The 57,671-nt window shown below is 71.6% G+C and carries 48 protein-coding genes and 1 riboswitch (2 of these 49 only partly in view); of the genes, 20 read left to right on the top strand and 28 right to left on the bottom strand.

Features of this window, described 5'->3' with window-relative positions:
• The 3 genes in view from AB0I04_RS05775 to AB0I04_RS05765 are tightly spaced (at most 31 nt apart) and all read left to right on the top strand, a layout consistent with a single transcriptional unit that may run on beyond the window.
• Positions 1-268: the final stretch of an ADP-ribosylglycohydrolase family protein gene (locus AB0I04_RS05775; protein ID WP_360879585.1), read on the top strand. 734 nt of this gene lie to the left of the window's left edge; only the last 268 of its 1,002 coding nucleotides appear in the window; the start codon falls outside the window, past its left edge; it ends in the stop codon at positions 266-268.
• 31 nt (positions 269-299) lie between these two features.
• Complete coding sequence (locus tag AB0I04_RS05770; RefSeq protein WP_360879582.1) at positions 300-1,769, top strand: cytosine permease; 1,470 nt, start codon at positions 300-302, stop codon at positions 1,767-1,769.
• Positions 1,766-2,698, top strand: coding sequence for a PfkB family carbohydrate kinase (locus AB0I04_RS05765; RefSeq protein ID WP_360879580.1), 933 nt, complete (start codon positions 1,766-1,768; stop codon positions 2,696-2,698). Before AB0I04_RS05770 ends, AB0I04_RS05765 begins: the two co-directional genes overlap by 4 nt.
• Positions 2,699-2,892: 194 nt before the next feature.
• On the opposite strand, the gene AB0I04_RS05760 is transcribed toward AB0I04_RS05765, so the two are convergent.
• Complete coding sequence (locus tag AB0I04_RS05760; RefSeq protein WP_360879577.1) at positions 2,893-4,461, bottom strand: cellulose binding domain-containing protein; 1,569 nt, start codon at positions 4,459-4,461, stop codon at positions 2,893-2,895.
• A gap of 290 nt (positions 4,462-4,751) precedes the next feature.
• Here AB0I04_RS05760 and AB0I04_RS05755 point away from each other — a divergent pair, with 290 nt between their 5' ends.
• On the top strand, positions 4,752-6,908 hold the full coding sequence (locus AB0I04_RS05755; RefSeq protein ID WP_360879574.1) for a PQQ-dependent sugar dehydrogenase: 2,157 nt from the start codon (positions 4,752-4,754) through the stop codon (positions 6,906-6,908).
• 156 nt (positions 6,909-7,064) lie between these two features.
• Here the strand turns inward: AB0I04_RS05755 and AB0I04_RS05750 are convergent, their stop codons facing one another.
• From AB0I04_RS05750 to aroB, 3 genes are read right to left on the bottom strand one after another with little or no spacing between them, the layout of a single operon-like run.
• Positions 7,065-8,174, bottom strand: coding sequence for a sugar phosphate nucleotidyltransferase (locus AB0I04_RS05750; RefSeq protein ID WP_360879571.1), 1,110 nt, complete (start codon positions 8,172-8,174; stop codon positions 7,065-7,067).
• Positions 8,175-8,208: 34 nt separating this feature from the next.
• Positions 8,209-10,200, bottom strand: coding sequence for a TIM barrel protein (locus AB0I04_RS05745; RefSeq protein WP_360879568.1), 1,992 nt, complete (start codon positions 10,198-10,200; stop codon positions 8,209-8,211).
• Positions 10,197-11,369, bottom strand: a complete 1,173-nt coding sequence (gene aroB / locus AB0I04_RS05740) for a 3-dehydroquinate synthase (protein ID WP_360879565.1) — start codon at positions 11,367-11,369, stop codon at positions 10,197-10,199. The genes AB0I04_RS05745 and aroB overlap by 4 nt, the downstream gene beginning before the upstream one ends.
• A 241-nt stretch (positions 11,370-11,610) precedes the next feature.
• Here aroB and AB0I04_RS05735 point away from each other — a divergent pair, with 241 nt between their 5' ends.
• Genes AB0I04_RS05735 through AB0I04_RS05720 form a run of 4 tightly spaced genes read left to right on the top strand, consistent with a single transcriptional unit; the run spans position 11,611 to position 16,284 of the window.
• On the top strand, positions 11,611-12,546 hold the full coding sequence (locus AB0I04_RS05735; RefSeq protein ID WP_360879562.1) for a sugar nucleotide-binding protein: 936 nt from the start codon (positions 11,611-11,613) through the stop codon (positions 12,544-12,546).
• Positions 12,547-12,548: 2 nt separating this feature from the next.
• The gene (locus tag AB0I04_RS05730) at positions 12,549-13,973 is read left to right on the top strand and encodes a trehalose-6-phosphate synthase (RefSeq protein ID WP_360879559.1); all 1,425 of its coding nucleotides are present in this window, start codon (positions 12,549-12,551) and stop codon (positions 13,971-13,973) included.
• Positions 13,973-15,241 (top strand): aspartate aminotransferase family protein, encoded by a 1,269-nt coding sequence (locus AB0I04_RS05725; RefSeq protein ID WP_360879556.1) that lies wholly within the window; start codon positions 13,973-13,975, stop codon positions 15,239-15,241. The genes AB0I04_RS05730 and AB0I04_RS05725 overlap by 1 nt, the downstream gene beginning before the upstream one ends.
• Positions 15,238-16,284 carry an alcohol dehydrogenase catalytic domain-containing protein gene (locus AB0I04_RS05720; protein ID WP_360879553.1) on the top strand — a complete coding sequence of 349 codons (1,047 nt, stop codon included), beginning with the start codon at positions 15,238-15,240 and terminating at the stop codon, positions 16,282-16,284. Before AB0I04_RS05725 ends, AB0I04_RS05720 begins: the two co-directional genes overlap by 4 nt.
• A gap of 27 nt (positions 16,285-16,311) precedes the next feature.
• Here AB0I04_RS05720 and AB0I04_RS05715 read toward each other — a convergent pair whose 3' ends face one another.
• Positions 16,312-17,001 carry an HAD-IA family hydrolase gene (locus AB0I04_RS05715; protein ID WP_360879550.1) on the bottom strand — a complete coding sequence of 230 codons (690 nt, stop codon included), beginning with the start codon at positions 16,999-17,001 and terminating at the stop codon, positions 16,312-16,314.
• Positions 17,002-17,213: 212 nt separating this feature from the next.
• Here AB0I04_RS05715 and AB0I04_RS05710 point away from each other — a divergent pair, with 212 nt between their 5' ends.
• A complete protein-coding gene (locus tag AB0I04_RS05710; protein ID WP_360879547.1) occupies positions 17,214-17,411 on the top strand; it encodes a DUF5999 family protein in 198 nt (65 codons plus the stop codon).
• Between the two features lie 234 nt (positions 17,412-17,645).
• Here the strand turns inward: AB0I04_RS05710 and AB0I04_RS05705 are convergent, their stop codons facing one another.
• A complete protein-coding gene (locus tag AB0I04_RS05705) occupies positions 17,646-18,860 on the bottom strand; it encodes an MFS transporter (RefSeq protein ID WP_360879998.1) in 1,215 nt (404 codons plus the stop codon).
• Positions 18,861-18,995: 135 nt separating this feature from the next.
• Positions 18,996-22,637 carry a methionine synthase gene (gene metH / locus AB0I04_RS05700; RefSeq protein WP_360879544.1) on the bottom strand — a complete coding sequence of 1,214 codons (3,642 nt, stop codon included), beginning with the start codon at positions 22,635-22,637 and terminating at the stop codon, positions 18,996-18,998.
• A gap of 14 nt (positions 22,638-22,651) precedes the next feature.
• Positions 22,652-22,729, bottom strand: a riboswitch (S-adenosyl-L-homocysteine riboswitch).
• A 198-nt stretch (positions 22,730-22,927) separates the two neighbouring features.
• Here metH and AB0I04_RS05695 point away from each other — a divergent pair.
• Positions 22,928-25,678, top strand: coding sequence for a lectin (locus tag AB0I04_RS05695; protein WP_360879541.1), 2,751 nt, complete (start codon positions 22,928-22,930; stop codon positions 25,676-25,678).
• Between the two features lie 91 nt (positions 25,679-25,769).
• Here the strand turns inward: AB0I04_RS05695 and AB0I04_RS05690 are convergent, their stop codons facing one another.
• A complete protein-coding gene (locus AB0I04_RS05690; protein WP_360879538.1) occupies positions 25,770-26,237 on the bottom strand; it encodes a MarR family transcriptional regulator in 468 nt (155 codons plus the stop codon).
• Positions 26,238-26,357: 120 nt separating this feature from the next.
• On the opposite strand from AB0I04_RS05690, the gene AB0I04_RS05685 reads away from it, so the two are divergent.
• Together AB0I04_RS05685 and AB0I04_RS05680 are read left to right on the top strand one after the other, a co-directional pair.
• Entirely contained in the window at positions 26,358-27,773 is a 1,416-nt protein-coding gene (locus AB0I04_RS05685; protein WP_360879535.1) for an MFS transporter, read from the top strand.
• Between the two features lie 14 nt (positions 27,774-27,787).
• Entirely contained in the window at positions 27,788-28,609 is an 822-nt protein-coding gene (locus AB0I04_RS05680) for an NAD(P)H-binding protein (protein ID WP_360879532.1), read from the top strand.
• A gap of 51 nt (positions 28,610-28,660) precedes the next feature.
• On the opposite strand, the gene AB0I04_RS05675 is transcribed toward AB0I04_RS05680, so the two are convergent.
• From AB0I04_RS05675 to AB0I04_RS05640, 8 genes are all read right to left on the bottom strand, one after another.
• Entirely contained in the window at positions 28,661-29,716 is a 1,056-nt protein-coding gene (locus AB0I04_RS05675; protein WP_360879529.1) for a ThiF family adenylyltransferase, read from the bottom strand.
• A gap of 129 nt (positions 29,717-29,845) precedes the next feature.
• A complete protein-coding gene (gene lpdA, locus AB0I04_RS05670; protein ID WP_360879526.1) occupies positions 29,846-31,231 on the bottom strand; it encodes a dihydrolipoyl dehydrogenase in 1,386 nt (461 codons plus the stop codon).
• A gap of 101 nt (positions 31,232-31,332) precedes the next feature.
• Positions 31,333-32,007, bottom strand: a complete 675-nt coding sequence (locus AB0I04_RS05665; protein WP_360879523.1) for a hemolysin III family protein — start codon at positions 32,005-32,007, stop codon at positions 31,333-31,335.
• A gap of 38 nt (positions 32,008-32,045) precedes the next feature.
• Positions 32,046-32,786 (bottom strand): hypothetical protein, encoded by a 741-nt coding sequence (locus AB0I04_RS05660; RefSeq protein WP_360879520.1) that lies wholly within the window; start codon positions 32,784-32,786, stop codon positions 32,046-32,048.
• The gene (locus AB0I04_RS05655) at positions 32,786-32,992 is read right to left on the bottom strand and encodes a hypothetical protein (protein ID WP_360879517.1); all 207 of its coding nucleotides are present in this window, start codon (positions 32,990-32,992) and stop codon (positions 32,786-32,788) included. The genes AB0I04_RS05660 and AB0I04_RS05655 overlap by 1 nt, the downstream gene beginning before the upstream one ends.
• Before the next feature lie 275 nt (positions 32,993-33,267).
• Positions 33,268-33,708, bottom strand: a complete 441-nt coding sequence (locus AB0I04_RS05650) for an Lrp/AsnC family transcriptional regulator (RefSeq protein ID WP_360879514.1) — start codon at positions 33,706-33,708, stop codon at positions 33,268-33,270.
• A 45-nt stretch (positions 33,709-33,753) separates the two neighbouring features.
• Entirely contained in the window at positions 33,754-34,896 is a 1,143-nt protein-coding gene (locus AB0I04_RS05645) for an acyl-CoA dehydrogenase family protein (protein WP_360879511.1), read from the bottom strand.
• A gap of 207 nt (positions 34,897-35,103) precedes the next feature.
• Complete coding sequence (locus AB0I04_RS05640) at positions 35,104-36,222, bottom strand: Xaa-Pro peptidase family protein (RefSeq protein ID WP_360879508.1); 1,119 nt, start codon at positions 36,220-36,222, stop codon at positions 35,104-35,106.
• Between the two features lie 343 nt (positions 36,223-36,565).
• On the opposite strand from AB0I04_RS05640, the gene AB0I04_RS05635 reads away from it, so the two are divergent.
• The 6 genes from AB0I04_RS05635 (at position 36,566) to AB0I04_RS05610 (ending at position 44,157) form a co-directional block, all read left to right on the top strand.
• Positions 36,566-38,095 carry a SpoIIE family protein phosphatase gene (locus tag AB0I04_RS05635; RefSeq protein ID WP_360879505.1) on the top strand — a complete coding sequence of 510 codons (1,530 nt, stop codon included), beginning with the start codon at positions 36,566-36,568 and terminating at the stop codon, positions 38,093-38,095.
• Between the two features lie 40 nt (positions 38,096-38,135).
• Positions 38,136-39,044 carry a 5'-3' exonuclease gene (locus AB0I04_RS05630; RefSeq protein ID WP_360879503.1) on the top strand — a complete coding sequence of 303 codons (909 nt, stop codon included), beginning with the start codon at positions 38,136-38,138 and terminating at the stop codon, positions 39,042-39,044.
• 207 nt (positions 39,045-39,251) lie between these two features.
• Positions 39,252-39,752: a hypothetical protein gene (locus AB0I04_RS05625; protein ID WP_360879500.1), complete on the top strand. Its 501-nt coding sequence runs from the start codon at positions 39,252-39,254 to the stop codon at positions 39,750-39,752.
• Positions 39,753-39,909: 157 nt separating this feature from the next.
• Positions 39,910-40,605, top strand: coding sequence for a Crp/Fnr family transcriptional regulator (locus AB0I04_RS05620; RefSeq protein WP_360879497.1), 696 nt, complete (start codon positions 39,910-39,912; stop codon positions 40,603-40,605).
• Between the two features lie 238 nt (positions 40,606-40,843).
• A complete protein-coding gene (locus tag AB0I04_RS05615; protein WP_360879494.1) occupies positions 40,844-42,793 on the top strand; it encodes a VWA domain-containing protein in 1,950 nt (649 codons plus the stop codon).
• A complete protein-coding gene (locus tag AB0I04_RS05610) occupies positions 42,790-44,157 on the top strand; it encodes an extracellular solute-binding protein (protein ID WP_360879491.1) in 1,368 nt (455 codons plus the stop codon). Before AB0I04_RS05615 ends, AB0I04_RS05610 begins: the two co-directional genes overlap by 4 nt.
• Before the next feature lie 61 nt (positions 44,158-44,218).
• On the opposite strand, the gene AB0I04_RS05605 is transcribed toward AB0I04_RS05610, so the two are convergent.
• From AB0I04_RS05605 to AB0I04_RS05580, 6 genes are read right to left on the bottom strand one after another with little or no spacing between them, the layout of a single operon-like run.
• The gene (locus AB0I04_RS05605; RefSeq protein ID WP_360879488.1) at positions 44,219-46,942 is read right to left on the bottom strand and encodes a DEAD/DEAH box helicase; all 2,724 of its coding nucleotides are present in this window, start codon (positions 46,940-46,942) and stop codon (positions 44,219-44,221) included.
• 60 nt (positions 46,943-47,002) lie between these two features.
• Positions 47,003-47,857, bottom strand: a complete 855-nt coding sequence (tatC, locus tag AB0I04_RS05600) for a twin-arginine translocase subunit TatC (RefSeq protein ID WP_360879485.1) — start codon at positions 47,855-47,857, stop codon at positions 47,003-47,005.
• Between the two features lie 22 nt (positions 47,858-47,879).
• Positions 47,880-48,212 (bottom strand): Sec-independent protein translocase subunit TatA, encoded by a 333-nt coding sequence (tatA, locus tag AB0I04_RS05595; RefSeq protein WP_360879482.1) that lies wholly within the window; start codon positions 48,210-48,212, stop codon positions 47,880-47,882.
• A gap of 60 nt (positions 48,213-48,272) precedes the next feature.
• Positions 48,273-48,452: a hypothetical protein gene (locus AB0I04_RS05590; RefSeq protein WP_360879995.1), complete on the bottom strand. Its 180-nt coding sequence runs from the start codon at positions 48,450-48,452 to the stop codon at positions 48,273-48,275.
• A gap of 48 nt (positions 48,453-48,500) precedes the next feature.
• Entirely contained in the window at positions 48,501-49,442 is a 942-nt protein-coding gene (locus AB0I04_RS05585; protein WP_360879480.1) for a WYL domain-containing protein, read from the bottom strand.
• Positions 49,439-50,383, bottom strand: coding sequence for a WYL domain-containing protein (locus AB0I04_RS05580; RefSeq protein ID WP_360879477.1), 945 nt, complete (start codon positions 50,381-50,383; stop codon positions 49,439-49,441). The genes AB0I04_RS05585 and AB0I04_RS05580 overlap by 4 nt, the downstream gene beginning before the upstream one ends.
• 50 nt (positions 50,384-50,433) lie before the next feature.
• Here AB0I04_RS05580 and AB0I04_RS05575 point away from each other — a divergent pair, with 50 nt between their 5' ends.
• The gene (locus AB0I04_RS05575) at positions 50,434-51,504 is read left to right on the top strand and encodes a DUF3866 family protein (protein WP_360879474.1); all 1,071 of its coding nucleotides are present in this window, start codon (positions 50,434-50,436) and stop codon (positions 51,502-51,504) included.
• 182 nt (positions 51,505-51,686) lie between these two features.
• Positions 51,687-52,106: a hypothetical protein gene (locus AB0I04_RS05570; protein WP_360879471.1), complete on the top strand. Its 420-nt coding sequence runs from the start codon at positions 51,687-51,689 to the stop codon at positions 52,104-52,106.
• 101 nt (positions 52,107-52,207) lie between these two features.
• Here the strand turns inward: AB0I04_RS05570 and AB0I04_RS05565 are convergent, their stop codons facing one another.
• The 6 genes from AB0I04_RS05565 to prcA all read right to left on the bottom strand — a co-directional run.
• Positions 52,208-52,672, bottom strand: a complete 465-nt coding sequence (locus tag AB0I04_RS05565; RefSeq protein WP_360879469.1) for a DUF3291 domain-containing protein — start codon at positions 52,670-52,672, stop codon at positions 52,208-52,210.
• A gap of 33 nt (positions 52,673-52,705) precedes the next feature.
• A complete protein-coding gene (locus tag AB0I04_RS05560) occupies positions 52,706-53,575 on the bottom strand; it encodes a transcriptional regulator (protein WP_360879466.1) in 870 nt (289 codons plus the stop codon).
• Between the two features lie 80 nt (positions 53,576-53,655).
• A complete protein-coding gene (locus tag AB0I04_RS05555) occupies positions 53,656-54,564 on the bottom strand; it encodes an FKBP-type peptidyl-prolyl cis-trans isomerase (protein ID WP_360879463.1) in 909 nt (302 codons plus the stop codon).
• Positions 54,565-54,589: 25 nt separating this feature from the next.
• Complete coding sequence (locus AB0I04_RS05550; RefSeq protein ID WP_360879460.1) at positions 54,590-55,951, bottom strand: FKBP-type peptidyl-prolyl cis-trans isomerase; 1,362 nt, start codon at positions 55,949-55,951, stop codon at positions 54,590-54,592.
• A gap of 85 nt (positions 55,952-56,036) precedes the next feature.
• Entirely contained in the window at positions 56,037-57,395 is a 1,359-nt protein-coding gene (pafA, locus tag AB0I04_RS05545; RefSeq protein WP_360879457.1) for a Pup--protein ligase, read from the bottom strand.
• A gap of 254 nt (positions 57,396-57,649) precedes the next feature.
• Positions 57,650-57,671, bottom strand: partial view of a proteasome subunit alpha gene (gene prcA, locus AB0I04_RS05540; RefSeq protein ID WP_360879992.1) — the 3' end only. 719 nt of this gene lie beyond the right edge of the window; only the last 22 of its 741 coding nucleotides appear in the window; the start codon falls outside the window, past its right edge; the stop codon is at positions 57,650-57,652.

The raw sequence follows: 57,671 nt of genomic DNA, 5'->3' as shown, positions 1-57,671 counted from the left end.
CGGCACCAGCGTGGCCACCCAGGAGTCGGTGCCGGCCGCTTTCGCGGTCCTCGCCCTGTACCCGGACGACCCATGGCAGGCGTGCCTGCTCGCAGCCTCACTCGGCGGCGACTGCGACACGATCGCGGCGATCGCCGGAGCCATCGCGGGGGCCTGCCACGGCATCCGCTCCTTGCCCGAAGAGGCCGTCGCGACCGTGCGCCGGGTCAACGACCTCCCCCTCGACGACCTGGCGCTCCGCCTCCTCACCCTGCGTCACGGGGCCTGACCGCCCCATTCGAACCCCCGAGAAGGTCCCCATGTCCAACGACAACAAGGTCGGCGCCGTCGAAACCCGCGGCATCGAGCCCGTGCCCGACGAGGAGCGCCGCGGCGGTCCGCTGCAGCTCTTCTGGGTGTGGTTCGCCGCGAACATCTCCATCCTCGCGCTGCCGCTCGGCGCGACTCTGGTCGCCCTCCGCGGCTTGAACATCTGGCAGGCCGTTCTCGTCGGCGCCATCGGCTCCTTCGGCTCGTTCGCCCTCGTCGGGCTCATCAGCGTCGCCGGGAAGTGGGGCGGCGCACCGAGCATGACCCTGTCCCGGGCGGTCTTCGGCCCGCGGGGCAACCACGGCCCGACGCTGGTGTCATGGTTGTCACGCGTCGGCTGGGAAGTGGTGAACACGACCACCGCCGCGTACGCCCTGCTCGCCATCCTCCACATCGCCTTCGGCGTCGGCGCGGGTTCCGTGCTCACCGTCGTGTGCCTGCTCGCCTTCGTCGCCCTCACCCTGCTCGTGTCCGGGCTCGGGCACGCCACCCTGGTGTGGATCCAGCAGCGGGCGACGTACGTCTTCGGCGCGCTCAACGTGGTCGTCGGCGGCTTCCTCGTCGCGAAGGTGCACTGGCACGCGGTGCTGCACGCACCCGCCGCGCCGGCCAGCGCGGTGATCGCCGGGATCGGCGTGATCGCCGCCGGAACGGGCATCGGCTGGGCGAACGCGGGCGCCGACATGGCCCGCTACCAGCCGCGTCGGGTGCCCGGCCGCCGGATCGTCGCGGCCGCCGCGGCCGGCGCCGGCGTCCCGCTGGTCCTTCTCATCTCCCTCGGCGGCCTGCTGTCGGCGGGCGACCACACGCTCGCCGCCGCCTCCGACCCGGTCGCCGCGATCCAGGCCATGCTGCCCTCCTGGATGGCCATCCCCTACCTGCTGGCGGCGTTCGGCGGCCTGCTGCTGTCCAACCACCTCTCGGTGTACTCGGCCGGCCTCACCATGATCACCCTGGGCATCCGGCTCCGCCGCGTCGTCGCGGTCGGCATCGACGTCGTGCTCACCCTGGCCGGCGGCGTCTACCTGATGTTGATCGCGAAGAACTTCTACGGACCGTTCATCACGTTCATCTCCCTGCTCGCCGTGGCCATCACGTCGTGGGTCGCCGTCTTCCTCGTGGACATGTGGACCCGGCGGGAGTACGACCCGGACGGGCTGATGGACACCACGCGCGGCGGCGTCTACTGGCACCGTGGCGGCGTGGCCTGGCCCGCCTTCACCGCGTGGGTGGCGGGCATCGTCACCGGGCTGCTGTTCACCGTCGCCCAGACCTCCGACACCGACGTGTGGTTCGCGGGGCCGCTGTCGCACACCTGGCCGGCGCGCAACGGACTCGGCTGGCTCGTCGCGTTCGCCGTGGCCGCCCTCGTCTACCTGGGCCTGCGTGCCGCCACGGGCCAGGGCGGCGCCCACCGGTCCGGGCGGCCGGCGCGCGAGATGAGCCGGGTGGCCTCGTGAGGCCCTCCATCGGCCGGCTGGTCCACGTCGGCAACGTCCTCATCGACGTGGTCATGGAGGTGCCCGCGCTGCCGCGGCCGGGCGGCGACGTCCTCGCCGGAGCCAGCCGGATCACCCCCGGCGGCGGCTACAACGTGATGGTCGCGAGCGCGCGTCAGGGCCTCGAGGTCGCCTACGGCGGGTCCCACGGCACCGGGCTGTTCGGCGATCTCGCCCGTGCCCGGCTGGCCGAGGCCGGCATCTCCGTCCTCCAGGAGCCGACCGCCGGCGTCGACACCGGCTTCGACGTCGCGTTCGTCGACGATACGGGAGAGCGCACCTTCGTCACCGCCACCGGTGCGGAGGCGGCGCTGACGTACGAACAACTCGCCGGGATCGGGCTGCGGCCCGACGACGCCGTCTACGTGTCCGGGTACGGCCTGGCCTACCCCGCCAACCGGGACGCCCTCACCCGCTGGCTGGAGACGCTTCCCCGCGGCACCGTCGTGATCGTCGATCCGGGACCGCTCGTCGCCGAGATACCCGCCGACGTCCTCGGACCGGCGCTGGACCGCGCCGACTGGTGGAGCTGCAACCTCGACGAGGCGATCGCGACGACCGGGCATACCGATCCGGAGCAGGCGGCCATGGCACTGGCCCGGCGGACCGGACGGTCCGGTGTCGTCGTCCGCATCGGCCCGGCCGGGTGCCTCCTCGCCATGCCCGGAGCCGAGGTCCTGCGCGTCCCCGCCTTTGACGTACGGGCGGTCGACAGCAACGGCGCCGGTGACGCGCACGTCGGCGTCTTCGTCGCCGGTCTCGCGGAAGGGCTGTCACCGGCGCGGGCCGCGCTGCGCGCCAACGCCGCCGCCGCGATCGCCGTCACGCGCCGCGGCCCGGCGACGGCACCGACCCGCACGGACGTCGATCGTCTCCTCGACGGGGCATGACGGAGACGACCCGCGCGCCTTTGGGGTGGGCGGCCACCACTAACGGAGACGACCCGCGCGCCTTGGCACAGGCGGCCACCGATGGGGGCAGCGCCCTCGGCGCTCCGTGTTCGTCCAGCAGGCGAGCGTGGTGACCGTGCCGCTCGCCGGTGCTCACACGGTTCGCGCGTGAGCACCGGCGAGTGGCGGTGAAATCAGCCGGTGTACGCGGCGAAGATCTTGGAGAACTCGTAGGGCTGCTGCGGGATGTTGGTGCACTGATAGAGCGCGCCGGTGCAGGCGTTGCGGTCTCTGGTCTCCTCCCAGAACGCGAGCATCCCGAGGTGGTGCTGCTTGGCGAAGGTCACGAGCTGGCGGGCGTCGTCCTGGTTGTAGACGTTGTGGTCGTCGTTCTGGCCGAGCATCGGGGTGACGCCGACCATCGCCCAGAGCTGGGCGTCGGTCTTGCCCGGGTACAGCGTCTTGAGCTGGTCGTGGGTCGACTGTGCGGCCTGCACCGCCGCGTCGCCGTAGTCGACGGAGCGGTAGTAGTCCATGGCCATGACGTTGACGAGGTCGAGGTCGACCCCGGCGTTGTTGGCGGACGTGACGACGTTCAGGCCGTCGGAGGTCAGGCCCTCCGGCAGCACCGGCAGGGTGAGGGAGATTTTCAGGCCGGGGTGGCTCTGCTGCAGCCGGGCCAGGGCCTGCGACCGCCGGTCCACTGACGCCTTGTCGGCCACCGCGGCGCCCTCGATGTCGAAGTCGACGTACTTGGCGCCATAGGCGTCCACAACCGCGGCGTACTCGGTGTACAGCGAGTTGACGTCGCCGCAGGCCTGAGCGAGCTCGATGCCGGACGCGCCGCCGAAGGAGATCTTCACGTCGCCGCCCGCCGCGCGCAGCTTGTCGATCTCGTCCTTCTGCCAGGCCGCCCTCGGATCGTAGGCGTTGAACCAGCTCGCCTTGCATCCGGCGCTCGTCACGAACGCGAGGGTGAAGCCCTTGAGCCCACCCGCCTGCGCCATCTCGCTGAGGACGGGGGTCGGCCAGGAGCCCATGTCGACGTACGGTGCGACGTACGGCCGACTGCCCGAGGGCGGCGGAGAACCGGCGTCGGTGGTCGCGCTCACCTGGGCGGAGAAGGCGGAGAGGTTTCCGGCGGCGTCCCTCGCCCGCACCTTGAACGTGTAGGTCGTCGCGGGCTGGAGCCCGGTGACCGTGGCGCTCGTACCGGAGGCCGTGGTCGCCGAAGTCGTACCCTGGAAGATCTCGTATCCCGTGACGCCGGTGTCGTCCGTGGCGGCGGTCCAGGACAGCGACACGCTCGACGAGGTGTGGCCGGTCACCTTGAGGCCCGATGGCGCGGACGGCGGTTGGGTGTCGCCGCCGCCGCTGCCGCCGTCGCACGAGGCGCCGTTCAGCCGGCAGCCGGACGGGTCGGCGGTGCCGGAGACGACGAAGCCGAAGCTCACCGTGGCACCGGGAGCGATCTGCCCGTTGTACTCGCGGTTCTTGAACGTGTAGTGGTCACCGGACTTCGAAAGCAGCGCGTCCCAATAGGTGCCGACCGTGGTCGACGCGGTGAGGTCGAACTCCACGGTCCAGCCGCTGATCGTCGTGGTTCCGGTGTTCTTGATCGTGTACTGAGCCTGGTAGCCGGTGTCCCAGCTCGAGGTCCTGGCGAACGTGGCGGTGGCGGCGGTGGCCGCGTGGGCGGGGCGGGCGACGACGAAGCCGGCGAGCAGGGCCGTCGCGGCGAGAGTGACGAATAGGCGTCTCAACGTCTCGCTCCTGGCGGGGAGAGGAGGAAGGATGGCCCCCGAGAAAGCTTTTAGTAAGCTTTCCTGTAAGTTAGTACTCCGCCGGGCGTCCCGCGTCAAGGGCGCGCCGACCCGGCCGCTCACAGCGGAAGCCGGCCCGGTCACGCAGGATCGGGGGTCCGGGTCGGCTTCTCGTTGACTCATCGGATGTCTCCCGGATAATGCAGTCGAAGGCCTGCAAAGGTTTTCATGCCTGCCGGCCCTCGCGGCCGGCAGGCGGATCAGAACAGCGAGCCGTTCCACTCCCCTGGGTGACACGCGCCCCCGCCGTGTCGCTGAAGCGGCACGTCCCCGCCCAGACACAGGAGGACTGGATGAAACGGCGGAGGCTTGGAACAGCCCTGTGCGCGCTCGCGACGGCGATGTGCGCGACCACGGCGACCGCACGCGCGGCCGCAGCCGATCAGCTGCTGTCGCTGAACCGGCCCATGACGGCGTCCTCGTCCGGCGGATGCTGCGCCGCCAAGAACGCCGTGGACGGCGACTCGTCGACACGGTGGGCCAGCACCGCGGGCAAGGATCCCCAGTGGATCTACGTCGACCTCGGCTCGGTCGCCCACATCAGCCGGGTGCGCCTGCAGTGGGACGCCTCGTGCGCCGCCGCGTACGAGATCGACACGTCGAACGACCATGCGACCTGGACGCGCATCTACTCGACGACCAGCGGCAAGGGCGGCGTCGAGGACCTCACGTCACTCGACGGCACCGGGCGATACGTGCGGGTGTACGGGACCAAGCGGTGTCGCAGCGACTCGTCCCACGGGTACTCGCTGCAGGAGTACGGCGTCTACGGCACGATCGGCGGTGACACGACGCCGCCGGCCCCGCCGGGCACCCCCGCCCTCGTCGGCGACACGCCGAACAGCGCGACCATCCGCTGGACCGCCTCCACCGACGACACCGGCGTGACCGGCTACGACCTCTACCATGACGGCCAGCTGTGCGCGAGCGTCGACGGTTCGACGCATACCGGCACCTGCGGCGGCCTGAACCCCAACTCGACGTACGGCTTCTACGTGAACGCCCGCGACGCGGCCGGCAACGTCTCCCAGCCGAGCGGCACGCTGTCGGTGACGACGCCTCCGTCCGACGACCACACGCCGCCGACCGCGCCGACGGACGTGCACACCACCGCGGTGACCGGCACCGGCATCGGGCTGGCCTGGACCGCCTCGACCGACGACGTGGGCGTCGCCGGTTACCGCGTCTACGACGTGACCGGTGGTACCCGAACGCGAATCGGAGCGTCGGACGCGGACACCCCGCGCGCGACCCTGGACGGCCTGACGCCGAACACCACCTACCACCTGCAGGTGACGGCGTACGACGCCAACGGCAACGAGAGTGACGGCAGCACGCCGGTCCTCGACGTCACGACCTCCGGGAGCTCGCAGTGCACCCCCGCCGAGGGCGTCTGCGCGGTGACCCAGGTCGGCACGGACGACGATGTCGTCTGGGGCCTGGTCACCCTGCCCGACGGCACGATCCTGTTCAACGAGCGCGACGCGCACTCCATCGTCCACCTCGACCCCAAGACCGGGGCGAAGAAGACGATCGGCACGGTCCCGAACGTGCAGAGCACCGACGGCGAAGGCGGCCTGACCGGGCTGGAGATCAACCCGGTGAGCTTCTCCTCCGACCACTGGCTCTACATCATGCACACCTCACCGTCGGACAACCGGATCGTGCGGATCAAGTACGACCCCTCCGCCGACGCGCTGCAGACCGGCACCGAGCAGGTCCTCGTCTCCGGCATCCAGCGCAACAAGTTCCACGACGGCGGCCGGCTGCGCTTCAGCCCCGACGGCAAGTACCTGTTCGCCGGCACCGGTGACGCGCAGAACGGCGACAACGCCCAGAACACCAGCAGCCTCAACGGCAAGGTGCTGCGGATCGCCCCGGACGGCTCGATCCCGGCGGACAACCCGTTCCACAACGCCGTGTGGAGCTACGGCCACCGCAACGTGCAGGGCCTGGCGTTCGACGCGCAGGGGCGCCTGTGGGAGCAGGAGTTCGGCAACAGCGTCATGGACGAGACGAACCTCATCACGAAGGGCGGGAACTACGGCTGGCCGTCCTGCGAGGGCACGTCCGGCACCTGCGGAACGTCCGGGTTCATCGCGCCTGAGCACACGTATCCGGTGGCCGACGGCTCCTGCAGCGGCATCACGATCGTCCGCGGTTTCCTGTACGTCGCGTGCGAGCGCGGCACACGCCTCTACCGCGAGCAGATCTCCGGGAGCGGCCTGGCCAACGTCAAGGAGTACCTGAACGGCGCCCACGGGCGGCTGCGCACCGTCGAGCCGGCACCGGACGGCGGCATCTGGCTGGCCACCTCCAACGGCGGCGACAAGGACAGCACCGCGCACAACAGCGACAACCAGATCTTCCACGTCTCGGTGTCCTGAGGGCACCGTTCGGACGCGCGGCGGCCGGCGGAAGTGCCCCGCCGGCCGCCGCGCGTCCGCCCCGACGGGCGTCGGGTACCGCTCGCGGGGTCTGAGGCGTCTCCGCCTGCTCTACCCGGCCGCGGCCGGCGGTCGATCAGGCCGGTTTCTGGTCGATCAGGCCGGTTTCAGGTCGGCCAGGCCGGTGCGCATGCCCGTGACGTCCTCACCGACCGCCGCCACCGCGCCGCTCAGGCGCGCCCCGGCCCGTACCCGTGCGCCGGGGAGGACCACCGACCGATCCACCTCCGCCCCCGGCTCCAGGACACAGCCGGGATACAGCAGACTGGACCGTACGACCGCGCCGGGCGGCACGTCGGCGCCCGCCCCGACGAGACTGCGCAGGTGGGGGACGAAGCGAGGGGGCGCGTCGGCCAACGTGCGTGGAAGAGTCTCCGGCGGCAGCGGGAACGGACGGTCGAGCAACCGCATCTGCTCCAGGTGGTAGCGCTCCACGGTGCCGATGTCGGCCCAGTATCCGGAGATCGGATGGGCCAGGACACGACGTCCGTCCCGGATCATCACCGGGAGGACGTCCCGGCTGATGTCGTGCTGCCAGCCGTTCTCGCCGAGCGCGGCGAGCGATGTGAGCACCTCCTCGAGCACGTCCGCCCGGAACAGGCAGAACGCGGTGAACACCAGGTCCGACGTCGGCTCGGCGGGCTTCTCGACCAGGCGGCGCACGCGCAGGTCCGCGTCGACGTCCACCATGCCGAACAGGTGCACGAAGCGCCGTTCGATGCGCTGCACCCCGATGGTCGCGTCGGCGCCGGCCGCGCGGTGCGCCGCCACCATCGGCCCGTAGTCGAAGACGTAGACGTGATCGGCGTGCTGCACCAGCACGTCTCTCGCGCCGGGTGCGAACAGGTACTCGGCGTTGTTCAGGAGGGCGTCGGCGGTGCCGGACTCGGCGGGCCGGGGCGGCAGCGGGGCGCCGGCCGCGAGACCGCCCGAGCGCACGAGCTCGTCGTGGGGGCCGAAGTTCACCCGGACTCCCCTGCCGTCCCAGTGCGACGTGAGATGGTCGATCAGGTCCCGCTCCCGGTGCATGGACAGCAGCACCACCTCGGGCACTCCAGAGCGGGCCGCGTTCGCGACACTGAAGTCGACCAGACGGCAGGACGCGGCGTACGGAACGAGCGGCTTGCACATGGCGTCGGTCAGCCGGCCCATCCGCTCACCGAGACCACCGGCCAGCAGCGCCGCGCGCACGTCCTGCAGGGTCATCGGGTCCTCCTCCGGAAGTGAGACGGCCGGTCCGTCACCATGTGCGCCCCTGCGGGCGGGCCCGCGGCAGCAGCTCGCGCAGGAGCCGCGCCGAGACGCCCACGCTCTGCTCCCGGGGCAGCAGGGCGTCCTCGTGCTCGACGTAGAGCACGCCGTGGAAGTCCTCGTCGAGCAGCGCCGACACGATCGCCGGCCAGGGCAGCCCGCCCGCGCCGAGGGCACGGAACCGGATCGGCGGCCCAGGGCCGTACCGGGACCAGCCCGCTCCGCGTGGCGCCTCGGCGCCCCTCCAGACCTGCAGGTCCTTCGCGTGAGCGGCGCCGAGGTCGGTGCCCCAGCCGCGGACCGCGTCCACGGGGTCGTGTCCCGTGGCGGCGAGGTTGGCCGGGTCGACGCAGAGCCGGACCGCGGCGCGCGGCTCCGCCCGCGCCGCCGCGTCGAGCAGGTGCCGGGCGCTGGCCCGGTCGTAGGCGACCTGCTTGGGATGCGGTTCGACCAGCAGTGTCACGCCGTGCTCGGCGGCCAGCCTCAGGACCGGCCGTGCCCGCTCGCACCAGTCGGTGACGTTGTCGGCCCAGCTCACGGTGCTGTGCCACCAGGAGAGCCAGCGGGCGACGTCCGGCACGCCGAACATCAGCCGGGCGTGGGGCGCGCCCAGGTCGGCGGCGAGCCGGACCGTGTCGAGGGCGTGCCGCAGGGCGTGCTCGCGCTTGGCCTGCTCGGAGCCTTCGAGCACGGGATCGGTGTGCGGGCCGTGCGGGCCGAGCAGCAGCTGGGTGTCCCGGCTGTTGCTCACACAGCCGACGCGCACGCCCGCCAGCGCGGCGCGCAGTTCCGCGCGGTAGGCCTCGTCCCGGGACCAGCGCGCCAGATCCAGCAGGCCTGAGGTGGTGTCGGTGGGCAGGTCCACGGCGTCCGCCTCGAACAGCGCGGCCTGCTCGAGCGCCGCGGCGAGCCCGGAACCGCCCCAGGCCGCCAGGCACAGTCCGATGCGCACCTGCGGGTCGCCGGCCTCCGGGGGCGGCGGTGTGGGGTTCGGCCGGGTGCGGCTCGGCGCCGGGTCCAGGTCGATGAGCCAGGTGGCGCCGCCGGCCGGCCCGTCCGGCGGGCGGACCCGGCCGTCCCGGACGTGGTTCCGGAGCGCGGCGTGCACGGACGCCACCGGTTCGGCGACCGGGACGACCTCGGCCGCCGACAGCTCGGAGCGCAGCCTCCGGGTGAGTTCGGTCAGTAGCGGGGGGCAGCCGCGCAGCACACCGCCGCCGGCGGCGACGGACCAGTGGCCGGTGAGGCCGGCCCGGTCGCGGGCGGCGCGCACGCCCAGGACGAGTTCGTCGAGCGCGGCGGACACCAGCGCGGCCGCGGGACCGTCGCCGTCCAGCCAGGCGTCGCACACGGCCGGCGCGAGGGCGGCCACCGCGGCCTTGGGGAACGCCTCGGCGGCGAGTCGGCGGGCCAGTTCGGCCGGGGTCGCCCCGTGCCGGTCGGCCAGCCGGGCGCCGATCGCGGTCGCCGGGCCCCGGCCGTCCTCGGCGCGGACGGCGGCGCGGAGCCCGGCCAGCCCGAGGTCGAAGGCGCTGCCCTCGTCGCTGCCCAGGTACTCGCAGCCACCCACCCGCGTCAGCACGGCGCGGTCACCGGCGGCGATGAATCCCGACCCGGTGCCGCACACCAGCGCGACGCCCCGGCCGTCGAGCGGCGGGGCGACGAGCCAGGGCAGGGCGTCGTTGGACAGCAGCAGCCGTCCGTGCACTCCCGCCTCGCGGGCGAGCGCGCGCAGGCGGTCCGGTTCCCCGCCCGGGTCGGCGAGGTCCACGGTCGCGGTGGCGATCCACCCGGTTCCCGGCCGGCCGTCCAGTGCGGCGGCGACCTCGCCGAACAGGGCGCGCAGGGCCCGGTCGGCCGCGTCGGCGCCGACGGACGCGGGATTGACCGGCCCGTACGTCCGGACGACGCCGGGGCCGGGTGACGGGACGATCAACGAGGTGGTGCTGCCGCCGGCATCGACCGCCCACAGCGCCGTCATCGGCGGCCCGCCGGGATGTCCTCCGCGACGTTGCGCAGGAGGGCGGCCCGCACCTCGTCCTCGGTGACGTCATCGACGATGAGAGTGGTGCCCAGCTCGATCGGGAGCACGAAACGCAGGCTGCCGTCCCGGATCTCACGGATCTTGTCCAGTGCGGCCAGCACGTCCTCGACGGGCGGCACGGACCGGAGTTGTTCCAGGCGGACCGGCAGGCCGAGGCCGGTCAGAAGCCGGGTGATCCGGTCGGCGAGGGCCGGGGCGAGGAGGCCGCGGGCCCGGGAGATGTCGACGGCGATGGCCATGCCGAAGGCCACCGCCTCACCGTGCAGTACCGGGCCGTACCCGGTGGTCGTCTCCACGGCGTGCCCGACGGTGTGCCCGAAGTTCAGCGGGCGGCGCAGGTCGACCTCATAGGGGTCGCGCCCGACGAGTTCGCACTTGATGGTGCTGGCGGCGCGGACCAGCGTCTCGGATGGCTGGGGACTGCATCGCACCAGTTCATCGGCGTTCCGCTCGATGAACTGGAACAGTTCCGGGGAGGCGATGACCGCTTTCTTCACGACCTCGGCGAGACCCGCGCGCGCCTGCCGCGGGTCGAGCGTCTCGAGGAACTCCAGGCACGAGATGACGGCGCGTGGCTGGTAGAACGCGCCGACCAGGTTCTTGGCGGCGTTGTGGTCGACCGCGACCTTTCCGCCGAGCCCCGCGTCGACCTGGGCGAGGAGGGTGGTGGGGACGTTGACGTAGGGCACGCCGCGCATGTACGCGCTGGCCACCCAGCCGACCGTGTCCATGATCATTCCACCGCCGAGCGCCACCACGACGTCCCGCCGCGCCAGGCCGAGCTGGGCCAGCCAGTCGATGAGCAGGTAGGCCGTGTCGAGGCTCTTGCTGCGCTCCCCCGCCGGGATGGCGATGCTGCCGAGCAGTCGCCCGCGCTCGCCGAGGGCGCCGGTGATCCGGTATGCGGGAAGCGAGGCGACGGTCCGCTCGGTGATCACTGCGGCGCGACGGCCGTCGAGTTCGGCGAGGAGAGCTTCGGTGGCCGCCGACGAATCACGCACGACGTGGATGCGATAGGTGTCCTCGCGGTTGATTTTCAACTCAATGGCCGACGGAGTCGTGGACAACGGGATGCGATCGCGAACGACATAGCCGCTTTCGGCCATCTTCCTCCTTACCGAGATCAACCAAATGAGTCGGGTTTACCCCCGAATCAGATTCGGTAACCCTCTAAGTCACCATGTTTGTCAAATCGGAGATTTGCCAATGATGTGGGTCGATGCGTACATCTGAGGGCGCCGGCCGGAACGCCGAGCGGGTGAGATCTCCGGCGGATGTGACATGCTCCGCTCGCAACGGGCCGGCCGCCACGCGGGTCGACGGATCCGCCCGGCGCGAGGCCCTCCCATGCTGACGATGGTGGTCGGCAGCGGCTATCTCGGCGGGCGCATCGGCGCCCGGATCCGCGCGCTCGGCGGCAGGGCGGTCCTGTGCTCGCGACGACCGCCGACGGCCCGGTCCTCGACGGGCATGAAATGGCGGGAGCTGGACGTACGCGACCCCAGGGCCTGCCGGGACACCCTCCGCCTCATCGCGCCGGACGCCGTCGTCGTCGTGCACGGCCCCTCCGACATCACCTGGTGCGAGCGGCATCCCGAGGAGGCGATGGCCGCGCACGGCACCGGCGCGGCCAACCTCGCGGCGGCCGTCGGGAGACGTCCCGTCCTGCTGATCTCGACGGACAACGTCTTCGCCGGCACCCGGCACAGTCACCGCGAGTCCGACGAGGTCGCGCCCGCCAACGCGTATGGTCACGCCAAACTGGCCGCCGAACGGACCCTGCTGGACACCGGCTCTACCCTGGTGCTGCGCGTCAGCCTCGTCTACGGCTGGGATCCCGACGGCCACCGGCCCAACTACTTCACCACCTGCGCCCGCAGGCTCCGGGCCGGGCTTCCGGTGGAGGCCCCGGACGACCACTGGAACACCCCGGTGCTCGTCGACGACGTCGCCGCCTGGTCGGCCGAGCTCGTGCGGACCCGGCGGACGGGTGTACTGCACCTGGCCGGGCCCGATCGCCTCTCGCGGTACGCCTGGGCCGGCCGGATCGCCCGGGGCCTCGGGCTGGACGAGAGCCTGATCCGTCCGGTCCGCAAGGCGGGTACGGCCTACGCATGCCGCCCGGACAATGCCTGCCTGCACAGCGAGTACGCGGCCGACCTGCCGGAGCTGACCGGCCTGTGGCCGGTGGACGTCGACGAGGGCACCCGCCGGCTGGCCGGGCGTGCGCTCGCCCCCGAAGCACCCTTCACCGTCCCCGCACCCCGATCCGTGGAGGAGTGAGAGTGAGCAAGCGGGTCTTCCTCGCCAGCAAGCGCGCGGTGGTCAGCTACGCCCCCGAACCGGAGACCGGGCGGCTGCGCGCGTGGCTGGCCCCGGGCGGCACCGGCAACGTGGTCGCCGAGCAGGCCGGGTACCTGGACGTGGCGTGGATCGTGAGCGCGGACAGCGACGACGACCACCGGGCGGCGATCGAGAACCCGGACGGCATGAGCATCGAGCTGCCGTCGGGACGCACGGTGCGGCTCCACCAGCTGCGCCACGACCGCGACGCCTTCCGGACCGTGCAGAACTTCTTCACCGCCGAGCTGATGTGGGCCGGGAACAACTACGGCTGGGACCGCTGGACCCAGCCGTCCTTCGGCGAGGAGACCCGGCAGGCGTGGGAGCGGTTCGGGGAGTTCACCGAGGACTTCGCGGGTGAGCTGCTGCGGCGCTCCGCGGACGAGCCCGACCCGGTCTTCCTCGTCCACGACTACCAGCTCGTCCGCGTCCCCGAACGGCTCCGGGCCCGGCGCCCGGACGCGCCGATCCTGCTGTTCGTGCACATTCCCTGGCCGTCCGCTGACTACTGGCGGATCCTCCCCCGGACGATCCGGACCGGCGTGCTGGAGGGCATGCTCGCGGCCGACACCATCGGGTTCTTCGCCCACCGCTGGACGGCCAACTTCCTGGCCTGCGTGGCCGACCTCCTGCCCGACGCCGAGGTCGACACGGACGCCTGCACCGTACGGCGCGCGGGCCACCTGACCAAGGTGCGCACCCAGCCTCTCGGGTACAGCCCGGAGACGCTGCACCGCCGTGACGCGCGGCTGCCCGCGGGCATCGCCGAATGGGCCGGCGACCGCCCTCTCGTCGTCCACTCCGGCCGCACCGACCCGATCAAGAACGGTGAACGCGCCGTGCGGGCCTTCGTCCTGGCCGTTGAGGGGAACGAGCGCCTGCGCGGGACCCGGATGCTCGTGCGGATGAACCCGAACCGCCTGTACGTCACGGCCAACGCCGAGTACCAGAAGCGGGTGGAGCAGGCCGTCGCCGAGGCCAACGCCACGCTGGGAGCCGACACCGTGCGCGCGCACTGCGACAACGAGGTCGGCCACACCTTCGGCTGCTTCGAACGGGCCGACCTGCTGATCTTCAACTCCACGGTGGACGGCCAGAACCTCAGCGTCTTCGAGGCGCCCCTGGTGAACGAGCGAGACGCCGACGTCGTGCTGTCGGAGATGGCCGGCGCGGCCGAGATCCTCGGCCCGGTGTGCCGCACGGTCAACCCCTACGACCTGACCGAGCAGGCCGAGGCGATCGCCGCCGGGCTGCTGGCCGGCCCGAAGGAACGGGCCGAGGCGGCACGGCGGCGACGCGAGACCGCCCGGCCGTGGACCCTGGAGTCCTGGGTCACCGCGCAGCTGGCCAGTCTGGACGTCGGGTGATGGACGCCGGCGCCGACCCGCAGGCGTTCGCCTACTACGAGCTGGGCGACGTCCACCTGGTCCACGGCGAGGGCGTGCGCGTCTGGGACGCGGACGGCCGGGAGTACCTCGACTGCGTGTCCGGGACGTTCAACCTCGTGCTGGGGCACAACCACCCGGCCGTGCTGGCGGCGGTCCGGGACCAGCTCGGCGACCTGGTGTTCGCCAGCTCCTCGTTCCGTACGACGCCGACCGACCGGGTCATGGAACTGCTCGTCGAGCTGAGCCCGCCGGCGCTGACCCGCGTGAACCTGCGCAGTTCCGGCGGCTCCACCGCCAACGAGGGCGCCATCAAGATCGCCCAGTGGATCACCGGCAGGCGGGACGTCATCGTGCCGTTCCGCGGGCACGTCGGCCAGAGCGTCGCCGCCACCAGCTACAACGGGACCTCGCGGATGCGGGCGCCGTTCCCGTACCACCTGCCCGGGGCGGTGCACGTGCCCGAGCCGTACTGCTTCCGCTGCTTCTACCGGCAGACTCCGGACACCTGCGGCATGTGGTGCGTGGACCGGATCGAGGACTTCATCACCTACGCCAGCTCGGGCAGCGTCGCGGCGATGATCATCGAGCCGATCAGCGGGGTGGGCGGCAACGTCGTCCCGCCCCCGGGCTACCTCCGGCGGCTCAAGGAGTTCTGCGAGGAACGCGACATCATCCTGATCTTCGACGAGAACCAGACGGGGCTGGGCCGGACCGGCCGGCTGTTCGCGGCCGAGCACTTCGGTGTGACCCCGCACATGATGACGCTGTCCAAGGGGCTGACCGGCAGCGGCTTCCCCCTCGCCGCGATCCTCACCGAGGAACGCCTCGTGGGCATGCCGCGCTCGATGCACGGGTTCACCTACGGCAGCCACACCCTGTCCGCGGCGGCCGCCGTCGCGACCCTGAACGAGGTGCGCCGCCCGGAGTTCCTTGCCGGCGTGCGCGCGACCGGGACCGTGCTGCTGGACCGGCTGCGCGCGCTCCGCTCGGACTTCCCCTGCGTGGGCGACGTGCGCGGCGTCGGCCTCATGCTGGGAGTCGAGCTGGTCGAGCCAGACGGCGCCCGCTCCCCCCGGCTGGCCACCGCGCTCAACAAGGCGCTCACCGACCGGGCGGTGATCACCCGGGTGTCCGAGCACGGCCAGGGCAACGTGATAGAGCTGCGGCCGCCGCTGGTACTGACGGCCGAGGACGCCTGCCTGATCGCCGACCGCTTCGGCGAGGCACTGGAGACGCTGCGGCCGTGAGCGGCGCATCGGACACGGCGGCGTGGGGAGCGGCGCCGCTGAGCGTGGAGCTGACGAGCTCCGGGCCGCGGCTGTCCCGCGCCTGGCCCCGCCGCCCGGACACACCGGAGGCGGTGCTCGTCGAACCGGCACTGATCGGGATCTGCAACTCCGACCTGAAAGAGATCGCCGGCCGGCGGCCGGGGCCGAGCCAGTTCGGCCACGAGCTGGTCGGCGTGGTGGCGCGCAGTTCGACTCCCCGCCTGCCGGTCGGCGCCCGCGTCTGCCTCGATCCGAACGTGCCGGTGCTGCGGAGCACCGGATTCGCCCGCTCGATGTGGGCCGGTGGGGACGGCGACGCGCTGGTACGGGCCCTGCCGCCGGCCCCGGCCGGGGTCGGGGAACGCCGCCTGGTCTTCGCCGAGCCGCTCGCGTGCGCCGCGCACTGTCTCACCATGATCAGCCGCCATCTCGGCGGTTCCGACCTTCGCGGCGCGACCGTCTGCGTACTGGGCGCGGGAACGGCCGGCGTGCTCATCGCCCGGCTGGCCGAGGCCGCCGGCGCCCGCGTCCTGATCGTGAACCGTGCCGCCGACCGGCTGGCCTTCCTCGCCGCGCGGCGGATGCTCCCCAGGACCGGCGGCGCGCCCCTGGGCGAGACGTCCTCCGACGCCCACGACATCGTGGTGGTCACCACCAGCTTCGTGCTGCCGGAACTTCTGGAGCACGCGCTACGGCTGGCGCACCGCCACGGGCTCGTCATGCTCTACGGCGGCACCGCCGCAGGCGACCGGCTGCCCGGCCTGAACTGCGACCTGGACCGCCTGCGGCGGGGCGAGCGGGTTCAGGAGGCGGAGTGGCGCGGCAAACCGGTCCGGGTCGGAGGAAGCTACGGAACGACGCCCGACGACTTCCGGCGCTCGCTGCGGGCACTGTCCGACTCCCCGGACGGGCTGGGCGTCGAGCGGCTGATCATCGCGGAGGTGTCCCTGTCCGAGCTGCCGGCCACCCTGCGCCGGCTCGCGGCGGAACGGCGATTCGGCAAGGTGCTGGCACGCCCTTGACCCTCCTTCGGTCCGCGGCCGACGCCGTCAGCGGACCAGCCGGAGCACGGCGGTGAGCCCCCGCGGCGTGCGCACGGACCGCTCGCTGGGCAGCAGGTAGACGGGCAGCCCGGCGCGCACGGCCGCGCCGTCCTTCACCGGGTCGTCCCCGACGTACAGCACGCGGTCCGGGGAGGCGCCCAGCCGCTCGCAGGCCAGGGCGAACAGCGCGGGATCCGGCTTGGCCATCCCGTGCTCGCAGGACAGCACCACGGTGTGCAGCGACTCCAGCGCGCCCACCCGCGCGAACGCCGGCCGGATGTCCCAGCCGATGTTGCTGAGCACCCCGATGCGGACGCCGGAGTCCCGCAGGGCGCGCAACACCGGCACGGTGTCCGGGTACGGCAGCCACGCCTCCGGATCGATCAGGCATGCGTAGAGCGCCGCGACCAGCTCGGGCCCGAACGGCCCGGCCTCGGCGATCAGCCTGGTCCACACCGACCGGTGCGCCTCCGGGGAAAGGTCGGATCCCTCACGCGCCGCGAAGCCCTCGGGCGAGTCGACGTGGCGCAGGGTCCGCCGGATGACGTCGGCGGCCGTGAGCCCGTCGAGTTCGACTCCGTGGCGGGCGGCCGTCGCGACGAGGGCAGCCGGGTCCAGCACCCCGGTGTCGTCGAACAGCGTGCCGGAAAAGTCGAACAGAACAGCTTCCACGCGGGCGTCCGCCAGTTCGTCCACGTCGACAGCATAGGGGGCGGCGCGCGGGCACCTCTGCCCCCTCCAGACTCAGTGGCCACAGCTGAGACCGAGGATCGGACCGGCATACGTATACCTAGGCGGCGGTTCGGGTACCCACGCAGGTATTTGTCCCACTTCGGCGCCGTCAGATCCGAGGCATTCTTGTAACTGGAAGAGGTACACCACGACCAGCCAGAAGGGGGAGATCCGCAATGTGCCAGCACCGACCGAAGTGCCCGTCCGCGGACGCTCCCGATCACGACGCGGCCCGCCTCGTCACGTACCACGCCGAGCAGGGTTGGGGTCTGCTTTGCAACGGCGTCATCGTCTTCGACGACACCGGCGAGCTGCTGCCGGACGGCCGCAGTGTCCCCATCCACGACGACATGTTCGAACCCGTGGCCGCCTAGCCCGCCCGCGCCGCCGCGAACGCGCGACGACACGGCCCTCGGCAGGCCCCGAGCCGCCGAGTGATCCTCGCGACGGAGCCACCCGCACCCCCGCGGGTCCCCCAAATGGGCGCCGGAGCCGACATACCCTCCATGTGTCGGCTCCGGCGCCCACTACGTGCGCAGAAGCCCTCCTTGCGCGGCCTCCGGGGAACACTCCCCCGTCGGAGGCCTCCACGACCGGCACAGGCGTCGTCATGCGTCCACACGGCCCGGTGATGTTCGCGCGGTCCTCGTGCCGGCGAAGCCACCGAGGCGGAGCAGCGGTGGCGCCAGGACGAGCAGAGCGGCGCCGAGGGCCGCGACCGCGACCATCGCCCCGCGCAGCCCGACGGCGTCGGCCCACAGGCCGACGTAGACCGGGCTGAGCAGGAAGCCCAGGTACGAGACGGTGCCGACGATCGACGTCGCGCGGCCCCGGTACGCCTCGTCGACGTCACGCGACACGATGCCGAGGAGGGTCGGGAACAGCACGGCGGTCCCCGCTCCGCCCAGGACGAGCCCCAGCGCGGCCACCAGCAGGGTGGGGGCGGCCGCGATGATCAGTGCTCCGAGCGCGGCGGCGAGCGCGCCGGCCAGGACGACGGACCGCGCGTGGACGTCCTTGAGCCCGCCGATCGAGAAACGCGTGATCGCGACGGTTCCGGCGAAAACGGCAGGGGCCACCGTGGTGAGCCACGCCCCGGCATGCAGCTCGTCCTGGGCGAAGATGGCGCTCCAGCTCTGGTGGGCGTTCTCACTCGCGAAGGCGAGCGTGCCCAGGACCCCAACGAGGAGCAGCGGAAGGTAACGGGATCGGGCGGTGGACGACGCCTCCGCCGGGCCGGTGCCCGCGTCGGCGTCACCGTGACCGGCGGTGTTCGGCGGCAGCGTCCGGAGAAGGGCCGCGCCCGCGACGACGGCGAAGACGGCCATGGCGATGAACGGCACGGCGAGCGGCCAGGACGCGGCGGAGGCGGCCCCCGTTCCGAGGCTGGCGAGCACGACGAGAGCGGAGAACGTGCCGTGGGCGTGGGTGATGACCGGCCGTCCGGCGATCTTCTCGGCCCGTCCGGCCACCGCGTTCATGGCCACGTCGGCCGCGCCGCTCGTCGCTCCGGCGATGGCCAGCCCGGCGCACAGGCTCGGCAGGTTCACCGCCGTCAGCGCCAATACGGCTCCCACGATGCCGAGCAGGGCGATGACACCGGCGGCGACCTTCAGCCCCCAGCGGTCGAGCGCCCTGCCCACCAGCAGCATGGCCGGAAGGGCGCCCGCTCCGACGAAGAGCAGCGCGAACCCGAGCTCGCCGTCGTCGACCCCTGCCTGGTCCTGCACTCGGGGCACCGAGGCACCCCAGACGCCCCAGAACGCACCGAAGGCGGCAAATGCCGTGAACGCCGAGAAGACGAGACTGCGTGGCGAGGCGATGGGAACTCCTTGGGCCCGTGGTCGTCAAGATCGCGAGCGACCACGGTATCGAGAGCACGCCGATGCCCGCGCCCGGCCGATCCGGCTCGGTCACCGTCTGACCCGGAGGACCTCAGGATCGCCTGAGGTCCTCCCTCATTCCGGGTCGTAGGCGAGGTTCGGGCGGAGCCAGCGCTCGACCTCGGCGAGGGGGACGCCGCAACGCCCGGCGTAGTCCTCGGCCTGGTCGCGGCCGATGCGGCCCACGGTGAAGTACCGGGACGCCGGGTGGGCGAACATCAGGCCGCTGACGCTCGCCGCCGGGGTCATCGCGAACGACTCGGTCAGGCCCATGCCGATCTCATCCGAGCCGAGCAGACTGAACAGCGTCCGCTTCTGGCTGTGGTCCGGGCTCGCCGGGTAGCCGAGGGCCGGGCGGATACCACGGAAGCGTTCGGCGTGCAGGTCCTCGATGGCCGGGTCGGCGTCCGGCTCGAACCACTCGCGCCGCGCCTTCAGGTGCAGGTACTCGGCGAACGCCTCGGCGAGACGGTCGGCGAGGGCCTTGACCATGATGGCCCGGTAGTCGTCGCCCGCGGCTTCGTACGTCGCGGCGAGCTCCTCGGCGCCGTGGACCGCGACGGCGAAGCCGCCGAGGTGGTCGCCGGAGGGGGCCAGGTAGTCGGCGAGGCAGCGGTTGGGACGCCCCTCGGGCTTGGCGGTCTGCTGGCGCAGCATCGGGAACCGCTCGCCGTCGTCGAGGACGATGTCGTCGCCCTCGGAGCGGGCGGGCCAGAAGGCGTACCGGCCCTGGGCCCGCAGGGAGCCGTCGGCGATGATCTGGTCGAGCAGGGCGTTGGCGTCGTCGAACAGCTCGCGCGCCACCGGCTGTTCCAGGATCGCCGGGTACTTGCCCTTCAGCTCCCACGCGAGGAACAGGAACTGCCAGTCGATCATCGCGCGGAGCTCGGTCAGCTCCGGTTCGACGGTCCGTACGCCGGTGAAGGCGGGGACGGGCAGGTCGTCGTACGGGACGCGCTCGGGGTTGGCGCGGGCCTGCTCGAGCGTGAGCATGGGGCTGCGCCGGCGGTTCTCGTGCTCGGCGCGCAGGCGGTCCTGCTCGGCGCGGTTGCTCACGGCCAGTTCCTCGGCCCGGTCGGGGTCGAGCAGGTCGGAGACGACGCCGACGACGCGGGAGGCGTCGAGCACGTGGACGGTCGTACCGTCGTACGCCGGGGCGATCCGGACCGCGGTGTGCTGGCGCGAGGTGGTGGCGCCGCCGATCAGCAGCGGCATCTTCAGGCCGCGGCGGTCCATCTCGGCGGCGACGGCGACCATCTCGTCGAGGGACGGGGTGATCAGCCCGGACAGGCCCACCGCGTCGGCGTTCTCGGCGACGGCGGTGTCGAGGATGGTGGCGGCGGGGACCATGACGCCGAGGTCGATGACCTCGTAGTTGTTGCAACCGAGGACGACGCCGACGATGTTCTTGCCGATGTCGTGCACGTCACCCTTGACGGTCGCGAGCACGACCTTGCCGTTGCCGCGCTCAGCCTCGGCGCGGCCCTCCAGGCGGGCCTGCTCCTTCTCGGCCTCCATGTACGGCTCGAGGTAGGCGACGGCGCGCTTCATGACCCGGGCGCTCTTGACGACCTGCGGCAGGAACATCTTCCCGGAGCCGAACAGGTCGCCGACGATCTTCATGCCGTCCATCAGCGAGCCCTCGATCACGTCGAGGGGCCGCGCGGCCCGCTGCCGGGCCTCCTCGGTGTCCTCCTCGACGAAGTCGACGATGCCGTGGACGAGGGCGTGCGCCAGCCGCTTCTCCACGGGCGCGTCCCGCCAGGACAGGTCCACCGTCCGCTGGGTGCCCTTGCCGTGCACCGTCTCGGCGAACGCGACGAGCCGGTCGGTGGCGTCAGGGTGCCGGTCGAACAGCACGTCCTCGACGAGTTCGAGCAGGTCGGCGGGGATGTCCTGGTAGACGGCGAGCTGGCCGGCGTTGACGATGCCCATGTCCAGCCCGGCGCGTACGGCGTGGAGCAGGAACGCCGAGTGCATCGCCTCGCGTACGACGTCGTTGCCGCGGAAGGAGAACGACAGGTTGGAGATGCCGCCGCTGGTGCGGGCGCCGGGGCACCGCTCCTTGATCAGCGGGAGCGCGTCGATGAACGCCTTGGCGTAGCCGTTGTGCTCGGCGATGCCGGTGGCGACGGCCAGGACGTTCGGGTCGAAGACGATGTCCTCGGGCGCGAACCCGGCCTCCCGCGTCAGCAGGTCGTACGCGCGGGCGCAGATGTCGACCTTGCGCTCGGTGGTGTCGGCCTGGCCCTGTTCGTCGAAGGCCATGACGACGACGCCGGCGCCGTAGTCGCGGATGCGCCGCGCCTGCGCCAGGAACGGCTCCTCGCCCTCCTTGAGGCTGATGGAGTTGACGACGGCCTTGCCCTGCACGCACTTGAGCCCGGCCTCCAGCACGCTCCACCGCGAGCTGTCGATCATGATCGGGATGCGGGCGGCCTCGGGCTCGGTCGCGATGAGGTTGAGGAACGTCGTCATGGCCTGCTCGCTTTCGAGCAGGTCGGCGTCCATGTTGACGTCGAGGATGTTCGCGCCGCCGCGGACCTGCTCCAGGGCGACGTCGACCGCGCTCTGGTAGTCGTCGGCCTCGATGAGGCGCCGGAACCGCGCCGAGCCCGTGACGTTGGTCCGCTCGCCGATCATGACGAAGCCGGTGTCGGGCGCGATCTCGAACGGCTCCAGGCCGCTGAAGCGGGTGCGCCTCTCCGGGACCGGGACCGGTCGCGGCGTCAGCCCGGAGACGGCAGCGGCGATGCGCTCGATGTGCTCCGGTGACGTGCCGCAGCAACCGCCCACGATGTTGACGGCTCCCCCGTCGGCGAACTCGCCGAGCAGCCCGGCGGTCTCCTCCGGCGTCTGGTCGTAGCCGCCGAAGGCGTTGGGCAGGCCGGCGTTGGGGTGGCAGGCGGTGTACGTGCCGGCGATCCGGGACAGTTCGGTGACGTGCGGGCGCATCTCCGCGGCGCCGAGCGAGCAGTTCACGCCGACGACGAGCGGCTCGGCGTGCTCGATGGAGTTCCAGAACGCCTCGACGGTCTGACCGGACAGCGTCCGCCCGCTCAGGTCGACGATCGTCACCGAGATCCACAGCGGCAGGTCCGGGGCGACCTCGCGGGCGGCCGTGATCGCGGCCTTGGCGTTGAGCGTGTCGAAGATCGTCTCGATCAGCAGCAGGTCGACGCCGCCGTCGGCGAGCGCCTGGATCTGCTCGGCGTACGAGTCGCGGACCTGGTCGTAGGTCACGGCCCGGTAGGCGGGGTCCTCCACGCGCGGGGACAGCGACAGCGTGACGTTGAGCGGGCCGACCGAGCCGGCGACGAACCGCCCGCCGGCCTCGTCGGCGGCCTGGCGCGCGAGCCGGGCGGCCTCCAGGTTCATCTCCCGCACGTGGGACTGCAGCCCGTAGTCGGCCTGGCCGACGCTGGTCGCGGTGAACGTGTTGGTCGTCGTGATGTCGGCGCCGGCGGCGAGGTAGCGCCGGTGCACGTCCAGGACGAGGTCCGGGCGGGTGAGGTTGAGCAGGTCGGGGTCGCCGGTGACATCACGGGGATGGTCGCCGAACCGGTCGCCCCGGTAGTCGGCGGGCGTCAGCCCGGCACCCTGCAGCATGGTGCCCCAGGCGCCGTCGAGGACCGCGATCCGCCGGTCCAGCAGGTCGCGCAGCGCCTGCGTTCGGTCCGAGCGCTCCTGGCCGTCATGGTTCGCTGATGTGGTCACCGACACCTCCCGTTTACTGGGAGGCGCCCTTGCGAACATCGATGGCGGCCGAGCGTGGCGGGCCTGAGCCCGTTGCAGCGCCTCTCGGCCTATGAGATCGAGCGTATCAAGATCTGACGCCGTGAAGGATGGACACCGGGTTTCGAGGCGGTGCCCGGACGGTGACGCACGCCGGGCAGTGCCCGGATGGCCGACTGCTGACAAAGGTATTGACTCGCCAGAAGTAGCGACATAAGAACCACTCGACAACGTTGTCATCCGCCCCGATCCCCCGCGAACGGCGGTCAGACATGAAACTCCTCCGCCCCCTGCGCGTCCTCCTGCCCTGTCTTCTGGTGGTCGGCGTGCTTCTCCCCGCCCCGGCGAGCGCCGCCACGCTCGTCTCCGACCCGGCCTCCCTCGTCAACCCGCTCCTCGGCACGACCAACGGAGGCAACGACTTCCCCGGCGCCGACGTCCCGTTCGGCATGCTGCAGTGGAGTCCCGACACCGCCAGCCGAGCCCTGGGCGGCGGTTACTCCTACAACAGTTCCACGATCACCGGGTTCAGCCTCACCCACATGGCCGGACCGGGCTGCGGCGCGTACGGTGACGTGCCGATCATGCCGACGACCGGCGCGGTCACCTCCCCCGGATCGGCCAGTTCCTCGTACTCGCACGCGAACGAGTCGGCGTCGCCCGGGTACTACGGCGTGACGCTCGGCAACGGCGTCAAGACCGAACTGACCACCACGACGCGAGGCGGCATCGGCCGCTTCACCTTCCCGTCCACCACCCAGGCGAACCTGCTGTTCAAGCTGACCGGCAGCCAGAACGGCGACTCCGGGACGACCTGGCAGACCGTCGGCAACACCGAGGTCGTCGGCTCCGTGACCAGCGGCCGCTTCTGCGGCGCCGGCAACGCCTACACGCTGCACTTCTCGGTGGTCTTCGACCATCCGTTCAGCACCGGGACCTGGCTCGCGTCCGGCGTACGGGCCGGAGCGCAGCGGCTGGCCCAGAAGTCGGCCGCGCACGCCACCCGCACGACCGTGTCACCGCACGCGGCGGACCGGCCCAACCAGCCCCGCCTGCACGGCCCGGCGGGGACCACGGCGGCACCGCTGGCCGCCCCGAACGGGGGATACCTGACCTTCGACACGACCGCGAACCACGTGGTGACCGCCCGGGTCGGCGTCTCGTTCACCTCCGACGCCAACGCGAAGGCGAACCGGGACGCCGAGGTGCCGAACTTCGACTTCGACGGCACCCGCACGGCGGCGCACAATGCCTGGAACACCATGCTCGGCAAGATCCAGACGGCCGGCGGCACCGCCGCGCAGCAGCACGTGTTCTACACGTCGCTGTATCACGCGCTGCTGCATCCCAACGTGTTCAGCGACGCGAACGGCCAGTACATGGGGTTCGACAACGCCGTGCACACCGCCGCCTCCGGGCACGCGCAGTACGCCAACTACTCCGGCTGGGACATCTACCGCAGCCAGGCCCAGCTCATCGGGATGATCGCGCCGGCGCAGGCGAGCGACGTGGCGCAGTCCGCGGTCAACGACTACGCGCAGGGCGGTCAGCTGCCGAAGTGGGCGCAGGCCAACGGCGAGTCGTACGTCATGGTCGGCGACCCGGCGGCCTCGATCATCGCCGACATCTACGCGTTCGGCGGCCGGGACTTCGACACGACGGCGGCGAAGAACGCGATGGTCCATCAGGCCACCGTCACGAACAACGACCGGCCCGGCCTGAACTACCTCTCGAGCATCGGCTACCTTCCCAGCGACGGGTCGTACGGCTGCTGCAACTACTACGGATCCGTCTCGACGACCCTGGAGTACGACACGGCCGACTTCGCGCTCGGGGCGTTCGCCGGTGCGCTCGGTGACACGGCGAACCAGAAGAGGTTCGTCGACCGCGCCCAGAACTGGAAGAACCTGCTGAACACCTCCAGCGGCTTCATGCAGCCGCGGACGGCCAGCGGGCCATGGGCAGGCGGTTTCTCCGCGACGAGCGGCACCGAAATGGTCGAGGGCACGTCGTGGCAGTACACCGGGATGGTGCCGTTCAACGTCCGCGGCCTGGCCGACGCGAAGGGCGGCAACGCCGGGATGGTGAGCTACCTCGACCACGTGCTGGCGGCGTACGACGGCAGCGGCGGCGACCACGCCGATCTCGGCAACGAGCCGAGCGTCGAACTGCCGTGGGAGTACGACTACGTGGGCCGGCCGTGGCGTACCCAGGAGGTCATCCGGAACGTGCAGAACAAGCTGTGGCCGGATTCCCCGACCGGGTGGGGCGTCGGCAACGACGACCTCGGCACGATGAGCGCCTGGTACGTCTGGTCGGCGATGGGCATGTTCCCCGAGACGCCGGGCACGGCCGACCTGGCGCTCGGCAGCCCGCTGTTCACCCAGGTCGTCATCACGCTCAGCACAGGCAACAAGCTGACGATCAACGCGCCGCAGGCCGCGACGGACACACCGTACGTGCAGAGCGCCACCTGGAACGGCGGCGGCTGGAACAACGCCTACCTGCCCGCCTCGGCCGCGACCGGAGGCGGGACGCTCGACCTGACGCTCGGCACGACGGCGAACACCTCGTGGGCGACTTCCGCCTCGTCGGCGCCCCCGTCCTACCCGGGCACCGGAGGCACGCCCGCCAAGACCGGCCCGATCACCTCCGGCATCGCCGGGAAGTGCGTCGACGTGGCGAACAGCTCCACGGCCAACGGCGCGCACGTCCAGATCTACGGCTGCAACAACTCCAACGCGCAGCAGTGGACGGTGCAGGGGGACGGCACGCTGACGGCCTTCGGCAAGTGCCTGGACGTCGACCACAGCGGCACCGCCGACGGCACGAAGGTCCAGCTCTGGGACTGCAACACCAGCGGCGCGCAGCAATGGACCTACGACACGGCGAACAAGGCACTGACCAACCCGGAATCGGGCAAGTGCCTCGACGATCCGAACAGCAGCACCACGGATGGCACCCAGCTGCAGATCTACGGCTGTAACAAGACCGCCGCCCAGCAGTGGACGCTGCCGGGCTGAGGCACTGAGCGGAGTGCGGGGTGCCCGCCCGCCCCGCACTCCGCGCACGGCGGGGCGCTGTTCGTAACGGGACGGCCCCCGCCGGGCGCGGCTACGGCGTCTCGGTGGTGAGACGGCGGGCCTGGTCGCGGCCCACGTCGGCGGCCTGGCGGAGATAGTCGGCGATGATCTCCAGCTGCTCGTCGGTGTAGCGCTCGAGCACCGTGCCGAACGCCTTTCCCGGCGTCTCCCACGCCTCCGAGATCCGGGCGGCCGCGTCGGGGGCGAGGGCGACGAGGGCCCGCCTGCGGTCGTTCGGGTCGGGCTGCCGCTGTACGAAGCCGGCCTTCTCCAGGCGGTCGACCAGCCTGGACGCGGACCCTGACGCCAGGCCGGTGAGCCGGGCGATCTCCCCGGTGGTCACCGGCCCGGGCTCCAGGTCGAGCAGCGCGATGCACTGCACGTCGGTGGGGTGCAGCCCGATCCGGTCGGCCATCGCCTGATTGAACAGCGTGTACGCGGCATAGTGCCGCTGGCTCTCCCCCACGACACGCGCGAGCAACTCCGCCCGGTTTGACACGCGGCACCTCCATGCCTCAAATTTACCTTCGCCACGAAGATACTTCGTCACACAGAATCCGCGTGACGAAGTATATGCGTCACGTGCGCATCCTATCCGGCTCTCCGAAAGGGAATACGCATGTCCACGCTCGCCCGCGCCGCGCCCGCGAGCACGGTCTCCGAGGGACGCCGCCGGGCCGTCCTCGCCGTCATCGTCACGGCCGCCGTGCTCGACCTTCTCGACGGAACCATCACCAACGTGGCCGCGCCCACCATCGCGGCCGACCTGCACGGAGGCGAGCCGCTCATCCAGTGGCTGGGCGCCGGCTATGCCCTGGCGCTCGGCGTGCTCCTGGTGGTCGGCGGCCGTCTCGGCGACCGGTACGGACGGCGCCGTCTGTTCCTGGTCGGCATCAACGGCTTCACCGCGGCCTCGGCCGCCTGCGGCCTGGCGACCGGACCGGCGTCCATCATCGTCGCCCGGCTGGTGCAGGGCGCGTTCGGCGCGCTGCTGATCCCACAGGGGTTCGGCATCCTCGGCGCGGTCTTCCCCCGTGAACGGCTCGGCTCCGCCTTCAGCGTCTTCGCCCCCGCCCTCGGACTGTCGGCCGTCGGCGGCCCGATCCTGGCGGCCTTCCTCATCGAGGCCGACCTGTACGGCCTGGGCTGGCGCACGATGTTCTTGATCAACATCGTCCTCGGCGGCGCGGTGACCGCCGGAGCGATCACGCTGCTGCCCGACGACGAAGGGGACCGCGCCCAGCCCGTCGACGCACTCGGCTCACTCCTGCTCGCGGCGACCATGCTCGGCCTGCTGTACGGGCTGATCGACGGATCCGCCCACGGCTGGGGCGCCACGCCGATCCTGTGCCTCGCCGCCGGCGCGGGGTTCTTCGTCCTGTTCGGCCGACGTCAGGTCCGGGCGGACCGGCCCCTGATCGAGCCGACGCTGCTGCGCAACCGCGGCTTCACCTCGGGGCTCATCCTCGGCGTCTTCTTCTTCGCCGCCGTCTCCGGTCTGCTGTACGTGCTGTCCCTGTTCATGCAGAAGGAACTGCACTTCACCCCGGTACGCGCGGCACTCGGCCTGGCGCCGATCGCGGCGGGCATCGTCATCGCCTCGATCACCTGTCACCGCCTGATCGCCCGGCTCGGCCGCACCCTGATCGTCACCGGGCTGCTCATCACGCTGGCCGGCACCGGCTGGCTGCTGGCCCTGGTCCTCGCGTCGGGCACCGGCCTCGGCGGCTGGGAGCTCGGCCCGCCGACCCTGGTCGTCGGCATGGGCATGGGCACCTGCTTCGGCACCGTCTACGACGTCACGATCGGCGACACCGACCCGCGTGAGGCCGGCAGCGCCAGCGGGTCGCTGTCCGCGGTCCAGCAGCTGGCCAACGCCCTCGGCGCCGCCGCGGTGACCACCGTCTACTTCCACGCCTCGGCGACCGGGGCCACGGCGATGTCCGCCGGCCTCGCCGTCGTCGCCGCCGTCATCCTCGCCTGCTGCGGCCTCGTGTGGCTCATGCCACGCAAGGCCCCGGCACACCACCACTGAAAGGGATCATCGCCATGACCGTCCTCGTCACCGGAAGCCGCGGCGCCGTCGCCCGGCACCTCATCGCCCTGCTGGACGAGCGGGGGCTCGCCGTCCGCGCGGCCTCCAGCACCCCCGAGGGCCCGGACACGATCCGCTGCGACCTGACCGACCCGTCCACCTTCGCCGCCGCGCTGAAGGGTGTGACCTCGGTCTTCCTGTACGCCTCGCCGTCCCACATCGGCGCGTTCGTCGAGGAGGCCACCGACGCAGGCGTCGAGCACATCGTGCTGCTGTCCTCCTCGGCGGTCCTCGCCCCGAACGCCGACGACAGCGTGGTGGCCAAGTCCCACCTGGACGTGGAACGGGCCCTGACCGCCTCCTCCATCCATGCGACGTCGCTGCGCCCCGGCTCGTTCGCGAGCAACGCGCTGGCGTGGAGCTGGAGCCTGCGGTCGGGCCGGCCGATCAGCCTGCCTTTCCCCGGCTCCCACAACGACTCGATCCACGAGGCCGACGTCGCCGAGGCCGCCCTGGCCGTGCTCACCGACCCCGGCCTGGGCGGCCGCCCCTACACCCTGACCGGTCCGGAGTCGCTCACCTTCGCCGGGCAGATCGACATCCTGAGCCGGGTGACCGGCCGGCCGATCCCGTTCCGGAAGGTCACCCGGGAGGAGTGGAAGGAGGAGATGGCCGAGCACGTTCCGGCCGCCTTCGCCGACTCCCTCCTGGACTGGTGGGCGTCCAACGACGGCACCCCCGTTGAGCTCACCCAGGCCGTGCGGGAGCTGACCGGCCACCCCGCGCGTACCTTCGCCACCTGGGCGCGCGACCACGCCGACGCCTTCCGGGCATAAGCCCCCGGAGGCTCGCGCGGGCCGCCGTCCGGCGGTCCGCGCGGGCCCTTGCTATGGGAGGAACTCCCCGGGACCCAGGTGACCGTGGAAGGGCGGCAGGCGCTCGCCGAGCAGAAGCCGGCGCGCGACGTGGGCGACCTGCCCGGCTGCGTACCTCGCCTCGCCGGCGAGCTGCGGGTAGCCCGACAGCGAGGTTCCGATGAGCTCGACCGAACGCCGGGATCGCTTGGACAGCGCCTCCCGCCCGCCGAGCCAGGAGATGAGCCCGTCGAGGTAGGTCTCGGGACGGCCTGCCACCAGACCGTGGAACGGTTCCAGATCCGGATGGCCGCCGTACGGCTCGACGCTCAGGAAACCGCGTTCGTCGGCGGCGTAGACGACGTCGACTCCCCGATCCCTGGCGAGCCGCCGCACGAGGTGTTTGATCGCGAGCCCGTCGCACTCGTCCACGAGGAGGTCGAGGCCCTCCACGAACTCCGCCGCGTTGTCCTGCGTCACGCCCTCTTCGACGAGAGTGATCTCCAGATAGGGATCGATCACGGCGATCCGGCGGGCGACGACACGAGTCTTGGGCAGACCCAGATCGTGAAGGCCGGCGCCAAGACGATTGAGGTTCGACAGATCGAGGCGGTCATGGTCGGCCAGCACGATGTGGCCGCACAGATGCTCCTGGGCCAGCGCGACCGCCGCCTCACCACCGACGGATAATCCGATCACCGCGACCCGCTTTTTCCGCAGCAGGTCCTGCTCGGCACGTGTGATCTTGAGCTGGTTACGCGCGGTGACGACCTCGAAGTAGTCCGACGGAGGCAACACGTGCGCGACCTGCGACATCCACGGCAGATGGACCCAGGCGCCGTATGCCGACACGTCGTCGCCCGCCACCTCCCGGGCGTACCGCTCGTGCTCTCCCGGCCGGTCCGGCAGCCGGACGGCCGCCAGCTCGCTGAGCTGGCGGTCGATCGTGTCGATGACCGCGATGCCCCGACGCCGGCACAGCATCGTGAAACGGTCCATCTCCCCTGAGCTCAGGCGCACGATCACCGGGCGCCAGCTGTGCCCGGACGGGGCGTCGAGCGTTCCCGCGAAAGCATCAAGATCGATCATTTTCTTGCCCTCGTCAATGTTAAGTTTGACTTGGTCAAGTAAATATCGACTCCTCTGGCGGCGCAACCCCCCGATACGACTCCCGGTCCAACCGCGCGGGCCGCCGCCGGCGGCCCGCGTCGCACGAGATCAGAAGTTGATCATGTGGCCGGCCAGGCCGTGGATCGCCTCCTTGACCGCCTCACCCAGCGTCGGGTGGGCGTGGACGTTCCGTGCGACCTCGTGGACGGTCAGGTCCCACTGCTGGGCGAGGGTCAGCTCGGGCAGCAGCTCGGTGACGTCCGGGCCGATGAGGTGCGCGCCGAGCAGCTCGCCGTACTTCTTGTCGCTGAGGATCTTCACGAAGCCGGTCGGGTCGCCCAGGCCGTGCGACTTGCCGTTCGCGGTGAAGGGGAACTTGGCGACCTGGACGTCGAAGCCCTTCTCCCGCGCCTGTGCCTCGGTCCAGCCGAAGCTGGCGATCTGCGGCTGGCAGTAGGTCGCCCGCGGGATCATCACGTAGTCGAGCTCCATCGTCTCGGCGTCCGCGATGGTCTCGGCGGCGACGATGCCCATCGACTCGGCCGCGTGCGCCAGCATCAGCTTGGCGGTCACGTCGCCGATCGCGAAGATGTGCGGCACGCTGGTGCGGCCGCGCCCGTCGATGTCGATCGCGCCGCGCTCGGTCAGCCGTACGCCGGTCTTCTCCAGGCCGTAACCGTCGACGTTCGGCCGGAAGCCGATCGCCTGCAGCACCTTGTCGGCCTCCAGGACCTGCTGCCGCCCGTCCTTGGAGACGGTGACGCGGACCTTCTCGCCCGACTCGTCGATGCCCTCGACGCGGGTGGAGGTCAGCACGTCGATGCCGAGCTTGCGGTAGCGGCGCGCCAGCTCCTTGGAGACCTCCTCGTCCTCCAGCGGCACGAGCCGGTCGAGGAACTCCACGATCGTGACCTTGACGCCGTAGTTGCTCAGGACGTACGCGAACTCCACGCCGATCGCGCCCGCGCCGGCGATGACGATGCTGCCCGGCAGGTCCTCGCTGAGGATCTGCTCCTCGAACGTCACGACCCGCTCGCTCAGCGACGTGCCCGGCAGCAGCCGCGCGCTCGCGCCGGTCGCGAGGATGCAGTGGTCGAACGTGACCGCCTCGCCGTTCACCTGGATGGTGTTCGGGTCGGTGAAGGTGCCCCGGCCGTTGAACTCGGTGATGCCGTTCTTCTTCATCAGGTAGTGGACGCCCTTGACCCGGCCGTCCGCGACCGTCCGGCTGCGGCGGAACGCCTCGCCGTAGTCGAAGCGCACCTCGCCGTCGGCCTGGATGCCGAACGTCTTCGCCTCACGGGTGAAGATGTGCGCCAGCTCGGCGTTGCGCAGCAGGGCCTTGGAGGGGATGCAGCCCACGTTGAGGCAGACGCCTCCCCAGTACTTCTCCTCGATGACCGCGGTCTTAAGGCCCAGCTGGGCGGACCGGATCGCGGCGACGTACCCGCCCGGGCCCGCACCGAGAACGACGACGTCGAAATGAGTGCTCATGAGCAGTAACGATATTGCCCGCCGGCGGGTCCGGCCGACACCGTCCCCGCCGTCGCCCGGACCTCGCTCGCGGGCTCAGCGCTCGCCGTCGAGTTGGATCATCAGGCGGCCCGGTACACGACGAACGAGACCGCGATGTACTGCGCCACGTACGCGGCGATCGTGAAGGCGTGGAACACCTCGTGGAAGCCGAACCAGCGCGGTGACGGGTCCGGGCGGCGCAGCCCGTACACCAGGCCGCCCGCGCTGTAGAGCAGACCGCCCACGCAGACCAGGGTGAGCGCGGCCCAGCCCGCGCCGTCCAGCAACTGCGGCATGACCGCCGCCGCGACCCAGCCGAGCCCGACGTACAGCGCGGTGTAGAGCCAGCGCGGCGCGCCCACCCACACGATGCGGAACAGCACCCCGGCGGCGGCGCCCGACCAGATCACCGACAGCACCACCGTGCGCGCCGTACCGTGCAGCGCCAGCAGCGCGAACGGCGTGTAGGTGCCGGCGATGATCAGATAGATGTTGGCGTGATCGAACCGCCGCAGCACCGCCTCGGCCCGCGCCGACCAGTGCCCACGGTGGTAGAGCGCCGAGACGCCGAACAGCAGCGCCGACGTCACCGCGTACACCGCCGCGGCCAGCCGCGCCGACAGCGTGGGGCCGAGCGCCACCAGGACGATGCCGGCGACCAGCGCGGCCGGGAAGGTGCCGGCGTGCAGCCAGCCGCGCAGCCGTGGTTTGACCGCCTGGGCGAGCTCTCCCACGCGTGCCGCCGGTCCAGCCATGGGCTCCTCCTTCGTCCGTCCGCCGAGTGTGCCGACACTCAGTATTCCGAACGGCGGGCGAGCCGTCTCCCTCCACCCAGGCGTGAGGTGAACTCGGTGTCCACCTCCTGGACGTCCTCGACCGTGACGGCCACGTCTTCCAGCGCCGGGCGGTCGCGGAGCCGCTCCGCGGCCTTGCGCAGCGCCCGCTCGCCGACGAGACGGCTCAGCTCCAGGCCGAAACAGTCCAGCTTGTCGGCGTCGGTCAGGTCGTCGCGGGCCCGCAGGTCGGCGGCGAGCTCCCCGAGGCGCTGCGCCTCCGCCAGTTCGTACCGCCGCAGCGCGTGACTGCACAGCTCCGCCAGCGCGGCGTGGTCGCGGGCGAAGGAGAGGCCGTGCAGGTCGTTGCCCGCCAGCCGGCTGAGCGCCCGCTTGCGGTCCATCGCCGCGTCGACGATCTTCAGCAGCCCGGACAGCAGGAGGATCGGCCCGATGCTGACGCCCTTGTCCTGAGCGATCATGAAGGAGGAGCGGAAGACCGCGGCCGAGCCGACCGCGGCGGCCATGACCTGCGCGACGTCGGCGCCGATGGGCGGAGCGCCCTCCGGCAGCGCGAAGCGCCATCCCATCGACTCGGCCAGGATGAGCGCCAGCGTCGACGCGGAGGCGTTGACGATGATGTAGAGCATCCCGGACGGCGAGAACACCGCCGACGCGGGCTTGTCCTGGTAGCGGCCGGCCAGCTCGGCGCCGCCGATGACGGCGCCGAGCAGGGCCGCGAAGAGCATCCTCGTGACCACTAGGCCCCCCTCGCGCGTACCGGCTCGAGGCCGCCGAGGACCATCGGCCGGCCCGCCCGAGCTGCCTCCAGGAAGACCAGGAGCCACTCCCCCGGCCCGGTCGCCGCGCCGTGCCAGCGGCGCGGCGGCGCGTCCCTCGCCTGGAGGAACACCAGCAGCCAATCCCCTGTGCCCGAGGCCATGCCCCGGCGCATTCGTGTCGCCATGGCGAGTACTTTCGCCAGCGGGCCCGGGGAAGGCGACTACCGCGCGGCAATGCCTTCCGAACGCCCTGCCCACGGCATCCGCAGGGCAGAGTTGTGGCGAGTCCCCGCCATCCCGGCGGATTCTTCGCGGACCGGGGGCTCCGGCGGGCTCGGAGGCGGATCCGGGGTTCCTGCGGTGCGGGAGCGAGAAGGCGCCGCCCTTTACAAAGTAAGTCGACGGCCCGAGGCTGCGGGGACCCCACCCCGCCGCTACCGGTTGAGCCTCGCCGCGGAGCTCAGATTCGAGGCGGACGGCCCTCGTAGGGGGTGCTCAGCACGACCGTGGTCCGCGTGGAGACGTTGGCCGCCGCCCGGATCTGCTGCAGGAGCTCCTCCAGCGCGAACGGTGAGGCGACCCGCACCTTCAAGATGTAGCTCTCCTCACCGGCCACCGAGTGGCAGGCCTCGATCTCCTGCAGGTGGGCGAGCTTCTCCGGCGCGTCGTCCGGGGCCGCCGGGTCGATCGGCTTGATCGAGATGAACGCGGTGAGCGGCAGACCGACCGCCTCGTGGTCGAGCACCGCCGAGTAACCCCTGATCACGCCACGCTTCTGCAGCCGCCGTACGCGCTGGTGCACGGCCGAGACGGACAGACCCGTCTCGCGCGCCAGGTCCGTGAAGCTCATGCGGCCGTCCTCGGCGAGCAGGGCCACGATCTGCCGGTCGATGTCCTCCACGCCTCAGAACCTATCGCGATGGACGATTTCGCGGGGAACGCCCTATCAACCCGCCAGGTGGCGGCCGATGACCATGCGCTGGACCTGGTTGGTCCCCTCGACGATCTGCAGGACCTTCGCCTCCCGCAGGAACCGCTCGGCGGGGAAGTCTGTGACGTAGCCGTAGCCGCCGAGCACCTGGACCGCGTCGGTGGCCACCCGCATCGCGGTGTCGGTGGCGAACAGCTTGGCCATCGCCGCCTCCGGGCCGTAAGGCTTCCCGGCGTCGCGGCGGCGGGCCGCGGCGAGGTACAGCGCCCGGGCCGCCGCCACTCCGGTGGCCATGTCGGCGAGCATGAACCGCAGGCCCTGGAAGTCGGCGATCCGCTGCCCGAACTGACGGCGCTCGCGGGCGTAGGAGACCGCGGTGTCCAGCGCCGCCTGGGCGACGCCGACGGCGCAGGCGGCGATGCCGAGCCGCCCGCCGTCCAGCGCCGACAGCGCGATCGGGAAGCCCTGTCCCTCCGTGCCGATCCGATCGCCCTCGGGGACGGGCACGTCGTCGAAGTGCATCTGGGCGGTCGGGGACGAGCGCAGGCCCATCTTCTTCTCCGGCGGTGCGGCACGGACGCCGTCGGTGCCGGCGGGGACGTGGAAGCAGGAGATGCCGCGGCTCTTGTCGGCGCCGGTGCGTGCGAAGACGGTGTAGAAGTCGGCGTGCCCGCCGTGGGTGATCCACGCCTTGGTACCGCTGATCGTGTACGCGCCGCCGTCGTGGTAGGCCTTGGTGGTCAGCGCGGCGGCGTCGGACCCGGAGTGGGGCTCCGACAGGCAGTAGGCGCCGAGCAGCTCGCCGCCGAGCAGGTCCGGCAGCAGCCGTTCCCGCTGCTCGGCCGAGCCGTACGCCGCCGTCGGGAAGCACGCCAGGGTGTGCACGCTCACCCCGAGGCCGACCGCGAGCCAGCCCGCGGCCAGCTCCTCCACGACCTGCAGGTACACCTCGTAAGGCTGCCCGCCGCCGCCGAACTCCTCCGGATAGGGCAGGCCCAGCAGCCCGGCCCGGCCGAGCGTGCGGAACACCTCGCGGGGGAACCGGCCGACCTCCTCGTCGGCGGCCGCCCGCGGGGCGAGCTCGGCGGTGACCAGGTCACGGGTCAGCTCGAGCAGGTCGTACGCCTCCGGCGTCGGCAGTTCACGATCAACGCCCATCGTCCACTCGCCTCCCGGCCATGGCCCCTCCACGCTGAGGGGACACATCGGGAAAATAGTAGGACGTCCAAGTAACTGATTGCCATCGACCGAGGGACACAATCCGGCATTCCGGGACGAACTTCCGCCGAACCGGCCCGCTAGGGCGTGTCCGGTGGGTCTTGAAAAGATCCACCGGACACGCCCGAGGACCGGTCCGGCGGCAGGTCAGCCGCCTGCGATGATGAGGTCGCGGGTCACGTGGTTCACGCTCTCGTGACCGTCGGCGGTGCACACGACGATGTCCTCGATGCGCGCCCCGTGCGGTCCCGGATAGATGCCCGGCTCGATGGAGAAGGCCATCCCCGGCTCCAGCGGCTCGGTGTTGCCCGCCACGATGTACGGCTCTTCGTGCGTCTCCAGGCCGATGCCGTGGCCGGTGCGGTGGATGAAGTACTCCCCGTACCCGGCGGCCGCGATGACGTCGCGCGCGGCTGCGTCGACCGCCTCCGGGGTGACCCCGGGCCGTACGGCGGCGCGGGCCGCCTCCTGCGCGTCCTTCAGCACCGCGTAGTAGGCGTGGAAGTCCGCCGGCGCCTCGCCGACGGCGTACACGCGGGTCTCGTCGGAGCAGTACCCGCTGGGCATGGTGCCGCCGATGTCGACGACGACGGGCTCGCCGGCCTGGATGACCCGGTCGGACAGCTCATGGTGGGGGCTCGCGCCGTTGGGCCCCGAGCCGACGATCACGAAGTCGACCGTCGCGTGCCCCTCGGCCACGATCGCCTCGGCGATGTCCCGGCCCACCTCCCGCTCGGTACGCCCCGGCTTCAGCAGGGCCGGGACGATGCCGTGCACCCGGTCGATCGCCGCGCCCGCCTCCCGCAGCGCCTCGATCTCCGCCGCGCTCTTTCGCTTGCGGAGCTCGCCGAGGACCGCGCCGGCCGCGACCTGCTCCGCGCCGGGCATCGCGGCGCGGAACCGCAGCGCCATGACCGCCCACATCCGGTCCGCGACGCCGACGCGGCCCAGGTCGCGCGGCAACCGCGCGGCGACCAGCGCGTACGGGTCGTCGAGCTCGCCCCAGGGCACCAGCTCGACACCGAGCGCGCCCGCGGTCGACGCCTGCGCCGCGGCCAGCTCCAGCCGGGGCACGACCAGGAAGGGATCGTCCGCGGCGGGCACCACCAGGCACGTGAGCCGCTCCAGCGGGATGGCGTCGTAGCCCGTGACGTAGCGCAGGTCCGGCCCTGGCGTCAGTAGCAGCGCGCCGAGTCCGGACTCGGCGGTCGCCTCGCGCACCCGGGCGAGACGGTCGGGCTCGAATAGGGCTTTCGGGCTAGTCACACCGTTCCCTCTCCTGTGAGACCTACATGACGGCCGCAATCTACTCCTCGCCTTCCACCTCGAGTATCCGCCCGCGCTCCATGGCCCGATCCGCCGGTCCGGGCCCCCACGGACGCGTGCACAAGACGCGCACAAGAGCGATGGACGATGCTCGCTGTGTGCGATAACCCCATCACGGACAGCGAAAATCGCTACCATGACGTACACGCTCAGGGCGTGCACAGGGCGAGCGAGAGCCCCATCCGCCCCGCGTGTCACACCATTCCCGACCGACCGACGACGACCATCTCAGCGAGCAGATCCACAATCGCCCCGCAGGCGATCACCATCGAAAGTGGTCTCCATGGGATTCCCTCACACCACGGGCGACACGCCCCAAGAGCAGCAGGCGGGCACCTCAGAGGCGACCGTCGAGCAGCTCCGCGCCGAGAACGAGCAGCTGCGCGACAGGCTCCGCACCGCCGCCGTCGAACAGGCCAAGGGCGCTCTGGCCGAGCGCCTGCGGTGCGGCGTCGACGCCGCCTACACGCATCTCCTCCAGATCGCGCGCGACAGCGGCATCTCCCCGCAGGACGCCGCGTCATTAATGTTCGCCACGGAGCAGCGCGACGGCGAGTCCCCGCCGGCTCCCCGCTCTCCCGCCGACGGCACCGGTGACACCGCGCCGGCGGCCGTCGCCCCGTGCCCGCCCGAGACCGTCCCGCCGGGCCGCTCCGGGCCGCCCTCCCGGCCGGCCCCCGATGATCGCCTCGACCAGTTCCAGCACGCCCAGCGTCTGGGCAATCTCGGCTGCGGTGTGTGGGAGCCGGCGACCGGCACGAGCCATTGGTCCGACCAGGTCTACGTGATCTTCGGGCGTGACCCCGCCGACGGGCCGCTGCCGCTCGACCGGCTCGCCGCGGTCGTCGTACCGGAGGACGTCCCCCTCACCGCCCACCTCGTCAGCACGCTGGTGGACGGCCGGGAGGCCGTCGACAGTGAGATCCACATCCGGCGCGGCGCGGAGACCCGCGAGCTGCGGCTGATCGGAGAGCCCGTCGTGGACGGGGCGGGCCGGCCCGTCGCCGTCCGCTGCGTCTACCAGGACGTCACGGGCTGGCGCCGCGGCGAGCGGGCGCTCACCGCCTCCCGGCGGCAGCTCGAGCAGCTTCGCGTCGACGAGGAGCGGCGCCACGCCATCGACATGCAGCGGTCGATCCTGCCCCTGCCGCCGCGCGTCATCGACAAGCCGGGCCTGCGGGCGGCGGTCCGCTACCTTCCGGCCGGCATCCTCGCCCGCGTCGGCGGTGACTGGTACGAAACGAGTGCGATCGACGGGGAAGGGGTGTTCCTGGCCATCGGCGACGTCTCCGGACACGGGCGGAACGCCGCGGCCGCCATGGCCCGGCTGCGCAACGGTCTCAGCGGACTGGCGTTCACGGGAGCATCGCCAGACCGCCTGCTGGCCTGGCTCAACCGCCTGACGCTGCACTGGCCGACGTCGCTGACCGCCACGGCGCTGGCCGGCCGGTTCGATCCGGAGACCCGCACGCTCACGTGGGCGCAGGGCGGGCACTTCCCGCCGCTGCTGATCCGCGACGGCAAGGCCACGACGCTCGACCCGCCGGAGGGGATGCTGCTCGGCGCGGTCGAGGACGCGGAGTTCGGCGTCGCGACGACGCCACTGGAATCGGGTGACCTGCTACTTCTCTACACCGATGGATTGATCGAGCGGCGCGACCGCGACCTGCAGGTCGGCCTGGACCTGCTGCTGCGCGTCGCGTCCACGGTCGGCAGCAACGACCCGGAGACCGTCCTGGACCGGGTGCTGTCGGCGTTCGGCGCTCCCAACCCCAACGACGACACCTGCGTCGTGGCCATCCAGATCGTCTGACCCGCGGCGGGCCACGGCGCGAAGCTGAGAGGATGGCGGCGTGGGTGGACTCATGCTGCTCGACACGCCGTCGCTGTACTTCCGCGCGTTCTTCGGGGTCCCCGAGTCGGTGACCGCGTCCGACGGCACGCCGGTCAATGCCGTACGCGGGCTCCTCGACATGATCGCGCGCCTGGCCCGGGACCGCGCGCCGCGCTCCCTCGTCGCGTGCATGGACGCGGATTGGCGGCCGGCGTTCCGGGTGGAGGCGCTGCCGTCCTACAAGGCGCACCGGGTGGGTCCGGACGGCGGCGACCAGACGCCGGACGCGCTCGCGACCCAGGTGCCGGTGATCGAGGAGGTCCTCGACGCCTTCGGGATCGCTCGGATCGGCGCTCCCGGTTACGAGGCCGACGACGTCATCGGCACGCTGGCCACCGTGCACGACGGCGAAGTGGACGTCGTCACCGGCGACCGCGACCTGTTCCAGCTCGTCCGCGACGACAAGCCCGTGCGGGTGCTCTACACGGCGCGCGGAATCAAGGCCCTGCAGATCGTCGACGAGGCCGAGGTCACCGCGAAGTACGGCATTCCCGGCCGCGCCTACGCCGACTACGCCACGTTGCGGGGCGACCCGAGCGACGGGCTGCCCGGCGTTCCCGGCGTGGGGGACAAGACGGCCGCGGCGCTGATCACCCGGTTCGGTGATCTGGAGGGGATCGAGCGTGCCCTCGACGAGGGCGAGACGTCGGGGTTCCCCACGGGGAGCCGGCTGAAGCTGGAGAAGGCACGGGACTATCTCGCGGCGGCGCGGACGGTGGTCAGGGTCGAAACGCGTATCCCCATTCCGGCGTTCGACGCGGAGGTGCCGCGCACCCCGCGCGATCCGGAGCGCCTCGTCGCGCTGAGCGAGCGCTGGAGCCTCGACAGCCCGGTCAACCGACTCCTTGCCGCGCTCGCCGCCGAATGACCCTCCCGGCGACTCTCAGCGCTCGGAGCCGGGCCTTTCGTCATCTCCCGGTGGGTGGGTTTGAAACCTCTTGGTCCCGTCATGTGACCAGCGGGTGACTGTTTGCAGCAAAAGCGTCATTTGGCGCACTACGGCGGCACCTACGGCGTTCTCATTTCAGTGACAGGGTCAGTGAAAGTTGCAATCCTGACAGGAGGAAGGCTGCCCATGACGCCCACCCTCAGCCGCAGGACGCCGGTCTCGCCTGGAGACGATGAGGCGGCGTTCGCGACCGTGACGGAGATGTTCGCCATGACGCAGCGCTCGAACCACGCCACGGCCTTCGCCGGGTGGACGGTCACGACGAGCGCCATGGGCCTGGTGCTGCAGTGGCGCACGATCGAGACACTCTACGGATCCGCCCCGGGCCGCGTGCTGCTGGCCGCGCTCCTCCCCGTCGCCGTCGGCCTGGCGTACGTCCTGCTGCTCCTGGCGCGCGCCCACGCCGTCACCGCGGGGGCACAGGAGGACTTCCATCGCTTCATCGCGATCACCCCACCGGAAATGCCGGAGTTCGCCGCCCCGGCGTTCCGGCAACTGCGACTACTGACCGCCGCCACCCGCCACCGTTCGATCCTCACCCGGAAGGCCCTGGCCTGGGCATACGTCTCAGGGACCGCATTCCTTGCCTGGAGCGCCGCCGCGACGACGGCGGCCTTCGGTCACTGAGGGCGACACGGACCGGCCGGCATCCGGGCGTGGAAACTCCGCTCCCCTTCCCATGACCCGGGTGCCGACCACTAGACAGATTTCCCCTTTATTGGGTCCACTGGAGGTAATGAGGTTCAATAGCGAACCTCTGCCGTCACGGGCAGACGGAGATCGGGTGCAGGAGATCCTCGCGAACAGGAACGGTTTTTGGCAGGCGTTGCAGGAGTCCGAACGTGCCGCGTTGCGTACGGCCGGTCGGACTCGTGAGTATGCGCCCGGAACGCTGCTGTGCAGCCAGGGCGCCGATCCCGATCACGTCCTGATCATCTTGGACGGCTGGGTGAAGGTGACCGCCGGGCGGGCGGACGGTCAGGAGGTCATGCTCGCCATCCGTGGCCCGTCGGACACGATCGGCGAGAGCGGCTGGCTGAACGGCCGGCCGCGGTCGGCGAACGTGAAGGCGCTGGGCAAGGTCCGCGCGCTCGCGATCCCGGCCGAGCAGTTCGCCGCCTTCCTCAACAGTCACGCGCACGCGGCGCAGGTCCTCGCGCGGGTGATGGTCGGGCGGATGGACGACGCCGACCGGCGTATGACCTCACAGGTCGGTACGAGCGGCCCGAAGCTGCTCGCCCTGCTCCTGCTGGACCTGGCCGAACGCTACGGCGTGCCGGGCCCGGGCGGGTCCGTCACCCTGCCGCTGCCCCTCACCCAGCAGGAGCTCGCCACCATGATCGGTCGGGCCCGCGAGACGGTCGCGCGGGCGCTGACCGTCTGGCGCCGGGAGGGGATCGTGGTGACCCGCCGGATGCGCATCGTGATCCTGCATCCGGAGGCGCTGCACGACATCGCCGAGCGCGACGACGACGGCTGACCCGGCGCCTGCTGTCGGCGGCTACCGCCGCGCGCGCCGGCACATACAGCGCGCGTAGCGGCGGCACGTGCGGTCCGCGCGTGTCGCCGTACGCACGGTAGGCATGACCGCCGGGACGCGTGTCCTGCCGGGCGGCCCGCGAAGCGCGTGCGTCATATGCCACACAGCCCGGGGACCAGGGCGGTTACACTTCATCACCCCGAGTCATGCCCCGCGCTGAGGGGAGCATCACTCCCAGATGACGAGCGATCGGTCGCCCGGCGGTGAGCCGGGGCGGTCGAAGGTCCTGCGGGAGCTCTTGGACGTCGTCACCAACCTGTGGCAGCTCCTCGTCTTCCTGATCCCCGTGGCGGGCATCGGCGCGGCCCTGGTCCTGCGTCATCTGGACCAGATCTCGATCGTGCTGACATGGGTGATCGCCGTTGCCAGTTCGCTGTCCGGTCTCGCGGTCCTGGCCCGCGAGAAGGACACGATCGCCAAGTGGCTCCGCGGGTGGGTCGATCACGCCGGAGGGCAGCTGTCCCGGCTCGCCGGATCCCTCCTCGCGTTCGGCCTGACGGCCGCCCTGGTCGCCGCGCTCGGCTGGGCCGCCACCGGCACGGTGGCCGCGGTGTTCGGGGGATCGTGCGCTCCGCCCATCGACCTGCGCGTGCTGACCGCGCCGGAGAACCTCACGGCCCTGACGCGGGCCGCCGCGGAGTACACCGCCGAGGCCCGATGCCCGCCCGTGCGGATCACCGTGGCGGCCTCCGGCAGCGTCCTCAACGTCGCGTCCGGCTTCCAGAACGGCTGGTACTCCGTACCGGGGGCGGGCGAGGGCGGCCGCGGCGCCCTCCAGCCGGACATCCTCATCCCGGCCTCCTCCGGTGAGGCCGACCGGCTCCTCGCGGCACCCCACCCGGGCTTACGGCTGGCGACCGAAGGATCGATCGGCAGCTCACCGCTGGTCGTCGGGATCTCCGCCTCGGCCAGTGACGACCTGCGCAACGCGCTGGCCGGCCGCGACCGGCCGAGCCTCGGCGAACTCCTCGCCGCGGCCCGCCACAACGGCGTGCAGCGCGTCTACCGCGCGAGCCCGGACGTGTCGGAGATCGGCGCGCTGGCCGACGTCGACCTGTACACCAGTGGCGCACTCGGTGATCCGCAGGCCACCGAGCGCGCGCTCGGCAGCGCCGACCTGCCCCTCAGCGACTCCGCCGCGCTGCTGTGCGGGCTGCGGCGCCGGCCCGTCGTGCCCGAGCGCATCGCCGTGATCGCACCCGAGCAGGTGATCGAGGACTACGGGCACGGCCGGGCGCTGGGCGCCTCCTGCCCGGCCCCGGGCGGGGGCGGTCCGCCGCTCGCCGTCCACTGGGTGTCGGACGCGCGGGTGTTCGACTATCCCTTCATCCGCGTCACCTGGGACGGCCAGTCGTCGGCGCGCCGGGCGCACGAGATCGACGACTTCCGGCGCTGGCTCGGCCACGGCAGGCTGCGGAGCGAGGCGTTCCGCGACACGGCCGGCCGCGCGGGCACCGCCGACTCCACCGACGGCCGTCTCTACCTCGGCCCGAGGCCGCGCGTCGCCGTCCGGCCCTACCGCCGGGTGGAGATCGACGACGCGCTGGCCCGGTTCGCCCAGGTCCGGCCTCCCCTGCACATCGTCATGGCCCTCGACGTGTCGGGCTCGATGAGCGGCGGCCGCTCGCAGGGCGGCTCCCGGTTCACCTACGCCGTCCAGGTCGCCCGGACCGCGTCGCAGACCGCCGTCCACGACACCGACACCGTCGAACTCGACGCCTTCTCCCGCGTTCAGGGGCAGCCCCCGATCCGCCTGGCGGCTCCCCCGGGTCGCCGCGACGCGATCGGCACCGCGCTCGACGGGCTGACGCCCCAGGGCAGCGACATTCCGCTCTACGACGCGATCGGCGGCGCCGCCGCCCGGGTCGCCGCCTACCCGCAGGCGGCCGTCGTGGTCTTCACCGACGGCGGATCCGAGGCGGCCGACCCCCGGGCCCGCGCCGCGGCCCTGAAACGCGCGCTGAAGACCCGCCCGGTCGTCGTTCTGACGGGCACCGACACCTGTGCCGGATCGGCGGCGATCAAGGCCCTAGGAGCGTCCGTACGATGCGTGGACGCCGGCGACCGGGAGCCGAGCGACGTGGTCACGTCGGTCTTCGACCTCACGACGCAGTCTGGCGGGGGATGAGACGGATGCTGGGACGCCATCTCCGGAATCACCGGACCGCGACGCTCGCCGGCGTGGTGTTCGGCGTGTTGGCCGTCCTGGTGCCGCTGGCGCCGTGGAGCGACTCGGCCGGCCGTACCCCCTGTCCAGGGCACGCCGGGCTCGTGGTGGCCGGCGGCACGGACGTCAGCGCGTCGAGCGAACGCCAGGCGCTCATCCAGGAGTGGAACGCGCAACACCAGGACGACCCCGACCTGCAGGCGCGGCTCGTGGAGATCTCCGGCCTCGCCGACGTCCAGCGCGCGCAGCTCGCGGCGACCTCGGGGGCGCACGGCTGCGACTACGACGTGCTCGAACTCGACGCGCCCTGGACGGCCGAGTTCGCCGCGAGGAGGGCGATCGTCCCGTTCCCGCTGCCGCACGGCTGGGATCCGGACTTCCTGCCGGAGCTGCGGCAGTCGGTGACCTGGCATGGCACGGTGTACGCGCTGCCGATCAACGCCGACGTCGGCCTGCTGTACTACTGGAACGACGCCCGGCGGCAGCCGCCCGCGGGCCTGCCCGACCTGCTCGGCCAGGCAGCCGAAGCGGCCGGCGCGCGCGGCTTCGAAGCGGGCTACTCCCTTCAGCTCGCCGACTACGAAGGCGGCACCGTGAACGCCCTGGAGCTCATCTGGGGGTTCGGCGGTGACGTCGTCGACGACGACCGGGTGGTCATCGACGCGTACGCGACGCAGATCCGGTCCGCGCTGGCCGCCCTCCACGCCGATCTGCGGGGCCAGGGCGTCGACCGCACCGCGGCCGACGCGACCGAGGCCTCGAGCATCCAGGCGTTCGAGGACCGCAGGGTCGCCTTCATGCGCAACTGGCCGTACGCCTTCCGGGTGCTGGCCGCCGACCCGCGGATGCGCGCCGGCACCCGGCTGAAATTCGGGGTGTCACCGCTGCCCGGCTCGAGCGTGCTCGGCGGCCAGAACCTCGCCATCTCGGCCTACGGCAAGAAGCAGGACCAGGCCCGCCGTCTCGTCGAGTTCCTCACCGACCGGAACGCGCAGGCCGAGCTGTTCGCCTGCGGAGGGTTCGCGCCGACCCGGGAGTCGGCGTACCAGACGCCCCGGCCCTGCCCCAGGTCCTCCCCGAGCGAACAGCAGATCGGGCAGGCCGACCTCGCCCAGCTCGCCACCCAGATCCGGCAGGCGATCGCGAAGGCGCGTCCGCGCCCGGTGACCCCGGCCTACCAGGTGTTCAGCGAGGTCTTCCGGCGCTGCTTCCGCGCCGCCGCGTTCCAGTCGGAGAACGTGGACTACGCCGCCTTCACCCGGCTGCTCCGCGCGGCGTACTCCGGACGGCCGGTCCGCTCCGACCCGCGCCGGCCGTGCGGCTGAGCCGGGCGCATCGGAGCGTGCCGCCAAGGCGGACCGGACGGACCCGGCCGTCCCTGCGGACTCAGCCGACGGAGGAGTAGGCCACGACGCCTCGCCGGATCGCGTCCATGGCCCGGCCCGCGACGCGGCGCACCGGGCTGCCGGGCGGGGCGGCGTCCGCGACCTGCCCGAGCATGTCCAGCAGCTGCTTCATCCAGCGGACGAAGTCGCCGGCCGTCAGGTCGGCGTCGGCCAGCACGGCGTCCAGCTGATCGCCGCTCGCCCACCGGTGCGCCGCCCAGGCGAAGCCCAGGTCCGGCTCGCGCAGGAACGCGACCCGATGATCCTTCTCGATCTCCTGCAGCTCACCCCACAGCCGGAGCATCTCGGTGAGCGCCTCCCGTACGGGTCCGCTGGGCACGCGGGGCGCCCGCCCGTCCTCGGGCTGCCGGGACTCGTACACCAGCGCCGACACGACCGCGGCGAGCTGCGCGGGCCCCAGGTCGTCGAAGATGCCGGCGCGCAGGGACTCGGCCGTGAGCAGGTCCAGCTCGGTGTAGATGCGCCCGAGCCGACGGCCCTCGTCGGTGACCCGCTCGCCTTCGAGGTAGCCGAGTTGCTCCAGCACGGCGCAGACCCGGTCGAAGGTCCGGGAGATCACCTGCGAGCGGCCCTCGACGCGGCGGCGCAGCGCCGCCGTCTCCTTCTCCAGCCGGAAGTAGCGCTCGGCCCAGCGCGCGTGGTCCTCCCGGTCGGCGCAGCCGTGGCAGGAGTGTTCGCGCAGCCGCCGCCGCAGGTCGCTGATCTCCGGGTCCTCGCGCGTGGAGTCCGGGTGCTTCTGCGGACGGGGCTTGTCGAGGTGCGCCGTCTTGTTGCGCAGCGTCGAGGCCAGGTCGCGGCGGTGCTGCGCCGACCTGCGACTGAACCACTGCGGGATCTTGATGCGGTCCACCGGCTCCACCGGCCCCCGGAAGTCGGCCAGCGCCAGCTGCTTGACCTGCCGGTTGATGGTGAGGACCAGCGGGGACGGGTCGTCGGAGCGCTTCCCGGCCCCCGGCTCCAGGACCACCGCCGCACCGGCGAACCGGCCGTGCGGGACCATGATGACGTCCCCGAAACGCAGGCGCTCCAGGGAGCGCGCGGCCTCCGCCCGCCGGACGCCGGACCGCTCCCGGGCCAGCTCCCGCTCGCGTTCGGTCAGGCGCTGCCGCAGCCGGGCGTACGCCATGAAGTCACCCTTGTCGCAGGTCGCCGCCTCCAGGTAGCCCTCCAGGGCCTCCTCGTTGCGGTGCAGCTGCTTGGCGAGCCCGACGACGGCACGGTCGGCCTGGAACTGCGCGAAGGACTCCTCCAGGAGGGTACGGGCGCGTTCGCGGCCGACCTGGCCGACGAGGTTCACGGCCATGTTGTACGACGGGCGGAAGCTGGAGTTCAGCGGGTAGGTGCGCGTGCCCGCCAGGCCGGCCACCGACGCCGGGTCGACGCCGGGCGCCCACAGGACGACGGCGTGGCCCTCCACGTCGATGCCGCGCCGCCCGGCCCGCCCGGTGAGCTGGGTGTACTCGCCGGGGGTCAGGTCGGCGTGCATCTCGCCGTTCCACTTGACGAGGCGCTCGATCACGACGGTGCGGGCGGGCATGTTGATGCCCAGCGCCAGGGTCTCGGTCGCGAAGACCGCTTTGATCAGCCCTTCGGTGAACAGCTCCTCGACGATCTCCTTGAACGTCGGCAGCATGCCCGCGTGGTGGGCGGCCAGGCCCCGCTCCAGCCCGGCCAGCCACGTGCCGTGGCCGAGGACGTCCAGGTCGGCCCGCGGGATGTCGGCGGTGCGCGTCTCGACGTGCGCCCGGATCTGCTCGGCCTCCTCCTTCGTGGTGAGCCGCAGCCCGGAGTACATGCACTGCTCGACCGCCGCGTCGCAGCCGGCGCGGCTGAAGATGAAGGTGATCGCGGGCAGCAGCCCGGCGCGGTCCAGCCGGTCGATGACGTCGGTGCGCGACGGCGGCCGGTAACGCTCGGGGCGGCGTTCGCGCCGACGGCCGCTGCGGCGGCCCTGGTTGATCCTCGTGCGCCGTAGGTCGTCGAGCGCGAACCGGCGCAGGTCCGGGTTGACCTTCGTGTGATCGTCGTCGACGAACAGGTCGTACAGCCGGTTGCCGGCCAGCATGTGCTGCCACAGCGGCACCGGGCGCTCCTCGTCGACGATGACGGTGGTCTCGCCGCGGACCTCCTGCAGCCACTCGCCGAACTCCTCGGCGTTGCTGACCGTCGCCGACAGCGCCACCAGCCGCACCGACTCGGGAAGGTGGATGATCACCTCTTCCCAGACCGCGCCCCGGAACCGGTCGGCGAGGTAGTGCACCTCGTCCATGACGACGTACGCCAGCCCCGACAGCGTCGGCGACCCGGCGTACAGCATGTTGCGCAGGACCTCGGTCGTCATGACGACGATCGGCGCCTCACCGTTGATGGCGTTGTCGCCGGTGAGCAGGCCGACCTTCCCGGTGCCGTACCGGCGCACGAGGTCGGCGTACTTCTGGTTCGACAGCGCCTTGATCGGGGTGGTGTAGAAGCACTTCTGGCCGCCCGCCAGCGCCAGGTGCACCGCGAACTCGCCGACGACGGTCTTGCCCGACCCGGTGGGCGCCGCGACCAGCACGCCGTGGCCGTTCTCCAGCGCGCGGCAGGCGTCGACCTGGAAGAAGTCCAGGTCGAAGTCGTACAGGCTTTGGAACTCGGTCAGTGCGGGCGTGAAGACCGCCATGCGCTGCCGGTGCGCGGCGTAGCGTTCCGCGGGGGTGGTCATGGGTCAAGCCTACGGACCGCCGGTGACCGAAACGGCTGCGCTCCCGGGATCGGACGTGCCCTAGACGCGCTCGCCGTCCTCGATCTCGCCGTCTGGCAGGTCGAGCGGCGAGGCCTCGTCGTCGGACAGGTCGGCGTACGGGTCGGGTCGGGCGGCCTTACGCCGGTCGTGGACGTAGGCGATGAGCTCGGCGACCTCGAACAGCACGACGGTCGGCAGCGCCAGCGCCAGCATGGTGAACGGGTCCTGGCTCGGCGTGGCGACCGCGGCGAACACGAAGAGGCCGAAGATGATCAGTCGGCGCGACTTCCTGATGCGCGCGTGCGTGAGCACGCCCGCCAGGTTGAGGATGACGACGAACAGCGGCAGCTCGAACGTCACCCCGAAGATCAGCAGCATCGCCACCGCGTAGCCGAGGTAGCTCGTCACCGTGACCAGCGAGGTGGTGCCGTGCGGGACGAACGAGAGCAGGATGCCCAGTCCCTTGTCGAGCGTTACGTAGGCCAGGACCGCGCCGCCGACGAACAGCGGCACCGAGGCGGCCACGAAGATGTACGTCCAGCGACGCTCGCGCTGGTACAGCCCCGGAGCGACGAACGCCCAGATCTGGTACAGCCAGATCGGCGAGGCGAGCACCACGCCGACGATCAGCGAGATCTTCAGGTTGAGGAAGAAGCCTTCGGTCAGGCCGTTGACGACCAAGCCGCAGCCCTTGCCCAGGCGGTTCTCCTGGGGGATCTGGCAGTACGGCTTCTGGAGGAAGTTCCAGACACGGTCGAATTGCCACAGCCCGATGCCGGTGCCCACGAGAATGGCCAACATGGCCTTGAGCAGGCGGCTACGGAGTTCGCGGATGTGCTCCATGAGCGGCATGCGCCCATCAGGGTTCGCACTCCGCGACGGCTTGGTCGTCATGGTCCCTAATTGTGGCGGTAGGTCAGGACTTCTTGCCGTGCTCCGTCTGGGACAGCGGCACGCCGCTGATCGTGGTGCCGTCCTCAGCCGGACGGCTCAGCTGCGGCTGCTGGGCAGCCTGCTGCTCCAGCAGCGCCGCCTGCTCCCGGAGCCGTGCCGCCTGGGCACGGGCGTCCTGCGGCTGCGACTGCGGGCGCGGCTCGTCATCGTCGTCGCTGATCAGGCCCTTGGTCTCGGACTTGAAGATGCGCATCGACCGGCCGAGCGAACGGGCGGCCTGGGGCAGCTTGGCAGAACCGAACAGCACCAGGATGACGACCGCGATGATCGCGATTTCCCACGGGCCAAGATCCATGTCAGTCCTCTTCAGCAGTGGCTCTTTCTCACCCGATCGTACGCCGTCGGGCCGGATGTCTCACTCCCCCGCCCCCTCAAGACGGCGCATCTCACGGGCGAGTTTCGCGTGTTCCGGCTCCAGACGCTCCCTGGTCCGCCGCAGTTCACGGCCGAGACCGCGCACCGCGAGCGACACCTTGATCGCGCAGCCGCCGAGAACGACCAGCCCGGCGAAGGCCAACGCGACGTACAGCATCATCCACGGCACAGGCCGACACTAGCGAATCTCCACGGTCGACAGAAGAGATCACGCGTCGTAGAGCTTGAGGGCGCGGGCGGCGTCTTCGCGGACCTGGGCGGCCAGGTCGGCGGGCTCGGCGATCCGGCCGCTGCCCGCCAGCCGCAGCGCCAGGCGCCGCACCCAGCGGACGTCCGGGGTGCGCAGTACGACGCGGACCCGGCCCTCCCCGAGCTCGGTGACGCTCTCGCACGGGTAGTGGTCGGCGACCCAGCGCCCGGCCGGGGACAGCTCGAAGGTCACCCGCACGTCGTCGGGTGAGGGGCGGAACAGCCCGTCGTCCAGGTCGAGCGGCTCGGCCTCGTCCGGGATGCTGGCGGGAACGTCGAGGACCTGCAGATCCACGATGCGGTCCAGGCGGAACAGGCGCACCGCCTCGGCGCGGCGGCACCAGCCCTCCAGATAGGACCAGCCGTCGACGATGAGCAGCCGCATCGGGTCCACGTCGCGCTCGGTGTTCTCGTCCCGGCCCGGCACGTAATAGGTCATCCGCAGGCGACGCCCCTGGTCCAGCCCCGACCGCGCCTGGACCAGGACGTCCGGGTGGACGTCCAGTTGAACGGCGACCTGGCTGCTCGGCCGGGCGGCGGCGCCCGCCGCCTCTTCCAGCTTGGCGATCAGCCGGCTCACGGCGTCGCCGTGCTCGGGGATCTCGGCGATCGTGCGCAGCGCGACCAGCAGGGCGGCGGCCTCGTCGACGTCGAGCCGGAGCGGCCGGCTGATCGACTCCGCCTCGCACACCACGATCTCGCCGCCCTCGTAGGACAGGTCGATCGGGCAGTACGGGTCGGGCGCGCGCAGTTCGACGCACCACAGCAGGTTGAGGTCGTCGATGATCTGCTTCTCGGTCACGCCGAAGGCCGCGGCGGCCTCCTCGACACTGACCGAGCTGCGGTTGATGACGTACGGCACCAGCGCCAGCAGCCGCCGCAGTCGTTCCGAGGAGCTCACTGGCACACCGCCTTCAGGTGCTGGATCATCGCGTCACGTACGTCGGGCGGGTCGACGACCACGACGTCGTCGGCGAACCCGGCCAGGTAGTCGGCGAGCCGCTCGACCTCGGCGAACGTCAGCTCGGCCAGGTCCCATTCGTCGTCCTCGCGGCGGATGTTCGCCGCCCAGCGCCGGATGCCGTCCGCCGCGCCGCGCCGCAGCCGTACGGTGGCCGTGCGCCGCCCGGGCACCGGGCCGCCCATCGAGGTGACGACCTCCCGCAGGTCGATGCCCTCCGGGACCGTCACCGCGCCGGCGGGGCCGTCGGCGACGACCTCGCCCCTGATGCGGCTGAGCCGGAACACCCGGGTCTCCCCGCGGTCCCGGTCATGGCCGGCGACGTACCAGCGGCCGCGCCTGCTGACCACACCCCACGGCTCCAGGTGCCGCCGCTGCGGGCCGCTGCGCCCGACGCCCTGGTATTCGAAGGTGACCGGCCGACGGTCGCGGACGGCCCGCCACAGCGCCGGGAAGGCGGGCTCGTCGGCACCGACCCTGGGCTCGACGCCGAGGGAGGCGGCCTCGTCGGTGTCGATGCCGGCCGCGCGCAGTTTCAGCAGAGCCCCGGAGGCCGCTTCGGCCAGGCTGGCCCGCTGCCAGACCCGGGCGGCCAGCCCGAGCACGGCGGCCTCGTCGGGGGCGAACTGGATCTCCGGCAGTTCGTACGCCTGGCGCTGGATCCGGTAGCCGGCCTCCTCCTCGCCGTCGCTGCCCATCTCCAAGGGGATGCCGAGCTCGCGCAGCTCCTCCTTGTCGCGCTCGAACATGCGCTTGAACGCCTCGTCCCCGCCGGGATAGCCCGGCACGGCCTGGCGGATCTGCTCCGCGGTGAGGTACCGCCGGGTGGCCAGCAGGCACACCACGAGATTGAGCAGCCGCTCGGTCTTGCGGCGCGACATCGTCACTCCTTCTGGCCCGTCCCCGTGACCTCCGACGCTACCGTTGGCGGGTGATCCGATGGCGCAAAGGCACGGTTGTCAAGATACGCCGCGAATGGCCCGGAGCGGTCGAACTCGACGTCACGATCGACGACGACGGCGAAGCCCGCGCCCTGGCCTATCCGGCGCTGGTGGGACGGCCCCACCCGGGCGACGTCGTGCTGCTGAACACGACGGCGCTCGCGATGGGGCTTGGCACCGGAGGGTACGCGATGGTGGTCGCGGTACCCGACCGTTTCCCGCCCGATCCGTCCGGTCCAGGCCATCTGGTCAAGGCACGCTACACCCCACTGCAGGCCACGGTGCTCGGCGCGGACGAGCAGGACTCCGCGCACCACGAGGTTCTGCGCGACGCCGAGTCGGTGGGCGGCATGCCGGTCGTCGTCGCCGACCTGCACTCGGCGCTGCCGGCGATCATCGCGGGACTGCACCTGGACCGCCCCGGCACCCGCGTCGTCTACGTCATGCCGGACGGCGGTGCGCTGCCCGCCTGGTTCTCCCGGACGATCGCGGCGCTGCGCGAGGCCGGGGCGCTGTCCGCGACGGTGACCGTCGGCCAGGCGTTCGGCGGGGACCTGGAGGCCGTGACCCTGCACACCGGCCTGCTCGCCGCGCGGCTGGTGCTGGACGCCGAGGTGGCGATCGTCGCGCAGGGCCCCGGCAACCTCGGCACGGGCACGCGGTGGGGCTTCTCGGGCGTGTCGGCGGGTGAGGCCGTGAACGCCGCCGCCGTCCTGGAGGGCCGCCCCGTCGCGTCCCTGCGGGTCAGCGAGGCGGACGCCCGTGAGCGCCACCGAGGGATCTCCCACCACAGCATGACCGCATACGGTCGCGTCGCGCTGGCTCGGGCTCAGGTGGTCGTGCCGGATCTGCCAGGAGCGTTCGGGGACCGGGTGCGGGCGGAGGCGAAGCCGCTCGGCGAGCGGCACGAACTCGTCACCGTGTCCGTGGACGGCCTCAACGAGGCGGTGCGCGACTCGCCGGTGCGGGTGTCGACCATGGGCCGGGGCCTGGACGAGGACCGCGCGGGGTTCCTGGCCGTGGCCGCCGCCGGCCGCCATGTCGCAAATCTCCTAAGGTGACGCCTTTACGGCATAGATCCTAAGTCGAGAATCGCCCAAGCCGCACGGAAATGTCCTCCTCATTACCGTTTGATTGTTTTACCGGTACGACACCGGAGGATGCTGGAAGTCGAAGGCCATATCCCAAGAGAGGAGCATATCCCTACCGGCCTTCCCGCTTTTCCGGCAGCGAGGAGAACACCGTGCCCAGCAGGACCAGCGCCTCTGTCGGCCTGGCGGCGATCGCCACGACGGCCGGCACGCTCTTCATGACCTCGCCCGCGTCTGCCCAGAGCATCGCGGCACCGACACACGTCAGCGCCGTCGCGGCCCAGGTGAGCGCGAGCGCGCCGTACGGCGACGGCTGGTGGTGGCGCCACCGCCACTTCCGGCACCATCGCCACTTCCGTCACCACGGCTTCTTCTTCCCGCGTCACCACTTCCGGCACTTCGGAGGCTTCCACGAATTCGGCTTCCGCCCTGGCGGCTTCCACGATGCGGGCTTCCGCGACTTCGGTTTCGGCGGCTTCGACGGGAATGTGAACCGTAACGTCAATGTGGTGTCCAACAATTTCGGGATCAGTAACGCGAACACCAACGTCGGGGTCTCCCGTGGATGGTGAAACGGCAACAGAGCACAAAGACGCCGGAGCACGCGCTCCGGCGTCTGCCGTACGACCGGGACGGCACATCGGGATTTCAGTGATGGCCTTTACGCTGTAGATCATACTTTGACGAGGTCGCCGACCGGGTCGTACATCTGCCGGAACGTGAACGCCTCCGGCCCGGGACCGTCACGCCGCACCCGCTCGAGCCGCTCCCGCGCCTCCTCCACCGGCGGGATCCGGCCCGCCGGGACCCACCACAGCACGATGTACGGCTCCGCCATGCGCAGGAACCATTCGCGGCGCCGCCGCAGCACGTCGAGGTGGGCCGACCGGTAGGCGAAGTCCCACAGCGCCTCACGCGACTCCCACACCGACATGTTGACGATCACATCGTGGCCGTAGGGCCGGATGCTCGTCGCGTCGTCGGCCTCGCCGTCGGTCAGCCGCCAGACGAAGCCCGGCGCCGAGTCGGCCAGGGCGTTGATGGGCTCGAAGAGGGCCAGGAACTCGGCCATCCCAGGAGCGTCGAGGGGCACGCGGAGGCGGCCCACGTTGAGCTGGGCCAGGTGGTGGTCGGTCATGGTCGCCAGCAGACCATCGCTCGCGACCCTATGTCAACTGTCATTATTTTTAGAAGCCAGCATCACACAACACTCCCCCGGCCGCGGATCCATGCGCGCCACCATCCCGGTCGGTCCCAGGCCCTCCAGGAGGCCCTCCAGCAGCGCCAGGTTCATCCCGCAGACGAGAGGCGGGAACTCCACCGCCAGCGCGTGGAACGGGCAGTTGCGCAGGCGCACCTGCTCGCCCTCGCGGTACGGCTCATAGCCCCGGGCCGCCAGCGCGGCCTCCACCCGGTCGCCCGGCTCGTTCCCGGCCCCGTCCGGAACCGCGCCCGCACCGTTCTCAGCGGCCCTGTCGGCGTGTGCGGTCTCGGCGGCCCCTTCGGCTCGTACGGTCCCGGTCGCTCGTTCGGCCCCGGCCACCCGGTCGGTTCGTACGGTCCCGGCAGCCCCGTCGGCGTGTACGGTCCCGGCAGCCCCGTCGGCGTGTGCGGCCCCGGCAGCCCCGTCGGCTCGTACGGTCTCGGGCCGTGCGGCTCCGGCGGACCGGCCGTGGGCCCGCGCCAGCCGTTCCAGGACCTCCTCGCCGCCGACCGTCTCCACGACTTCGGCGAGCAGCTCCGCCGCGGCGCGGTAGTCGCGCGGCGGCACGCTCACCACCCGCTCCGCCGCCGAACGGCGGTACAGCTTCGCGGGGCGCCCGGCCCCCGGGCCGGTACGTCCGGCGGGCCGCCGGTAGATCGCCTCCAGCAGACCCACGTCGGTCAGCCGGTCGAGGTGGAAGGCGGCCAGGGTGCGCTGGATGCCGGCGGCGTCCGCGGCCTCCGCCCGGCCCACCTCGTGATCCTGCCCGGCCACGTACTCGTAGAGCCTCCGGCGTACCGGGTCCTGCAGGGCCGCGATGGCCTCGACGTCGTCCACACGCCGAGTCTAAGGACGGCGCGGAACGCTCCCGCCCATCGGACGGCGACCGCCGGCCGGCGACGTCCTTGCCCGGAAGGTCAGTACGCCGCGAGGACGTCGATGACGAAGGCCAGGGTGTCGTTCTTCTCGATCCCGGAGGCGGCGTGTCCCTTCGCGCCATAGCCGTCCTTCGAAGGGATGACGACGAGCACGCGGCTGCCGACCCGCTGCCCGACCACCGCGCGGTCCCAGCCGCTGATCATCTGACCGGCTCCGGCCACCACAGAGTCCGGGCGTCCCCGGCCCCGCGAGTCCTCGAACACCTTGCCCGTCCGCCAGACCTGTCCGAGATCGTGGAAGACGACGAGCTGATGCGCCTGGACCGGCGGACCGCTCCCCTGGATGATCGTCCGGACCCGCAGCCGCCCCGGCGGCGCCGTCGACGGGATCTTCATCGTCGGCGTCGCCCCCGGCGTCACCTGCGGCATCGCCGGGTCGTTCTGCAACTGTGACTGCCCCTGCGCGCTCGCGCCGTTGTGATACGTCGCGATCACGTCGAGCACGAAGACCATGGAGTCGTTCGCACCGATCTGCCACGGCGCGTACCCGCCCGCGCCGTAACCCTGGTTCGGCGGGATGACGGCCAGCACCCGGCCGCCCGGCCGCTGGCCCTCGAGGGCCTTGTTCAGGCCGGTGACCAGGCGGCCGTACGGAAACATCGCGGGCCGCCCGGCGTCGTAGCTGCTGGCGACCAGCTTGTGGTCGCCGCCGTTCCAGCGGTACCCGACGTAGTTGGCGACCACGAGGTCGCCGTCGGTCACCTCCGGGCCCTTGCCCTTGCGCAGGGTCTCGACCTTCAGCTTCCCCGACGGTGACGACCCCGGGATCGTCACCGTCGGCTGCCGGCCCACGACACCGGCGACCTTCAGCCCGTCGGGCAGGTCGCCCCCACTGCACGCCGTGACGGCGGCAAGGGGGAGCACCGCCAGCGCGGCGACCCGCCGCATGCGCGAACCTCCGGACACCGGGCGATCAGTACGAGCCGAGGACGTCGACGACGAACACCAGCGTGTCGGTGCCCTTGATGCCACCCTGCGGGGAGCCCTGCTTGCCGTACCCGTCGTTCGGAGGCACCACGAGCAGGACCCGGCTGCCGGCCTTCTGGCCGACCAGACCGGTGTCCCAGCCCGGGATGACCTGCTTGACGCCGATCGGGAACGACGCCGGCGCGCCGCGCTTCCAGGACGAGTCGAAGACCTGCCCGTTGCGCCACAGCACGCCGTGGTACTGCGCGATCAGCGTCTGGCCCTTCTGCACCACCGGGCCGCTGCCCTGGATCAAGGTCTTGACCTGGAGCTTGTCGGGCGCGTCCGTGGACGGGATCTTGACCGCCGGCGCCGCGCCGGCCGCTCCGGCGGTCACCGTCGGCAGCTTCGGATCGTCGACCTTCTGCGGCGTGCCCTGCGCCGACGCGGTCTTGCCGTAGGCGTTGAGCACGTCGACCGCCACGACCAGGTCGTCACCCTTGGCGAGCTGCAGCGACTGGGCGATCTGCTCACCCACCTCCCCGTACGGGAGGGTCATCACCAGCCGCGTGCCCGCCTTGCGGCCGACCAGCGCCTTGTCGAGCGGGGAGAGCCCGGTCAGCTGGCCCGACTGGCCGATGATCGGCTGCTTCTTGCTGTAAGTGTTCAGCTGTTCCTTGCCGCCGCCCTTGGCCGCCCACTTGTAGGCGACCAGCTGGGCGACCACCAGGTCACCGTTGGCCACGGCCGCACCCGAGCCCTGGACGACCTCCTTGACCTGCCTCTTGACGGGCGCCTTGTCCCCGGGTGCCTTCAGCGAGAGCGCCTTGCCGAACGCCCCCGTCACCTTGACCGACGGCGCCGGGCGGGTCTCGTACCAGACCGCCGCGGAGGTCGCCAGCCCGACGAGCACCACGGCGGCCGTCACGTAAAGGATCCTGCGCCGCTTCGCCTGCGCGCGGGTGCCCGAGCGCGGCGCGCCACGGCCCTTGGCGCCCAGCGCGTGCGGCGTGAAATCGGTCTGGGTGATCTCCTGGGCCGCCCGGATCTTCAGCTTGATCGGGTCCGGATGCGCGAACCGGCTCTTCGGCTCGTCGTCCGTGTCGTCCTCGCCCGAGCCGGTGTCGGTGTCGGTCGCGTCGGCGGCCTCGGAGCCGGAGGCGGCCGCCTCGGCGTCCTCAGCGGCCTCCTCGGACTCGCCCACGGTGTCCTGCGGCTCCTCGGCCTCCGCGCGCGCTTCCTCAGTCTCGGGCCGCTCGGCGGCTCCGGGCTCGCCGCCCGCCGGCGCGTCCGCCGCCGAGGCGTCCGCCTCCTCGGCGTCCTGCGGCTCGTCCGTACGCGTCTGCGCGCGGCCTTTGACTTCAGACATCTTCTCCACCGTTCGCGGGTCGACGACTATCGCGACAAGGCCCCCACCCTGTCAGCGGGTATCTAAAGGTAGCGTGAGATCGCCGCTACATTCCCGCGATCAGCTTGTCGACGCGGTCATCGACCGACCGGAATGGGTCCTTGCACAGCACCGTCCGCTGTGCCTGATCGTTCAGCTTCAGGTGCACCCAGTCGACCGTGAAGTCCCGCCGCTTCTCCTGCGCCTTGCGGATGAACTCCCCGCGCAGCCGCGCCCGAGTCGTCTGCGGCGGCACCGACTTGGCCTGGAAGATGTCCAGGTCCCGGGCCACCCGCTCGACGGCGCCCTTGCGCTCCAGCAGGTAGTACAGGCCGCGGCCGCGGTGCACGTCGTGGTACGCGAGGTCGAGCTGCGCCACCCGCGGTGAGCTCAGCGGCAGGTCGTACTTGCGCCGATACCGCTCGATGAGCTGGAACTTCGTCACCCAGTCGATCTCGCGGGCGACCAGGTCCAGATCACCCGTCTCGACCGCGCGCACGGTCCGCTCCCACAGCTCGAGCACCCGCAGCACCACCGGATCCGCGCCGCGCCGGTCGATGAACTCCCGCGCCTTGTCCAGGTACTCCTTCTGGATCTCCAGCGAACTGGCCTCCCGGCCGTTGGCCAGGCGCACCTTCCGCCGGCCGGTCATGTCGTGGCTGACCTCCCGGATCGCCCGGATGGGGTTCTCCAGCGTCAGGTCGCGCATCACGACCCCGGCCTCGACCATGCGCAGCACCAGGTCCGTCGCGCCGACCTTGAGCAGCATCGTCGTCTCGCTCATGTTCGAGTCGCCGACGATGACATGCAGCCGGCGGAACCGCTCGGCGTCCGCGTGCGGCTCGTCCCGGGTGTTGATGATCGGCCGCGACCGCGTCGTCGCCGACGACACGCCCTCCCAGATGTGCTCGGCGCGCTGGCTCACGCAGTACACCGCGCCCCGGGGAGTCTGCAGCACCTTGCCGGCGCCGCAGATGATCTGGCGGGTGACGAGGAACGGGATCAGCACGTCGGCCAGGCGGCCGAACTCGCCGTGCCGCCCGACCAGGTAGTTCTCGTGGCAGCCATAAGAGTTGCCGGCCGAATCGGTGTTGTTCTTGAACAGGTAGATGTCACCCGCGATGCCCTCCTCGCGGAGACGCCGCTCGGCGTCGACGAGCAGACCCTCCAGGATCCGCTCCCCCGCCTTGTCGTGTACGACGAGCTCGTCGACGCTGTCACACTCGGGCGTCGCGTACTCAGGATGACTGCCGACATCGAGGTACAGCCGTGCCCCGTTGCGCAGGAACACGTTGCTGCTACGGCCCCACGACACAACCCTGCGGAACAGGTACCGCGCCACCTCGTCGGGTGACAACCGCCGCTGCCCTCGGAAGGTGCACGTTACGCCGTACTCGTTCTCCAACCCGAAGATGCGCCTATCCACATCCGCAAGGCTATGCGTCCGAAGGCCGCCGACGGTAGAGATCGCGACGCGGATGACGTGACGGTTGCGGCGGAACCCACCCGGCGGCCGGCGCTCGGCGGGCTCGACAGGGCCGCCCCACGGCGGACCGGAGCACCCCTACAGACCTGTGACCAGGCACAATAACGAGCACTGCAGGCCACGGCCTTTACGTTGTAGATCAATAAAAAGAGAGCGCCCGCCGCGCCCCGGAGGGCACGACGGGCGGCATCACGTCACTCCGCGGCGGTGTCCCCC

The sequence above is a fragment of the Actinoallomurus sp. NPDC050550 genome (genome assembly GCF_040655075.1).
Lineage (GTDB): Bacteria > Actinomycetota > Actinomycetes > Streptosporangiales > Streptosporangiaceae > Actinoallomurus.
The sequence above is the reverse complement of the archived record's forward strand: the minus strand, read 5'-3'. Positions and strand labels throughout refer to the sequence as shown.

Coding starts and splice junctions, on each gene's coding strand:
- AB0I04_RS05685 (WP_360879535.1), top strand. CDS start 26,358: ATGTCCACGCTCGCCCGCGCCGCGCCCGCGAGCACGGTCTCCGAGGGA.
- AB0I04_RS05590 (WP_360879995.1), bottom strand. CDS start 48,452: ATGATGCTGTACGTCGCGTTGGCCTTCGCCGGGCTGGTCGTTCTCGGC.
- AB0I04_RS05725 (WP_360879556.1), top strand. CDS start 13,973: ATGGACGCCGGCGCCGACCCGCAGGCGTTCGCCTACTACGAGCTGGGC.
- AB0I04_RS05610 (WP_360879491.1), top strand. CDS start 42,790: ATGAGACGGATGCTGGGACGCCATCTCCGGAATCACCGGACCGCGACG.
- AB0I04_RS05655 (WP_360879517.1), bottom strand. CDS start 32,992: ATGGCGACACGAATGCGCCGGGGCATGGCCTCGGGCACAGGGGATTGG.
- AB0I04_RS05615 (WP_360879494.1), top strand. CDS start 40,844: ATGACGAGCGATCGGTCGCCCGGCGGTGAGCCGGGGCGGTCGAAGGTC.
- AB0I04_RS05675 (WP_360879529.1), bottom strand. CDS start 29,716: ATGATCGATCTTGATGCTTTCGCGGGAACGCTCGACGCCCCGTCCGGG.
- AB0I04_RS05625 (WP_360879500.1), top strand. CDS start 39,252: ATGACGCCCACCCTCAGCCGCAGGACGCCGGTCTCGCCTGGAGACGAT.
- AB0I04_RS05710 (WP_360879547.1), top strand. CDS start 17,214: ATGTGCCAGCACCGACCGAAGTGCCCGTCCGCGGACGCTCCCGATCAC.
- AB0I04_RS05635 (WP_360879505.1), top strand. CDS start 36,566: ATGGGATTCCCTCACACCACGGGCGACACGCCCCAAGAGCAGCAGGCG.
- AB0I04_RS05735 (WP_360879562.1), top strand. CDS start 11,611: ATGCTGACGATGGTGGTCGGCAGCGGCTATCTCGGCGGGCGCATCGGC.
- AB0I04_RS05555 (WP_360879463.1), bottom strand. CDS start 54,564: ATGCGGCGGGTCGCCGCGCTGGCGGTGCTCCCCCTTGCCGCCGTCACG.
- AB0I04_RS05770 (WP_360879582.1), top strand. CDS start 300: ATGTCCAACGACAACAAGGTCGGCGCCGTCGAAACCCGCGGCATCGAG.
- AB0I04_RS05550 (WP_360879460.1), bottom strand. CDS start 55,951: ATGTCTGAAGTCAAAGGCCGCGCGCAGACGCGTACGGACGAGCCGCAG.
- AB0I04_RS05605 (WP_360879488.1), bottom strand. CDS start 46,942: ATGACCACCCCCGCGGAACGCTACGCCGCGCACCGGCAGCGCATGGCG.
- AB0I04_RS05580 (WP_360879477.1), bottom strand. CDS start 50,383: ATGTCGCGCCGCAAGACCGAGCGGCTGCTCAATCTCGTGGTGTGCCTG.
- AB0I04_RS05665 (WP_360879523.1), bottom strand. CDS start 32,007: ATGGCTGGACCGGCGGCACGCGTGGGAGAGCTCGCCCAGGCGGTCAAA.
- tatA (WP_360879482.1), bottom strand. CDS start 48,212: ATGGATCTTGGCCCGTGGGAAATCGCGATCATCGCGGTCGTCATCCTG.
- AB0I04_RS05645 (WP_360879511.1), bottom strand. CDS start 34,896: ATGGGCGTTGATCGTGAACTGCCGACGCCGGAGGCGTACGACCTGCTC.
- aroB (WP_360879565.1), bottom strand. CDS start 11,369: ATGGCCGAAAGCGGCTATGTCGTTCGCGATCGCATCCCGTTGTCCACG.
- AB0I04_RS05680 (WP_360879532.1), top strand. CDS start 27,788: ATGACCGTCCTCGTCACCGGAAGCCGCGGCGCCGTCGCCCGGCACCTC.
- AB0I04_RS05565 (WP_360879469.1), bottom strand. CDS start 52,672: ATGACCGACCACCACCTGGCCCAGCTCAACGTGGGCCGCCTCCGCGTG.
- lpdA (WP_360879526.1), bottom strand. CDS start 31,231: ATGAGCACTCATTTCGACGTCGTCGTTCTCGGTGCGGGCCCGGGCGGG.
- AB0I04_RS05750 (WP_360879571.1), bottom strand. CDS start 8,174: ATGACCCTGCAGGACGTGCGCGCGGCGCTGCTGGCCGGTGGTCTCGGT.
- AB0I04_RS05695 (WP_360879541.1), top strand. CDS start 22,928: ATGAAACTCCTCCGCCCCCTGCGCGTCCTCCTGCCCTGTCTTCTGGTG.
- tatC (WP_360879485.1), bottom strand. CDS start 47,857: ATGACGACCAAGCCGTCGCGGAGTGCGAACCCTGATGGGCGCATGCCG.
- AB0I04_RS05745 (WP_360879568.1), bottom strand. CDS start 10,200: ATGACGGCGCTGTGGGCGGTCGATGCCGGCGGCAGCACCACCTCGTTG.